Origin of the sequence: Streptomyces sp. SAI-170, from assembly GCF_049739565.1 — a bacterium.
Taxonomy (GTDB): domain Bacteria; phylum Actinomycetota; class Actinomycetes; order Streptomycetales; family Streptomycetaceae; genus Streptomyces.
The window spans coordinates 1,707,397-1,762,513 of the sequence record NZ_JBMGQD010000001.1; the positions used below are offsets into that span (position 1 = coordinate 1,707,397).

At 72.7% G+C, this 55,117-nt stretch carries 54 protein-coding genes (2 of these 54 running past the window's edge); 20 read left to right on the plus strand and 34 right to left on the minus strand.

Annotation, left to right across the window (positions count from 1 at the left end; translation table 11 throughout):
• Positions 1-438, plus strand: the 3' portion of a protein-coding gene (locus RKD23_RS07825) for a DedA family protein (RefSeq protein ID WP_424852997.1). It extends 183 nt beyond the left edge of the window; only the last 438 of its 621 coding nucleotides appear in the window; its start codon lies beyond the left edge, outside the window; it ends in the stop codon at positions 436-438.
• Positions 439-494: 56 nt separating this feature from the next.
• On the opposite strand, the gene RKD23_RS07830 is transcribed toward RKD23_RS07825, so the two are convergent.
• From RKD23_RS07830 to RKD23_RS07845, 4 genes are all read right to left on the minus strand, one after another.
• Entirely contained in the window at positions 495-1,607 is a 1,113-nt protein-coding gene (locus tag RKD23_RS07830; RefSeq protein ID WP_424852998.1) for an MBL fold metallo-hydrolase, read from the minus strand.
• A complete protein-coding gene (locus RKD23_RS07835; protein ID WP_424858192.1) occupies positions 1,604-2,935 on the minus strand; it encodes an aminotransferase class I/II-fold pyridoxal phosphate-dependent enzyme in 1,332 nt (443 codons plus the stop codon). Before RKD23_RS07835 ends, RKD23_RS07830 begins: the two co-directional genes overlap by 4 nt.
• A gap of 117 nt (positions 2,936-3,052) precedes the next feature.
• Complete coding sequence (locus RKD23_RS07840) at positions 3,053-3,700, minus strand: hypothetical protein (RefSeq protein ID WP_424852999.1); 648 nt, start codon at positions 3,698-3,700, stop codon at positions 3,053-3,055.
• A 143-nt stretch (positions 3,701-3,843) separates the two neighbouring features.
• On the minus strand, positions 3,844-4,638 hold the full coding sequence (locus RKD23_RS07845; RefSeq protein ID WP_424853000.1) for an RNA polymerase sigma factor SigF: 795 nt from the start codon (positions 4,636-4,638) through the stop codon (positions 3,844-3,846).
• Positions 4,639-4,892: 254 nt separating this feature from the next.
• On the opposite strand from RKD23_RS07845, the gene RKD23_RS07850 reads away from it, so the two are divergent.
• The 6 genes from RKD23_RS07850 to RKD23_RS07875 all read left to right on the plus strand — a co-directional run bounded on the left by RKD23_RS07850 (position 4,893) and on the right by RKD23_RS07875 (position 11,083).
• A complete protein-coding gene (locus RKD23_RS07850; protein WP_424853001.1) occupies positions 4,893-6,689 on the plus strand; it encodes a thiamine pyrophosphate-requiring protein in 1,797 nt (598 codons plus the stop codon).
• Between the two features lie 257 nt (positions 6,690-6,946).
• Positions 6,947-7,330, plus strand: coding sequence for a DUF2795 domain-containing protein (locus RKD23_RS07855; protein WP_424853002.1), 384 nt, complete (start codon positions 6,947-6,949; stop codon positions 7,328-7,330).
• Complete coding sequence (locus RKD23_RS07860) at positions 7,330-7,785, plus strand: CBS domain-containing protein (RefSeq protein WP_424853003.1); 456 nt, start codon at positions 7,330-7,332, stop codon at positions 7,783-7,785. Before RKD23_RS07855 ends, RKD23_RS07860 begins: the two co-directional genes overlap by 1 nt.
• The gene (locus tag RKD23_RS07865; protein WP_424853004.1) at positions 7,782-8,438 is read left to right on the plus strand and encodes a diguanylate cyclase; all 657 of its coding nucleotides are present in this window, start codon (positions 7,782-7,784) and stop codon (positions 8,436-8,438) included. The genes RKD23_RS07860 and RKD23_RS07865 overlap by 4 nt, the downstream gene beginning before the upstream one ends.
• 6 nt (positions 8,439-8,444) lie before the next feature.
• Positions 8,445-8,987 carry a type 1 glutamine amidotransferase domain-containing protein gene (locus tag RKD23_RS07870; protein ID WP_424853005.1) on the plus strand — a complete coding sequence of 181 codons (543 nt, stop codon included), beginning with the start codon at positions 8,445-8,447 and terminating at the stop codon, positions 8,985-8,987.
• A complete protein-coding gene (locus RKD23_RS07875) occupies positions 8,987-11,083 on the plus strand; it encodes a catalase (protein WP_424853006.1) in 2,097 nt (698 codons plus the stop codon). Before RKD23_RS07870 ends, RKD23_RS07875 begins: the two co-directional genes overlap by 1 nt.
• Before the next feature lie 152 nt (positions 11,084-11,235).
• On the opposite strand, the gene RKD23_RS07880 is transcribed toward RKD23_RS07875, so the two are convergent.
• Positions 11,236-11,550, minus strand: a complete 315-nt coding sequence (locus tag RKD23_RS07880; protein WP_424853007.1) for a DUF6158 family protein — start codon at positions 11,548-11,550, stop codon at positions 11,236-11,238.
• A gap of 59 nt (positions 11,551-11,609) precedes the next feature.
• On the opposite strand from RKD23_RS07880, the gene RKD23_RS07885 reads away from it, so the two are divergent.
• Entirely contained in the window at positions 11,610-12,725 is a 1,116-nt protein-coding gene (locus RKD23_RS07885; RefSeq protein ID WP_424853008.1) for a Vms1/Ankzf1 family peptidyl-tRNA hydrolase, read from the plus strand.
• Between the two features lie 46 nt (positions 12,726-12,771).
• Here the strand turns inward: RKD23_RS07885 and RKD23_RS07890 are convergent, their stop codons facing one another.
• Both RKD23_RS07890 and RKD23_RS07895 read right to left on the minus strand, forming a co-directional pair.
• Positions 12,772-14,391, minus strand: a complete 1,620-nt coding sequence (locus tag RKD23_RS07890; protein ID WP_424853009.1) for an ABC-F family ATP-binding cassette domain-containing protein — start codon at positions 14,389-14,391, stop codon at positions 12,772-12,774.
• Between the two features lie 76 nt (positions 14,392-14,467).
• Positions 14,468-15,136: a histidine phosphatase family protein gene (locus RKD23_RS07895; protein ID WP_424853010.1), complete on the minus strand. Its 669-nt coding sequence runs from the start codon at positions 15,134-15,136 to the stop codon at positions 14,468-14,470.
• Positions 15,137-15,291: 155 nt separating this feature from the next.
• Between RKD23_RS07895 and RKD23_RS07900 the strand changes: the two genes are divergently transcribed.
• Both RKD23_RS07900 and RKD23_RS07905 read left to right on the plus strand, forming a co-directional pair.
• Positions 15,292-16,113, plus strand: a complete 822-nt coding sequence (locus tag RKD23_RS07900; protein ID WP_424853011.1) for a methyltransferase domain-containing protein — start codon at positions 15,292-15,294, stop codon at positions 16,111-16,113.
• A gap of 43 nt (positions 16,114-16,156) precedes the next feature.
• On the plus strand, positions 16,157-16,327 hold the full coding sequence (locus tag RKD23_RS07905) for a hydrophobic protein (protein WP_404032309.1): 171 nt from the start codon (positions 16,157-16,159) through the stop codon (positions 16,325-16,327).
• A gap of 11 nt (positions 16,328-16,338) precedes the next feature.
• Here the strand turns inward: RKD23_RS07905 and RKD23_RS07910 are convergent, their stop codons facing one another.
• From RKD23_RS07910 to RKD23_RS07970, 13 genes are read right to left on the minus strand one after another with little or no spacing between them, the layout of a single operon-like run.
• On the minus strand, positions 16,339-16,602 hold the full coding sequence (locus RKD23_RS07910) for a gas vesicle protein K (protein ID WP_404033679.1): 264 nt from the start codon (positions 16,600-16,602) through the stop codon (positions 16,339-16,341).
• A 17-nt stretch (positions 16,603-16,619) separates the two neighbouring features.
• Positions 16,620-16,808, minus strand: coding sequence for a gas vesicle protein (locus RKD23_RS07915; protein ID WP_404032311.1), 189 nt, complete (start codon positions 16,806-16,808; stop codon positions 16,620-16,622).
• Positions 16,805-17,632, minus strand: a complete 828-nt coding sequence (locus RKD23_RS07920) for a GvpL/GvpF family gas vesicle protein (protein ID WP_424853012.1) — start codon at positions 17,630-17,632, stop codon at positions 16,805-16,807. The genes RKD23_RS07915 and RKD23_RS07920 overlap by 4 nt, the downstream gene beginning before the upstream one ends.
• On the minus strand, positions 17,629-17,955 hold the full coding sequence (locus RKD23_RS07925) for a gas vesicle protein (protein ID WP_404032317.1): 327 nt from the start codon (positions 17,953-17,955) through the stop codon (positions 17,629-17,631). Before RKD23_RS07925 ends, RKD23_RS07920 begins: the two co-directional genes overlap by 4 nt.
• Complete coding sequence (locus RKD23_RS07930; RefSeq protein ID WP_424853013.1) at positions 17,952-19,055, minus strand: SRPBCC family protein; 1,104 nt, start codon at positions 19,053-19,055, stop codon at positions 17,952-17,954. The genes RKD23_RS07925 and RKD23_RS07930 overlap by 4 nt, the downstream gene beginning before the upstream one ends.
• Positions 19,052-19,672, minus strand: coding sequence for a DNA primase (locus RKD23_RS07935; RefSeq protein ID WP_424853014.1), 621 nt, complete (start codon positions 19,670-19,672; stop codon positions 19,052-19,054). The genes RKD23_RS07930 and RKD23_RS07935 overlap by 4 nt, the downstream gene beginning before the upstream one ends.
• A gap of 13 nt (positions 19,673-19,685) precedes the next feature.
• On the minus strand, positions 19,686-19,934 hold the full coding sequence (locus tag RKD23_RS07940; protein ID WP_424853015.1) for a gas vesicle protein GvpG: 249 nt from the start codon (positions 19,932-19,934) through the stop codon (positions 19,686-19,688).
• 3 nt (positions 19,935-19,937) lie between these two features.
• Positions 19,938-20,708 carry a GvpL/GvpF family gas vesicle protein gene (locus tag RKD23_RS07945; RefSeq protein WP_424853016.1) on the minus strand — a complete coding sequence of 257 codons (771 nt, stop codon included), beginning with the start codon at positions 20,706-20,708 and terminating at the stop codon, positions 19,938-19,940.
• Positions 20,705-21,130, minus strand: a complete 426-nt coding sequence (locus RKD23_RS07950; RefSeq protein ID WP_404032332.1) for a gas vesicle structural protein GvpA — start codon at positions 21,128-21,130, stop codon at positions 20,705-20,707. Before RKD23_RS07950 ends, RKD23_RS07945 begins: the two co-directional genes overlap by 4 nt.
• 57 nt (positions 21,131-21,187) lie before the next feature.
• On the minus strand, positions 21,188-21,514 hold the full coding sequence (locus RKD23_RS07955; RefSeq protein WP_424853017.1) for a gas vesicle protein: 327 nt from the start codon (positions 21,512-21,514) through the stop codon (positions 21,188-21,190).
• Positions 21,515-21,574: 60 nt separating this feature from the next.
• A complete protein-coding gene (gene ligD, locus RKD23_RS07960; protein ID WP_424853018.1) occupies positions 21,575-22,510 on the minus strand; it encodes a non-homologous end-joining DNA ligase in 936 nt (311 codons plus the stop codon).
• Positions 22,507-24,354, minus strand: coding sequence for a transketolase (locus tag RKD23_RS07965; RefSeq protein WP_424853019.1), 1,848 nt, complete (start codon positions 24,352-24,354; stop codon positions 22,507-22,509). Before RKD23_RS07965 ends, ligD begins: the two co-directional genes overlap by 4 nt.
• Complete coding sequence (locus tag RKD23_RS07970) at positions 24,351-25,868, minus strand: NAD(P)/FAD-dependent oxidoreductase (protein WP_424853020.1); 1,518 nt, start codon at positions 25,866-25,868, stop codon at positions 24,351-24,353. The genes RKD23_RS07965 and RKD23_RS07970 overlap by 4 nt, the downstream gene beginning before the upstream one ends.
• Before the next feature lie 159 nt (positions 25,869-26,027).
• Here RKD23_RS07970 and RKD23_RS07975 point away from each other — a divergent pair, with 159 nt between their 5' ends.
• A complete protein-coding gene (locus RKD23_RS07975; RefSeq protein ID WP_424853021.1) occupies positions 26,028-26,984 on the plus strand; it encodes an LLM class F420-dependent oxidoreductase in 957 nt (318 codons plus the stop codon).
• A gap of 19 nt (positions 26,985-27,003) precedes the next feature.
• Here the strand turns inward: RKD23_RS07975 and RKD23_RS07980 are convergent, their stop codons facing one another.
• The 3 genes from RKD23_RS07980 to RKD23_RS07990 all read right to left on the minus strand — a co-directional run bounded on the left by RKD23_RS07980 (position 27,004) and on the right by RKD23_RS07990 (position 30,643).
• The gene (locus tag RKD23_RS07980) at positions 27,004-28,041 is read right to left on the minus strand and encodes an SDR family oxidoreductase (protein ID WP_424853022.1); all 1,038 of its coding nucleotides are present in this window, start codon (positions 28,039-28,041) and stop codon (positions 27,004-27,006) included.
• Positions 28,042-28,047: 6 nt separating this feature from the next.
• On the minus strand, positions 28,048-28,572 hold the full coding sequence (locus tag RKD23_RS07985; RefSeq protein WP_424853023.1) for a phage holin family protein: 525 nt from the start codon (positions 28,570-28,572) through the stop codon (positions 28,048-28,050).
• A 130-nt stretch (positions 28,573-28,702) separates the two neighbouring features.
• Positions 28,703-30,643 carry a DUF5107 domain-containing protein gene (locus RKD23_RS07990; RefSeq protein ID WP_424853024.1) on the minus strand — a complete coding sequence of 647 codons (1,941 nt, stop codon included), beginning with the start codon at positions 30,641-30,643 and terminating at the stop codon, positions 28,703-28,705.
• A 145-nt stretch (positions 30,644-30,788) separates the two neighbouring features.
• On the opposite strand from RKD23_RS07990, the gene RKD23_RS07995 reads away from it, so the two are divergent.
• Complete coding sequence (locus tag RKD23_RS07995; RefSeq protein ID WP_424853025.1) at positions 30,789-31,136, plus strand: DUF6204 family protein; 348 nt, start codon at positions 30,789-30,791, stop codon at positions 31,134-31,136.
• Here the strand turns inward: RKD23_RS07995 and RKD23_RS08000 are convergent.
• The 10 genes from RKD23_RS08000 to RKD23_RS08045 form a co-directional block, all read right to left on the minus strand.
• The gene (locus tag RKD23_RS08000) at positions 31,108-31,671 is read right to left on the minus strand and encodes a GNAT family N-acetyltransferase (RefSeq protein ID WP_424853026.1); all 564 of its coding nucleotides are present in this window, start codon (positions 31,669-31,671) and stop codon (positions 31,108-31,110) included. The two genes, RKD23_RS07995 and RKD23_RS08000, sit on opposite strands and share 29 nt — an antisense overlap.
• Before the next feature lie 119 nt (positions 31,672-31,790).
• Positions 31,791-33,563 carry a CocE/NonD family hydrolase gene (locus RKD23_RS08005; RefSeq protein WP_424853027.1) on the minus strand — a complete coding sequence of 591 codons (1,773 nt, stop codon included), beginning with the start codon at positions 33,561-33,563 and terminating at the stop codon, positions 31,791-31,793.
• Positions 33,564-33,734: 171 nt separating this feature from the next.
• Positions 33,735-34,664, minus strand: a complete 930-nt coding sequence (locus RKD23_RS08010) for a S66 peptidase family protein (RefSeq protein ID WP_424853028.1) — start codon at positions 34,662-34,664, stop codon at positions 33,735-33,737.
• The gene (locus tag RKD23_RS08015; protein WP_424853029.1) at positions 34,661-36,598 is read right to left on the minus strand and encodes a prolyl oligopeptidase family serine peptidase; all 1,938 of its coding nucleotides are present in this window, start codon (positions 36,596-36,598) and stop codon (positions 34,661-34,663) included. Before RKD23_RS08015 ends, RKD23_RS08010 begins: the two co-directional genes overlap by 4 nt.
• An 18-nt stretch (positions 36,599-36,616) precedes the next feature.
• Entirely contained in the window at positions 36,617-37,921 is a 1,305-nt protein-coding gene (locus tag RKD23_RS08020; RefSeq protein WP_424853030.1) for a M20/M25/M40 family metallo-hydrolase, read from the minus strand.
• Positions 37,914-38,747 carry a M55 family metallopeptidase gene (locus RKD23_RS08025; RefSeq protein WP_424853031.1) on the minus strand — a complete coding sequence of 278 codons (834 nt, stop codon included), beginning with the start codon at positions 38,745-38,747 and terminating at the stop codon, positions 37,914-37,916. Before RKD23_RS08025 ends, RKD23_RS08020 begins: the two co-directional genes overlap by 8 nt.
• A 98-nt stretch (positions 38,748-38,845) precedes the next feature.
• Positions 38,846-39,571, minus strand: a complete 726-nt coding sequence (locus RKD23_RS08030; protein WP_424853032.1) for a class I SAM-dependent methyltransferase — start codon at positions 39,569-39,571, stop codon at positions 38,846-38,848.
• Positions 39,572-39,671: 100 nt separating this feature from the next.
• Positions 39,672-42,128 (minus strand): SpoIIE family protein phosphatase, encoded by a 2,457-nt coding sequence (locus RKD23_RS08035; protein WP_424853033.1) that lies wholly within the window; start codon positions 42,126-42,128, stop codon positions 39,672-39,674.
• Positions 42,129-42,268: 140 nt separating this feature from the next.
• Positions 42,269-44,662 carry an MFS transporter gene (locus RKD23_RS08040; RefSeq protein WP_424853034.1) on the minus strand — a complete coding sequence of 798 codons (2,394 nt, stop codon included), beginning with the start codon at positions 44,660-44,662 and terminating at the stop codon, positions 42,269-42,271.
• A gap of 148 nt (positions 44,663-44,810) precedes the next feature.
• Entirely contained in the window at positions 44,811-45,254 is a 444-nt protein-coding gene (locus tag RKD23_RS08045; protein WP_424853035.1) for an SRPBCC family protein, read from the minus strand.
• A 134-nt stretch (positions 45,255-45,388) separates the two neighbouring features.
• Here RKD23_RS08045 and RKD23_RS08050 point away from each other — a divergent pair, with 134 nt between their 5' ends.
• The 4 genes from RKD23_RS08050 to RKD23_RS08065 all read left to right on the plus strand — a co-directional run bounded on the left by RKD23_RS08050 (position 45,389) and on the right by RKD23_RS08065 (position 49,100).
• Positions 45,389-46,429 (plus strand): Rv2578c family radical SAM protein, encoded by a 1,041-nt coding sequence (locus tag RKD23_RS08050; protein WP_424853036.1) that lies wholly within the window; start codon positions 45,389-45,391, stop codon positions 46,427-46,429.
• A gap of 140 nt (positions 46,430-46,569) precedes the next feature.
• Positions 46,570-48,129 carry an alpha/beta hydrolase gene (locus RKD23_RS08055; RefSeq protein ID WP_424853037.1) on the plus strand — a complete coding sequence of 520 codons (1,560 nt, stop codon included), beginning with the start codon at positions 46,570-46,572 and terminating at the stop codon, positions 48,127-48,129.
• A gap of 48 nt (positions 48,130-48,177) precedes the next feature.
• Positions 48,178-48,579 (plus strand): RidA family protein, encoded by a 402-nt coding sequence (locus RKD23_RS08060; RefSeq protein WP_424853038.1) that lies wholly within the window; start codon positions 48,178-48,180, stop codon positions 48,577-48,579.
• 17 nt (positions 48,580-48,596) lie between these two features.
• The gene (locus RKD23_RS08065; RefSeq protein ID WP_424853039.1) at positions 48,597-49,100 is read left to right on the plus strand and encodes an N-acetyltransferase family protein; all 504 of its coding nucleotides are present in this window, start codon (positions 48,597-48,599) and stop codon (positions 49,098-49,100) included.
• On the opposite strand, the gene RKD23_RS08070 is transcribed toward RKD23_RS08065, so the two are convergent.
• Positions 49,078-49,662 carry an adenylosuccinate lyase gene (locus RKD23_RS08070; RefSeq protein ID WP_424853040.1) on the minus strand — a complete coding sequence of 195 codons (585 nt, stop codon included), beginning with the start codon at positions 49,660-49,662 and terminating at the stop codon, positions 49,078-49,080. The two genes, RKD23_RS08065 and RKD23_RS08070, sit on opposite strands and share 23 nt — an antisense overlap.
• A 408-nt stretch (positions 49,663-50,070) precedes the next feature.
• On the opposite strand from RKD23_RS08070, the gene RKD23_RS08075 reads away from it, so the two are divergent.
• From RKD23_RS08075 to RKD23_RS08090, 4 genes are all read left to right on the plus strand, one after another.
• Positions 50,071-51,876 (plus strand): 3-hydroxyacyl-CoA dehydrogenase family protein, encoded by a 1,806-nt coding sequence (locus RKD23_RS08075; protein ID WP_404032400.1) that lies wholly within the window; start codon positions 50,071-50,073, stop codon positions 51,874-51,876.
• Between the two features lie 160 nt (positions 51,877-52,036).
• Positions 52,037-52,846 carry a TetR family transcriptional regulator gene (locus RKD23_RS08080; protein ID WP_404032402.1) on the plus strand — a complete coding sequence of 270 codons (810 nt, stop codon included), beginning with the start codon at positions 52,037-52,039 and terminating at the stop codon, positions 52,844-52,846.
• Between the two features lie 399 nt (positions 52,847-53,245).
• Positions 53,246-54,583 (plus strand): crotonyl-CoA carboxylase/reductase, encoded by a 1,338-nt coding sequence (gene ccrA, locus RKD23_RS08085; RefSeq protein ID WP_424858193.1) that lies wholly within the window; start codon positions 53,246-53,248, stop codon positions 54,581-54,583.
• Positions 54,584-54,600: 17 nt separating this feature from the next.
• Positions 54,601-55,117: the 5' end (the start) of a protein meaA gene (locus tag RKD23_RS08090; protein WP_424853041.1), read on the plus strand. Its footprint extends 1,532 nt past the window's final position; 517 of the gene's 2,049 nt are visible here — the first part of the coding sequence; the start codon lies at positions 54,601-54,603; its stop codon lies beyond the right edge, outside the window.

Genomic DNA, 55,117 nt, shown 5'->3' on the forward strand with positions numbered 1-55,117 from the left:
CTGGTGTTCGTGACGGCTTCTGTCGCCGCGTTCCTGGGGGATGTGGCGCTGTACTGGCTCGGGCGGCGGGGGCTGAAGTCGAAGAACGGGTCGCGGTGGCTGGAGGCGATTCGGGCGCGGGCGCCTGAGGACCGGCTGGAGCAGGCTCAGGCGAAGCTGGCCGAGCACGGGGTGGCCGTGCTGGTGCTGTCCCGGCTGGTGCCGGCGGGGCGGTTGCCGGTGATGCTGGCGTGTCTGCTGGCGCAGTGGCCTCTGCGGCGGTTTGTGCGCGGGAACCTTCCTGCGTGCCTGGCGTGGGCCGTGACGTATCAGTTGATCGGCATTCTGGGGGGTTCGCTGTTTCCCGAGCCGTGGGAGGGGGTTGTCGCGGCGATTGTGCTCACGCTGGTGATCAGTGTGGCGCCCAGTGTGTGGAAGCGGGTTCGGGCTGCCTCTTGATGTTGCGTTGCGGGGTGCCGCGCCGTCGTGGCTTGTCGCGCAGTTCCCCGCGCCCCTTAGAGGTCGGCACCCTTGAGGACCCTTGAAGCGCCTACGGGCAGATCCCATAGGTCGTCCCTCTCGAGCCCCGCTCTTTCCCAGGCCCTCCTCACCCTCTCCAGCGGTTCCAGTACCGGCTCCGCCGACAGGATGAACGTGGCCCAGTGCATGGGGGCCATCCTGCGCGCGCCCAGATCCTGGGCGGCGCGCACCGCTTCCTCGGGGTCGCAGTGGACGTCGCTGAGCCACCAGCGGGGGTCGTAGGCGCCGATGGGGAGGAGGGCGAGGTCGATGCCGGGGTAGCGGCGGCCGATGCGGGTGAACCAGTGGCCGTAGCCGGTGTCTCCGGCGAAGTAGACGCGCTGTCCGTCGGGGTCGGTGAGGACCCAGCCGCCCCAGAGGGAGAGGCAGGTGTCGGTGAGGGTGCGCTTGGACCAGTGGTGGGCGGGGACGAAGTCGAAGCGGACCCCGGACAGTTCGGCGGCCTCCCACCAGTCCAGCTCGGTGACACAGGTGAAGCGGCGGCGCTGGAACCAGCGACCGAGGCCGGCCGGCACGAACACCGGGGTGTCGCGCGGGAGTCGGCTCAGGGTGGGCGCGTCGAGATGATCGTAGTGGTTGTGGCTGATGACGACCGCGTCCACGCGCGGCAGGGCGCTCCAGGCGATACCGACGGGTGTGATGCGGGGCGGCGTGCCGAGGATGCGGCGGGACCACACGGGGTCGGTGAGGACGGTCAGACCGCCGATGCGCACCACCCAACTGGCGTGCCCCGCCCAGGAGACGGCGACGGTACGGGTGTCCACGCGGGGCAGCGGGCCCGGCGCGAAGGGCAGCCGGGGGATGTCGGCGAGGCCGTCGGGTCCGGGGCGTACGGCGCCCTCGCGGGCGAAGCGGGCGAACGCCTTGAGGCCGGGCAGCGGGGCGGTGAGCCGGTCGTGGAAGGTGCGCGGCCACACGCGCCGCTCCCCCAGCGGGCGGGGCTCGGCGAGCGGCGGGAACGGCGGGGCGAGGGGGGATTCGGTGAGAGGGGACAGGGGGGACTCGGTGAGCGGGGCGGCGGCTTCCCGTGCGGAGGCGTCTTCGCGGGGACCGGCACTCGTGGTGGTCGACTCGGACTGCTGCGTCATCGAGGAGGCTCCCATCGCTGAGCGTCGTCGCGGAGATCGTCGAAGACCGTCTTCACGGTGGTCAACGCGCGGTGCACATGTGGCAGTTCCAACGGCGAGGGTGAATCGAGGCAGGCCGCACGCTCCTCGTCGGTGCCGCCGAGCAGCGGCCCGGTGGCGAGCCGTACGCGCAGGGCCGCGAGGTCGTCGCCGAAGCGCTGGCCGCCGGGGGCGGGCATGCCGAGCCGGGCGGTGAGGAAGTCCTCCAGTTCCTGGGCGTCGCCGACGCCGTGGGCGGTCAGCGCGGTGCGCAGCGGGCCGAGGTCGACGTAGAGGTGGCGGCCGGCCTGCGGGGGCCGGGCGAGGGCGCCCGCGCCGATGACGGCGTCGTGCAGGTGGGCGGCCACGCGCGCGTGCAGGCGCACGGCGGCGGAGACGCGGGCGGTGACCGGCTCGGGTTCGGCGAGGGCGTGAGCGGCCGCGGCGGCGACCGGGCTCGCGACACGGGCGCCGAGGGCGGTGAGGACGTCCAGCACGCGCGCGTGGAGCCGGGCTCCGGCCGGATCGCCGGGGAAGCGGGCGACGGCGGCCGGCCAGCCGGTGGGCAGCAGCGCGCCGGCCAGGTCGGTGACGACGGTGACCCGGTCCGGGAGCATCTCGGCGGGGCTGAGCAGCGCGGTGCCCGGGAAGTGCAGCGGGTCGGGCGGGGAGTGCCGGCGGTCGGGCGAGGGGTGCCGCGGGTCGGGCGGATAGTGCCGGCGGTCGGGCGGGTGGTGCAGCGTGTCGCGCCAGGTCTCGTCGCTGACCAGGTGCAGGCCCTCCCCCGCGGCGGCCTCGACGGCCTCGTGCAGGACCTCGGGCGGGGCGACGGTGCCGGTGGGGTCGTCGGCGACGGACAGCACGAGCAGCCGCGGGTCCCCGCCCTCCTCACGGACCCGGCGCACGGTCTCCAGCAGCGCGTACGGGTCGGGAACGCCGCCGCACTCGGCGGGAGTCGCGACGTGGAAGACGGGTCTGCCGAGGAGACGTGCGTACGGTGCCCACCAGGCGGCGCAGGGCCGGGGCACGAGGACGTCGCCGCCGAGCGCGGCGGTCAGCGCGAGCAGCAGGGACGGGGCGCCGGGGCCCGCGGCGGCGTGCTGGGGCGCGGTGGGCAGTCCGCGGCGCTCCCAGTAGCCGCAGGCGGCGTCCAGCAGTCCCGTGCCGCCGCCGACCGGCTCGGCGGCGCCGCGTCCGGCGGCGGCCGCGACCACCGCGCACAGGTCCGGCAGCACCGGCAGCCCGTCGTCGGGCAACGGCGGCCCGTACCGTACGGGCCCGTGTCCCTCCGCGTCCGCCGCCCACCGCATACCCACCTCCGCATCGTGCCGCCGCTGTCGTCCGCCCGCATGCCGGGTGCCCGGGCCGGGCGCGGAGCGAGCGCTCGTGCGGCCCGTGGGGCTCTGTGTACCCGGCGCGAGGTGCGGTCAGGCGTCCCGGGCGGGGTTCCTGCGGTACAGGCGGTAGGCGGCGCCGCCGAGGGCTCCGGCGATGAGCAGGCCGCCGGCGACGAGGGCGGGCACCGAGTCGGTGAAGGTGCCGCCCTGTCCGGCCCGTACGCCGTGCTGTACGGGGGCGGGCGGGCAGGGGGTGCCGTGGGTCGTGCCGTGGCTCGTCTCGGGGCAGGGCGGCGCGCTGGTGGCGCCGCCGCCGTCCTTGGTCACGGTGAAGGTGGCGCTCCACGGCTTGCCCTGGCCGCCGGGCGCGGCGGGGCAGGTGCCCTCGACGGTCCACGCGGTGTCGGGTCCGAGGCCGGCCGGTTCGCTCTCCAGGGCGCCGGCGGACGCGATGGCGGCGGTGCCGCGGTAGGCGGGTCCGGACACCGGGTCGTCGTTGCCGGGCACCAGCTGCAGGGCGACGGTGCCCTCCTCGAAGGCCTCGGAGGTGGCGTCCATGGTGGCGGGCGGCGATCCGCCGACGGGGTCGCAGGAGACGGACACGGTGACGCTGCCGCCCGGCGACGCGGTGGCGGGGCTCACCTCGGCGGCGGGTTCGGCCGCCACCAGCGGCACGGCACCGGTCAGGGCGGCGCCGGTGAGGGCGACGACGGACAGGGCACGGGCGGTGCGGCGCATACGAAGGGCTCCTCGGGCCGGCGGCTGCGGGGGCACGGCGCTCGCGCCCCCGCAGCCATCACAGCCCGCCCCACCCGGACCCGCGCGCGGCCGGACCCCATCAGTGGGACCCGCACGCCCGACCGGGTGAAGCCGGGCCCCGCTCAGGCGGCGTCGTCCAGCACCTGTTCCCTCAGCCGGTCACAGCAGCGGCTGATCAGCCGGGAGACGTGCATCTGCGAGATGCCGAACTGCTCGGCGATGCGGCTCTGGGTCATGTCGCCGAAGAACCGCATGTAGAGGATGGCGCGTTCCCGTTCGGGCAGGGCGGCGAGCCGGGGCTTGACGGCCTCGCGGTCGACGACCGTGTCGAGGGCGGGGTCGGGGGCGCCGAGGGCGTCGCCGAGGGAGTAGCCGTCCTCGCTGCCGGGCAGTTCCGCGTCGAGCGAGAGGGCGGTGAAGCTCTCCAGCGCCTCCAGGCCGGTCTTGACGTCCTCCTCGCTCAGGTTCGTGTGCTCGGCGATCTCGGTGACGGTGGGCGTGCGCCCGGAGATTTCCTGGGTGAGGTCCTGAAGGGCGAACCGGACGCGGTTGCGCAGGTCCTGGACCCGGCGGGGGACGTGCAGGGTCCACATGTGGTCGCGGAAGTGGCGCTTGATCTCTCCGGTGATGGTGGGCACGGCGTAGCTCTCGAAGGCGTTGCCGCGCGCGGGGTCGTAGCGGTCGACGGCCTTGACCAGGCCGAGCGCCGCCACCTGGCGCAGGTCCTCGTGGGACTCGCCGCGGCTGCGGAAGCGGCCGGCGAGCCGTTCGGCCATGGGCAGCCAGGCCTCGACGATCTGCTCGCGCAGCGTGTCGCGCTGCGGTCCCGGGGGCAGTTCGGCGAGGGTGCGGAAGGCCTGGGCGGTGTCGGGGGCGTCGTCATGAGGGTGGTGCTTCGCGGCTGCTTGGGTGCGCATGGTGCGTCGCAACTCCCTTGCGGGTGCTCTGGGATGGACGGTCACCGTGGGAAGCCTGGCGTGGCCGGGCATCGTGCGCGCGGGCTGCGGCAGGCCGCCACCACGGACGTGCCTCCGGTCCGAAGCACTGGGGTGCGCCTGCCCGGGGCCGGGGGCCGCAAACCCGGGCCGGGGGTTTCCGGCCGTGGTGCGGGGTGACTCGGCAGGGCACAGAGCCCGGTCCGCCTTGTCGTCCCGACCCGGGAGGTTCCGTCATGAGCACGAAGGTCTCCGACCACGTCCTGTCACGGCTGCGCGAGTGGGGGGTCGAGCATGTCTTCGGCTACCCCGGCGACGGCATCAACGGCCTGCTCGCCGCCTGGGGCCGGGCCGAGGACCAGCCGATGTTCGTCCAGTCCCGGCACGAGGAGATGTCCGCGTTCGAGGCGGTCGGCTACGCCAAGTTCGGCGGCCGTCTCGGGGTGTGCGCGGCGACCTCGGGCCCGGGCGCCATCCACCTGCTGAACGGCCTGTACGACGCGAAGCTGGACCATGTGCCGGTGCTGGCGATCGTCGGCCAGACGCACCGCACCGCGATGGGCGGCTCCTATCAGCAGGAGGTGGACCTGCACACGCTGTTCAAGGACGTCGCCTCCGACTTCGTGGAGACGGTGACGGTGCCCGAGCAGTTGCCGAACGTCCTGGACCGGGCGATCCGCACCGCGTACGCGCGCCGCTGCCCCACCGCGCTGATCATCCCGGGCGATGTGCAGGAGCTGGACTACTCGCCGCCCACGCACGAGTTCAAGATGGTGCCGTCCAGCCTGGACCGCAGCTCCTGGACGGCGGTCCCGTCGGACGAGTCGCTGCGCCGGGCGGCGGAGATCCTCAACTCCGGTGACAAGGTGGCGATCCTGATCGGTCAGGGCGCCTCCGGTGCCGTCGAGGAGGTGCGCAACGTCGCCGAGACACTCGGCGCGGGCGTCGCCAAGGCACTGCTCGGCAAGGACGTGCTCAGCGACGAACTGCCGTACGTGACCGGGTCGATCGGGCTGCTGGGCACACGTCCTTCGTACGAGCTGATGCGGGACTGCGACACGCTGCTGACCATCGGATCGTCGTTCCCGTACACGCAGTTCATGCCGGAGTTCGGCAAGGCGCGCGGGGTGCAGATCGACATCGACCCGCACATGGTGGGGATGCGCTATCCGTACGAGGTGAACCTGGTCGGCGACGCCCGGGAGACGCTGCGGCGGCTGATCCCGATGCTGCGGGGCGAGGAACGCGGCCGGGAGTGGTTCGACACGGTGTGCGACAACGTGGCGCGCTGGCACGAGGTGATGGAGCGGCGGGCCGGTCTGTCGGCGGACCCGATCAACCCGGAGTACGTGGCGCGTGCGCTGGACCCGCTGCTGCCCGACGACGCGATGGTGTCGTCCGACTCGGGTTCCGCGGCGAACTGGTACGCCCGTCATCTGACCATGCGGCCGGGCATGCGCTCGTCGCTGTCGGGAACGCTGGCGACGATGGGCTGCGGCGTGCCGTACGCGATCGGTGCGAAGTTCGCGCACCCGGACCGGCCGGCGATCGCGCTGGTCGGTGACGGCGCCATGCAGATGAACGGCATGGCGGAGCTGATCACGGCCGCGAAGTACGCCGACCGCTGGCAGGACCCGCGCCTGGTGGTGGCCGTGTTCAACAACCACGACCTGAACCAGGTCACCTGGGAGATGCGGGCCATGGAGGGCGCGCCGTCCTTCCTGCCCTCGCAGGAGCTGCCGGACGTGCAGTACGCGGCGTTCGCCCGGAGCCTGGGCCTGACCGGCGTACGGGTGGAGAAGCCGGAGGACGTGGAGGCGGGCTGGCGGGCCGGCCTGGAGGCGGACGGGCCGGCGGTGGTGGAGTTCCTCACCGATCCTGCCGTACCGCCGATCCCGCCGCACTCCACCTGGGAGCAGATGGAGGCCACGGCCGCGTCGATCCTGAAGGGCGACGCCGACCGCGGCTCGATGGTGCGGCAGGGCCTCAAGGCGAAGGTGCAGGAGTTCCTGCCCGGGCGGGCGAAGAAGTAGCGGGCGAGGACGGCGCGGGTTGCGTCGTCCTCGTCTTCTCCGGTGGCAGGACCAGATCCTCGTACCAGCCGAGCGCCAGCACGACGCCGAGCAGGAGGACGGGGACGAGCACCGCGAGTACGACCATGGTCTTTCCTTCCCCAGGTGGACCCGTGGGGGGTGACAGCCGGGTCTCCCCCGATCCGGCCGGCAAACCCCGGTGTCGTCGGAGCGGGGCCGGGTACGCGGTGCGCGACTGCCGACGATCTGGAGGAGTCATGCAGCGAGGCAGCGACCGGATGAGCGCGCACCGCGACGACGAGATGAAGCACCAGCTCCAGGGCCTGCTGAGGTCGGGCCACCCCACGCGGGTGGAGGAGTGGCACGATCCGGAGCCCGTCGCCGAGGACGACCCGTGGATCGCGGGTGGCCCGCACGTCCCGGCGTCGGCCGCCGAGGCGCGCCTGGAACTCGGCCGCGTACTGGGACGGACCGCGTTTCCGGCGGGTCCCCGAGAGCTGATGGGCATGCTGCGCGACCGGCATGCGCCGGACGCCCTGATCGAGCCACTGCACCGGCTGCCGCGTTCCGCGCGCTATCGCAACGTCCAGGAGCTCGCCGAGGCCCTGACCAGGGGCGAGGGAACGGAAGGAGGCCGGTGATGGCCGAGTTCGTACGCGAGGTCATGACCCCGGGCGTGGTCGCCGTACGCCCGGACGCCTCGCTGGCGGAGGCCGCGCAGCTGATGCGGGCGCAGGACATCGGGGACGTGCTGGTGGCCGACGGCCAGGAGGTCGTCGGGGTGCTCACCGACCGTGACATCACGATACGGGCGGTGGCCGAGGGCATCGACCCGCTGACGATGAGCGCCCAGGCGGCCTGCACCCCGCACCCGGTGACGGTCACGCCGCAGGAGACGGTCGCGGCGGCCGTCGCGCTGATGCGGGCCAAGGCCGTACGACGGCTGCCGGTCGTCGAGAACGGGCTGCCGGTCGGGATGGTCACGCTCGGGGACCTGGCGATGTCCGAGAACCCCGACAGCGCGCTGGCCGCGATCAGCAGGGCTGAACCTGACGAGGGGCCCGGCGCCGCTCCGCACGGCCGGGGGCCCGTGTGAGCCGGAACCGGGCCGCCGAGATCTCGCGGACGGGCGTCACCGTGGACGTGGGTGACGCCACGGTCCGCTATCTGCTGTACGGGCTGCTGCCGAGCTGGTTCGTGCCGGGTCTCGCGGACTGGCTGATGCACCGGCGCACCCGGATCGAGGAGACGACGGGGACGAAGGAGTCGGTGCTCCACTCGCTGATGATGGCCGAGGTGGGCGTGCCGATCGCGCTGACGCTGCGCTACGAGATCAATCCGCTGATGCTCACCGTGCAGTTGGCGGGTACCGCCGCCCATGAGGCGACCGCGCTGTGGGACGTGCGGATGGCGACGCACAGCGACCGCGAGGTGCGCCCCATCGAGCAGCACATCCACAGCTTTCTGGAGTCGCTGCCGTTCGGCGCGCTGTCCGCACTGATGTGTCTGCACGCCGACCAGGTCAGGTCGCTGCTGCGCGGGGGCCGCGGAAGCCGGGACGCCTGGCGTCTGGTGCGGCGCGAGCCTCCGCTGTCGCGGGCGTACATCGCGGGGATCGCCGCCGCGGTCGGCACCTGTGTGCTGCTGCCGTACGGCGAGGAACTGCTGCGCTGCCTGAGGGCGGCGCGCCGGGAGAACAAGCACGCCACCGGTGACCAGGCCGAATGGCGTGCCACGGAAGGAGAGTGAGAACAGATGCGGATCGCGTTTCTGACCGCGCCCGAGGGCGTGGAGCAGATCGAGCTGACCGCTCCCTGGCAGGCGGCGGAGGACGCCGGGCACGAGCCGGTGCTGGTGTCGACGAAGCCCGGCCATGTGCAGGCCTTCGACCATCTCGACAAGGCGGCCACCTTCGCCGTGGACGAGGTGGTGGGCGAGGTGCCGGCGGAGTCGTTCGGCGCGCTGGTACTGCCCGGCGGGGTGGCCAACCCGGACTTCCTGCGGCTGGACGACAAGGCCGTGGCGTTCGTGAAGGACTTCTTCGAGCGGGGCCGTCCGGTGGCCGCGATCTGCCATGCGCCCTGGACGCTGGTGGAGGCGGACGTGGTGCGCGGCCGGGTGCTCACCTCCTGGCCGAGTCTGCGCACGGACATCACCAACGCGGGCGGCACCTGGGTCGACGAGCAGGTCAAGGTGTGCGACCACGGGCCGAACAAGCTGGTCACGAGCCGTAAGCCGGACGATCTCAAGGCGTTCTGCGAGGCCTTCGTGGAGGTCTTCGCGAAGGAGGGCGGCTGATGGGGGACCCCAAGCAGGAGCAGCGGGACTTCTTCCGCGCCGAGGACCCTGCGTCCGGTCCGCTCACCACCGACCAGGGCGTGCCGGTCGACCACACCGACGACTCGCTGAGCGCGGGCGAGCGCGGGCCGACGCTGCTGGAGGACTTCCACTTCCGGGAGAAGCTGACCCGGTTCGACCATGAGCGGATCCCGGAGCGGGTGGTGCACGCCCGGGGCGCGGGGGCGTACGGCTACTTCGAACCGTACGAGTCGTGCGCGGAGTTCACCCGCGCGGCGTTCCTCCAGGACCCGGCGGTGCGCACGCCCGTGTTCGTGCGGTTCTCCACCGTGCAGGGCCCGAAGGGCTCGGCGGACACGGTGCGGGACGTGCGCGGCTTCGCGACCAAGTTCTATACCTCGGAAGGGAATTACGACCTCGTCGGGAACAACTTCCCGGTGTTCTTCATCCAGGACGGCATCAAGTTCCCCGACTTCGTGCACGCGGTGAAGCCCGAGCCGCACAACGACATCCCCACCGGCGCCTCCGCGCACGACAGCCTGTGGGACTTCGTGTCGCTGCAGCCGGAGACGCTGCACGCGATCATGTGGCTGATGTCGGACCGGGCGATCCCGCGCAGCTACCGCATGATGCAGGGCTTCGGGGTGCACACCTTCCGGTTCGTGAACGTCGACGGCAAGGGCACGTTCGTGAAGTTCCACTGGAAGCCGCGGCTCGGCGCGCACTCGCTGGTGTGGGACGAGGCGCAGGAGTGCCAGGGGCGTGACCCGGACTTCAACCGGCGGGACCTGTGGGACGCGATCGAGGCGGGCGAGTTCCCGGAGTGGGAGCTGGGCGTCCAACTGGTGCCGGAGGAGGACGAGTTCTCCTTCGACTTCGACCTGCTCGACGCGACGAAGCTCATCCCGGAGGAGCAGGTGCCGGTGCGGCCGATCGGCCGGATGGTGCTGGACCGCAACCCGGAGAATTTCTTCGCCGAGACCGAGCAGGTCGCCTTCCACACGGCGAACGTGGTGCCGGGCATCGACTTCACCAACGATCCGCTGCTCCAGGCCCGCAACTTCTCCTATCTGGACACGCAGCTGATCCGGCTGGGCGGGCCCAACTTCGCGCAGCTGCCGGTGAACCGGCCGGTGGCGCCGGTGCGCACCAACCAGCGCGACGGGTACGGCCAGAGCACGATCCACCGGGGCACGAACTACTTCCCCAACTCGCTGGGCGGCGGCTGTCCCGCGCACGCGGGCGCCGACCCGCACGCCTTCCGGCACTACACCGAGAAGATCGACGGCGCCACGATCCGGCGGCGCAGTCCGAGCTTCGAGGACCACTACAGCCAGCCCGCGCTGTTCTGGAACAGCATGGCCGACTGGGAGAAGCAGCACATCGTGGCCGCGTTCCGGTTCGAGCTGGGCAAGGTCGAGGCGCGCGCGGTGCGGGCCCGGACGGTGGAGCACCTGGCGAAGGTGGACGGCGAACTGGCGGCCGAGGTCGCCCGCGGCATCGGCGTACCCGGGCCCGCGGCCGTGGCCGAGCCGGCGTCCAAGCTGTCCTCGCCCGCGCTGAGCCTTCGGTCCCTGCGCGGCGACGGCTCGATCCGCACCCGCCGGATCGCGGTGCTGGTCGCCGACGGGGTGGACGCGGCCCAGGTCACCTCGGTGCGTGAGGCGCTGGCCGCGGAGGGGGCGCTGGTGGAGGCGCTGGCCCCGGTGGACGGGTCGGTCACGGGCTCCGACGGTGAGCGGTACGCGGTGGACCGCGCCCTGCCGACGATGGCGTCCGTCCTCTACGACGCCGTCCTGCTGCCGGGCGGCCCCGCGGACACGCCCTCGACGGCCGAGGACCCCGACGCGATGCGTTTCGTCCGGGACGCCTACCGGCACGGCAAGCCCATCGCCGCGGTCGGCTCCGGTGTCGGCGTCCTCGCCGCCCTGGAACCCCAGGGGCTGCGTCTGTCGGCGGAGTTCCAGCAGGTGCTGAGCGATCAGGGCGTGGTCACGGACACCACCCCGGGTCCGGCGAGCCCCGAGTTCGCACAGGCGTTCGTCGACGCCATCGCGGCGCACCGGCACTGGGACCGCCCGCCGCTGCGCTGCTGACCGGCGCACAAGGCGCTGAAGGCGCTGAAGGCGCTGAAGGCGCTGAAGGCGCTGAAGGCGACCATGGCCTCCGGGCCGCGGGGACCGACTCCCGGTTCCCGCGGCCCGGAGCGCTGTGCGGGCATCCCTGTCAGCCGCTGTGCGGGTCCCTGTCAGCCGCCGACGCCGCCCGCGCCCGGGCCCCACTTGCCCACCGGGGCCTGCTCACGGCCCGACGGCATGCGCTCGCGCGCACCGTCGCGGGTGCGGCCCGGGGAGACGGACCGGCGCGGGTTGCGGCGGAGGTACTCGCCCTCCAGTTGCGCCATGCGCTCGTTGTGGACGCGCAGCGCGTCGTTCGAGCCGTACAGCAGGGTGTCGTGGCGCGTGCGGTGGATCGTCTCCAGCTCCTTCATGAGCTGCTGGTCGTCCAGCCGGCCCGGTTCGACTCCGGTCATCGTGGTGCCCCGCTCGTCGTGTTCGTCCATGCCGTTCGGGTACCCGCCCGATGCGCACCGCACCATCGAACGGCCTCCGGGAGGGAGCCATGGACCTCGCGTTCCTGCACCCACTGTACGAGCGAACCGGCCCCTGGGCCTCCGTGTACGTCGACACCTCCCGGCACACGGAGGACACCCCGCACGAGCGGCATCTGACCGCCGAGGCGATGGCCCGCGAGCTGGCCCGGCAGGGCGCGGACGAGGCCACCTGCCGGGCGGTGCGGGACGCCCTGGAGGAGCTGCGGCACTCCCCCGAACCGCATGGCCGGGCCCTGTTCGCCCGTGCGGGTGAGGTCGCGCTCGATCCGTCGCTGGCCCGGCCCCCGCAGGCCGACCGCGCCGAGTGGGCGCCGCTGCCGCGCGTCTCCCCGCTGCTGGACCTGGCCGGGGAGGACCCGGTGTGCGTGGTGGCGTACGTGGACCGCAAGGGCGCCGACTTCGAGCTGCGCAGCGCCCTGGCCCGGGAGCCCGCCGGCACGGTCGCCGGGCGGCAGTGGCCGGTGCACCGCACCAGCAGCAACGACTGGTCCGAGCGGCACTTCCAGCTCCGGGTGGAGAACACCTGGGAGCACAACGCGGCCGAGATCGCCGACGCGCTGTCCGTCTGCCAGGAGGAGACGCGGGCCGACCTGCTGATCCTGGTGGGCGAGGACCGCGAGCGGCACTCGGTGCGTGAGCGGATGCCGCAGCGGCTGGCCGAGCGCGTGGTGGAGGCCCCGCACGGCGCCGGCAGCAGGCTCCTCGACGCGGACGTGGAGGAGGCCAGGACCCGGCATGTCCGCGAGCGGACCCAGGCGGCGCTGGACCGGTTCCTGGCCGTACGCACGCCCGACGACGAGGGACGCGCCGGGGCGGTCGAGGGCGTGCCGGCGCTGGTCGAGGCCGCGCGTGAGCACCGTATCGACACGTTGCTGGTACGGCCCGACGGCCCGGACACCCGTCGTGAGGTGTGGATCGGGGAGGACCCGGACCAGCTGGCGGTGCGCCGCACCGAGCTGCGCGTCCTCGGCGAGCAGCACTCGTGGGCGGCCCGCGCGGACGACGCCCTGATCCGCTCCGCCGTCGCCACGGGCGCGCCCGCGCTGTCCCTGGCGCCGCTGGAGGCGGCCCGGCGCGACGACGTGCCGTCGGCCGGACTCGGCGCGCTGCTGCGCTGGTCCTGAGCGGCGGGGCGGGCGCGCCGGTCCTGAGCGGCGGGGCGGGCCGGGGTTACCGGGCCCGCTCCACCCGCCGTTCGTCCCACACCGGCTCCGGGGTCTCCCGGACCCGGCCGTCGCTGCCGAAGACCAGGTAGCGGTCGAAGGAGCGGGCGAACCAGCGGTCGTGGGTGACCGCGAGGACCGTGCCCTCGAAGGCCTCCAGGCCTTCCTGGAGGGCCTCGGCGGACTCCAGGTCGAGGTTGTCGGTGGGCTCGTCGAGGAGCAGCGCGGTCACGCCCTGGAGCTCCAGCAGCAGGATCTGGAACCGGGCCTGCTGGCCGCCGGAGAGCCGGTCGAAGGTCTGCTCGGCCTGGTTGGTCAGCTCGTAGCGCCGCAGCCGGGACATGGCCGCGCCCCGGTCCTGGGCGTGGTCCTTCCACAGGATGTCCAGCAGGGTGCGGCGCTGGAGCTCCGGGTGCGCGTGGGTCTGCGCGAAGTGGCCGGGCACGACGCGTGCGCCGAGCTTCCACTCCCCCGTGTGCGCCACGTCCTCGCCGGCCAGCAGCCGCAGGAAGTGCGACTTGCCGGAGCCGTTGGAGCCGAGGACCGCGACGCGTTCGCCGTAGAAGACCTCCAGGTCGAACGGCTGCATCAGGCCGGTGAGTTCGAGGCCGGCGCAGGTGACGGCGCGTACGCCGGTGCGGCCGCCCTTGAGCCGCATGGTGATGTCCTGCTCGCGCGGCGGCTCCGGCGGCGGTCCGGCCTCCTCGAACTTGCGCAGCCGGGTCTGCGCGGCGGCGTAGCGCGAGGCCATCTCGTGGCTGACGGCGGCCGCCTGGCGGAGGTTGAGCACCAGCTTCTTCAGCTGGGCGTGCTTCTCGTCCCAGCGGCGGCGCAACTCCTCGAAACGCGCGAAGCGTTCGCGGCGGGCCTCGTGGTAGGTCGCGAAGCCGCCGCCGTGCACCCAGGCGTCGGCGCCGGCCGGGCCGGGCTCCACGGAGACGATCTTCTCGGCGGCACGGGCGAGCAGTTCACGGTCGTGGGAGACGAAGAGGACCGTCTTGCGGGTCTCCTTCAGGCGCTCCTCCAGCCAGCGCTTGCCGGGCACATCGAGGTAGTTGTCCGGCTCGTCGAGCAGCAGCACCTCGTCGGTGCCGCGCAGCAGCGCCTCCAGGACGAGCCGCTTCTGCTCACCGCCGGACAGCGTCCGCACCAGCCGCCACTGCGCCTTGTCGTACGGCACTCCGAGCGCGGCCGTGGTGCACATGTCCCACAGCGTCTCCGCCTCGTAGCCGCGCGCCTCCGCCCAGTCGGAGAGGGCCTGCGCGTAGGCCAGCTGGGCGGCCTCGTCGTCGACGGTCATGAGAGCGTGCTCGGCGGCGTCGACGGCCTTAGCCGCCTCCCGGATGCGCGGCGTCGCCACGGAGACGAGCAGGTCGCGCACGGTGGTCTCGTCGCGCACCGAGCCCACGAACTGGCGCATCACCCCGAGCCCGCCGCTCACGGTGACGGTGCCGCCGTGCGGCTTGAGCTCGCCGGAGATCAGCCGCAGCAGGGTCGTCTTGCCCGCCCCGTTGGGTCCGACGAGGGCGACGACCGCGCCCTCACCCACCCGGAAGGACACATCGCCGAGCAGCGTCCTCCCGTCGGGGAGGTGGTACTCGAGGTGCGCGGCTTCCAGATGTCCCATGGTCAGGCATTGTGCGGGCGCGCCGCACACCCGGGCAAACCGTTATCGGACCCGGCGGTGGGACAGCGGCGCCGTCTCACGGTGAGGTCTCGTCCAGCGGCCTGCCCGTGGGGCCGCCCTCCGTGCCCGGGCCGACCGCCTCCACCATGGCGCCCGCCCAGGTCAGGGCCTTCCAGCCGTCGGCCGGGGAGCCCTCCAGGACGACCACGCCCGTGTTGTCCAGGCCGTGGGTGGTGGCGAAGGGGACGTCGACGTTGGCGGCGCGGCAGGCCGTCCAGAGGCGGATCACGGCGCCGTGGCTGACCATGGCGACGGTGCCCGCGCCGCCGGCGGCGGCCTCGGCGATCACGGCGTCGTAGCGCGCGAGGACCTCGTCCCCGGTGTCCCCGCCCGGCATGCGCAGCCCGGTGTCGCCGTTCATCCAGGCGACCACGGTCCGCAGATACCGCTGCCCCTCCTCCGACCCGCCGGGCAGCATCTCCAGGTCGCCGGCGAACACCTCGCGCAGCCCGTCGCGGACCAGAACGTCGAGCCCGCGCGCGGCGGCCAGCGGGGCGGCGGTGCGCCGGGTGCGGGTCAGCGGGGAGGCGTAGACGGCCGCGATGTCCTCGTCGGCCAGGGTCTGCGGCAGCAGGGCGGCCTGCCGCTCGCCCAGCTCGGTCAGATCCGTGCCCGGGAAAGCGGTGTCGAGCAGGTAGTCGAGGTTGGCGACGGTCTGGCCGTGGCGAACGAGTAGCAGGCGCACCGCTTCAGCGTACTCGGGCCAAGTCCCGGCAACCCGAGCTGACTTACCGTCAGTCCACATGTCAAAACGCGGGTCTCAGTATGCGGTTGGACGGCATACGGTGGCATCAGCCGCTCCGGCAGCCCGGGGCGGGCCGGACGAGAAGGGGGAGACTCATGTCGCAGGCACGGGAGACCGCGGTCTACACGCACGGACACCACGAGTCGGTACTGCGTTCGCACAGCTGGCGCACCGCCGCCAACTCCGCGGCGTATCTGCTGGGTTCGCTCAAGCCCCACATGCGGATCCTGGACATCGGCTGCGGCCCCGGCACCATCACCGCGGACCTGGCCGCGCTGGTCCCGGACGGGCATGTCACCGGCGTCGACCGGGCGCCGGAGATCGTCGGGACGGCCCGCGCGACCGCCGCCGAACGCGGCCTGGCCAACACCGACTTCGCCGTCGCCGACGTCCACGCCCTGGACTTCCCCGACGACACCTTCTGCGTGGTCCACGCCCACCAGGTGCTCCAGCACGTGGGCGACCCGGTGCAGGCGCTGCGCGAGATGAAGCGCGTGACGAAGCCGGGCGGCTTCATCGCCGTCCGCGACTCCGACTACGCGGCGATGACCTGGTACCCGGCCTCACCGGGCCTGGACGCCTGGCAGGACCTGTACCAGCGGGTGGCCCGGGCCAACGGCGGCGAGCCGGACGCCGGGCGGCGCCTGAAGGCGTGGGCCCTGCGGGCGGGCCTGACGGACATCACCGCCACCTCCGCCACCTGGACCTTCTCCACACCCGAGGAGCGGGCCTGGTGGAGCGGCCTGTGGGCCGACCGCACGGTGGCCTCGTCCTACGCGGACCGCGCCACCGAGGGCGGCCACGCGACGGCCGAGGAGCTTAGGGCGGTCTCGGAGGCCTGGCGGGAGTGGGGCCGGCGGGAGGACGGCTGGTTCAGCGTCCTGCACGGCGAGATTCTGTGCCGGAAAGACGGCTGAAACTCCGAATTCGGGATACACGGTGTGCCAGGAGGTTCACATCATGGTTCCCATCCTGCTGGTGCTGCTTCTGGTGCTCATCCTGTTCGGCGCCGGATTCGCCGTGAAACTGCTGTGGTGGATCGCACTGGCCGTGCTGATTCTGTGGCTGCTGGGATTCCTGCTCCGCGGTACGACCGCCGGGGGCGGCAGGGGTCGCTGGTACAGGTGGTGAGAGACCCCCGATCACTTTCGGGGCAACAACGGCCCGAGCGGCCCGAGGTCCAGATTCAGGTCCTCGGGCCGCAGTCCGTAGCGCTCGCGCAGCTCGGTCATGCGGTCGTCCAGCAGCATCAGGGTGAGGCCGATGCGCTCCTCCTGCTCCTCGCTCAGGTCGCCCGCGTCGACGCGGCGCAGCGCCTGCCGCTCCATGAGCTGGCGCAGCAGCTCGACGACGGTCAGGACCAGCTTGACGAGGTCCCTCTCGACAGTGTCCGGGTCGAGCTCCATCCGGCGGCGGGGCTCGCTCACGTACTCTCCTCCCAGGGGGCCGGCAACTGCGGGCCGACCGAGCTGATCAGGGCGTTCAGGTCGATGCGGACGAGGTCGACGTCGGCGATCCGCAGCGTGAGGTCCCCGGTGACGACGACCCCGCCGGCCAGCAGCCGGTCGAGCAGGTCCACGAGGGCGACCTCCCGGCGTTCGATGACGGTCACCGCTCCTCCCCTGAGTCCTGCGAGGACCCCACCGTGTCCTGGGACGACCCCGCGTTCTCGGTGAATCCCATGTCGCCGGTGAACGAATAGGCGGCCCACGGCCCGGTGAGTTCCACTCGCATTCCGCTCGCCTGGTCCTTCGTACGGTCGACCAGTTCCACGAATTCCTCGGACGCGGCACGGGAAACGAGATAGGCCGCGTTGAGCACATTCCGCCCCGCCTCCCCGGAAAGCGCCGGATTCTGCGGGGCGTGCAGCCGGGAGTCCTCCGCGAAAGAGGCGAGCGTCCGGTGCAGGCCGGTGGCGAATTCCTCCGCCCGCCGCCAGGACTCCTCCGCGCTGTGCGACTGCCTGCGCCGCTGCCGCAGATAGTCACGGCCGCTCGTGGGCCGGGCCGCCGGGCGCGCGGGCTCCGCGGATTCCTCCGAGGGCTCCATGTACACCTTCACGCCCCATTCGACCCGGCCCTCCAGCCGGTCGAGGGTGCGCCGGAAGGCCTCCTCGTGCTCCTCGATCATCACGCGTACGCCGCTGCTGTCACGGAAGACCGTGCCGAGCCGGAGCGGCAACGGCGTGGTGACGGCCGTGAGCGCGTCGATCACGCCCTGGTGGGCGCGGGCGGTCGCGGTGAGCCAGTCCAGGTCCTCCAGATGCTCGCGCAGCGCCTCCTCGGAGAAGTCCGCCTCGGGCACCGTACTCACCACGGCGATCAGGCCGTGGTGCGTCAGCTGCTGGGGCGGTACTCCCGCCACGCCCGTCAACTGGGCCTGGAGGGCGGACGCGAAGGGCCGGCAGACGGCGTAGACATAGCGCAGTCCGGTCATGAGGCCTCCTCCTGCACTTCGCCGGCCTCGAGTTGCGCAAGACGCTCGCGCAACTCGGCGTTCTCCCGGGCGAGTTCGCTGCGCCGGGCGCGTGAGGACAACGCCGGGTCGTCCTCCCACCAGTCGATGCCCATCTCCCGGGCCTTGTCGACGGAGGCGACGACGAGCCGCAGCTTGATGGTGAGCAGCTCGATGTCGAGCAGGTTGATGCGGATGTCGCCCGCGATGACCACGCCCTTGTCCAGCACCCGCTCCAGGATGTCGGCGAGATTGGACCCGCCGTCACCGCCGTAGGCCTGAGGCAGTCGGCTCGGTGTACTCATCGGCGGCTCCGACGGCGGGGCTCGGGCTCGGGCTCCGGCTCTTCCTCCGGCTCGTCCTCCTCCTCGTCCTCGTACTCGGCTTCGGCGTCGTACTCGTCCTCGTCCTCGGCGACCGCGTCCCGGTCGTCGTAGTCGTCCTCGTCCGCCTCGTCAGCCTCGTCAGGCTCGTACTCCTCGTCCGGCTCGTACTCCTCGTCCGCCTCGTCGGCGTCCGCGTCCTCGGCGTCCTGGACGGCCTCCTCATGGCTGCGGACGACCTCTCCGTCGCGGATCTCGCCGCGCCAGCCCTCGTCCGCCTCGCCGCGCAGCGTGACGTAGCGGGCGTAGTTCTTCAGGTCGAGCCTGGCTCTGCGGCCCTGGGCCCGCCAGATGTTGCCGGTCTTCTCGAACAGGCCCTTGGGGTAGTACTCGATGACCAGCAGGACGCGTGTGAGGTCCTCGGTGAGCTCGCGGAAGGAGACGACGCCCTTCACCGAGCCCTTGGCGCCCTCCGAGGTCCACGCGATGCGGTCGTCGGGCACCTGCTCCAGCGTGCGCGCCTTCCAGCTGCGGTTGGACCAGAAGACCTTGACCTGCCAGTCGGACGAGGTGTCGTCGGCGCGCTGCGCGCTCTTGACGCCCTTGGCGAACGTGCTGAAGTCCTGGAAGCGGGTCCACTGGTCGTACGCGGTGCGCAGCGGAACCGCGACATCGACGTACTCCATGATGACCGTCGGCTTGTTGCCGGCACCGCCCTTGCGGCCCTTCTTGCCGCCCAGGGCGTTCTTGACCGCGCCGGTCACGCTGTCCTTGGCCCGGCTCGCGCCGACCTCGAGGGCGGCACGCAGCGGGCTCTTGCCCTCGGAGAGCTTGCGCCCGCCGTCGAGGGCGAGCTTGGCGAAGCCGGGGCTGTTGCCCTCCGCGATGTCGTTGAGCCGGACGGTGGTCTCACCGAGCTTGCGGCCGAGGCCCGCCAGGAGCCGCTCGGCCTGGGCGGCGAGGTATTCCTGCGCCTCGGCCTTGAGCCGGTCGGCGGCGGGGCTGTGGGCCAGCTCCGAGAGCGGGCTGCCGCCCGCGGCGTCGGTCGCCTTGGAGGCCGCTGATCGGGCTGTGGCGGTCATCGGTCACCGCCTCCTTTCGGCCGCCGGGCGCCGGAGGCCGTCTTCGCGGCCGATCCGGCCGCCTTGGCTCCCCGGGAGGTCTTCTTGGCGGCGGTCTTGCGAGCGCCCGCCTTCTTGGCCGGCGCGGTGGACTTCCGGGCACGGGACCCGCTGCCGGACGACTCGGACGCGGCGGGTTCCTCCGCATCCCGCTTGTCGCTCGCCTCCGCTGTCTCCTCCGGCTCCTGGTCCTCGTGCGACCGGGTACCCCGGGCCGCGGGTTCCTCCTCGTCGTTCTCGGATCCGTCCGCGCCGGGGACCACCCCGGCCAGCCGGTCGCGGGTCTCGGCGGTACGGTCGTGCAGCCGCCCGGCGAGGGTGTCGAGCTGCCGCTCGATCATGGCCGAGGACGCCGCCTTCCCCACTCCGCGCAGATCCCCGCGGAGCTGGTCCCCGAGCTCCTTGAACTGCGGGTTGTTCCGCAGCTGCCCGGAGACGAGGTCGGCGATCGCCCGGGGGCCGACGTTCATGCGCCGGCCCGCCACGAACGTGCCGACGGCGATGGCCATCTTGAGCTTCTTGGTCCGCCCCAGTAGATATCCGGCCCCTACGGCGAGGCCGAGTCCCGCTCTGTTCATCGTGTCCGTCCTCTCACTGTGCGGCGCCGCCTCGGTGCGAGTCTCTCTCCAGCCGGTCGAGGAGCTCGTCCTCCCTGCGGTCGAACTCCGCCTCGTCGATCTCGCCCGCCTCCAGCTGCTCCTCCAGCCGCGCGAGCTCGGCCCGGACGGCGGCGGGGTCGTAGTAGAGCCGCTCGGCCTCGTGCAGCACCTGTTCGATCACCCAGGCGCTGCCGCGCACCGGCGCGAACGGCAGCAGCAGCACCTCCGTGATCAGTCCCATGGCCTACTCCACCGGCTGTGCGCTCGTGATGCCCGTGTGCGCCGACTCGGCCGGGCCGGGATCGACGAAGCTGTACGGAGGCAGCGGGCCGTTGACGCGCAGTTCGAGGTGCGGAAGGTTCCTGCGGGCGTCCTCGATCGTGTCGAGGAACTTGCCGGCCGCGTCGCGGTGCACCAGGAACGAGATGTTGACCAGCCAGCCGCTGGACTCGGGTCCGGCGCTGGTCGCCTCGGCCGCGGAGTCCAGCAGTTCCTGGACGCGGGCGGCGTCCTCTGCCTCCTGGGCGCGCACGGCACCCGCGACCATCTCGCCGAGCCGAAGCTTGTCCTCGTAGCTGCCGCCGCCGGACCTGCGGTTGGCCTCCGCCAGGGCCCGGATGTCGGGGTCGGCGGACATCACCTTGTGCAGCACGGCCTCCTCGACGTGGGAGGCCTTGACGTTGTACTCGACCCGGCCGTCGAGGGCCTGGAGCCGCTCGCGGTAGTGGTCGGCGCGTTCGGTGAGCACCGTGGTCACCGTGTCGTCGTCGGGGGCGACGCTGCCGAACCGCATCGGCAGCACACAACCCTCGGCGCCCGCCTCGCCCAGCACCGCCTGGTGTGCGATCAGGTCGCGGCGCTTGGGCCGCAGCCCCTCGGGCGCCTCGCCGACGACCGCCGCCAGCTCACCGGCCGGCAGCAGGCGGACCGGTCCTGGCGGGTCGCCGACGCCCTTGAGGCCGTCGGGCAGCGCCGGGTGGGTCGCGGCGACGATGCCGTAAACGTAGGTGCTCACTCCTGCTCCTCCTTCCGGCGTGTGGTGCTGCGGCGGGCGCGCGGCTTGCTCTCCGTCTCCTGGCCCTCTTCGCGGGCCTGCCGGAAGGCGCCGGAGATGGTCTCGGCGGCGCCGGACAGGGCGCCCTTGGACTTGCCGCGGGCACCCGACTCGGTGATCTCACCGACCACCTCGGGCAGCCCGGGGCTCTTGTTGGGGCCGGACTCCAGGTCGAGGCGGTTGCAGGCCTCGGCGAAGCGCAGATAGGTGTCGACGCTGGCGACGACGACTCGGACGTCGATCTTCAGGATCTCGATACCGACCAGGGAGACCCGCACGAAGGCGTCGATGACGAGCCCCCTGTCCAGTACGAGTTCCAGCACGTCGTAGAGGCCACTCGAGCCTCCCGACCCTCCGGTCTGTTGTGCCGGGACGACGGTCATGCCGGTCGTTCCTCCTTGTCACACTCGGCTGTTGCGCGATACGGGCGGGACACGGGCCTAACGGCCGCCGGCCCTGCGGGCGTCGGAGCGGCCGCGCTCGTAGCGGCGGACGCGCCGGTAGCCGGTGAGCTGTCCGTCCGCGTCGAGTTCGACCTGGTAGCTCGCCAGCAGGCTCATCGTGTCGGGGACGCGTTCCAGTTCCAGGACCTCGACCTCCAACGTCCAGCCGTCCTCCCTCTGTTCGAAGGACGACACGGACTCGGCGGTCATGCCGGTGAGTTCGGCGAGCTGGTCCAGCGCCGCGCGCAACACTTCCATCGGGGTGGGTCGTTCGCCCGCCCCGCCCGTCTTCTCGTTCGACTTCTCGTTCGTCTTCTCAGTCATGGATGCCTCGCACGGCGAGTGGCCCGCAGAGCCTTGGCCAAACCCCGGCAGGCGGGCCTTTCACGTCGGTCGGCCGCGCAGCGCGTCCAGTCGGCGCCGGGCCGGGCCGAGGGACCTGGGCCGGTTCATGACGCCCGACCAGGGGTTCGTACGGGCCTGCTCCAGGGCGTCCTCGATGCTCCAACGGCGGGCGGTGAGGCCGGGATCGGCGACCTGCTCCCAGGTGACGGGCGTGGCGACGGGCGCGCCGGGCAGGGGGCGTACGGTGAAGGGCACGACCGCGGTCTGGGCGTAGGCGTTGCGCTGGATGTCGAGGTAGAGACGGTCGCCGCGGTCCTTCTTGCGGGCGGCGGTGGTCAGCCGGCCGGGGTGGGCCGCGACGAGCAGCTCGGCGACGTCCCGGGCGAACTCCCGTACCTCGTCGAAGTCATGACGGCCGTTCAGGGGCACGACCACATGCAGTCCGCGCGAGCCGGTGGTCATCGGCGCCGAGGGCAGCCGGAGTTCGTCGAGGACCTCGCCGAGCAGCCCGGCGGCCTCGCGGACCTGCTCGAAGTCGTCCCCCGCGGGGTCGAGGTCGAACACCATCCGGTCGGGCCGGTCGATGCCGCCGGTGCGCGACAGCCAGCGGTGCAGGGTGAGACAGGCCTGGTCGGTGAGGTAGAGCAGGGTGGCGGAGTCCTCGCATACGGTGTGGCAGACCGTGCCGCCCTCCTTGGGCACCTCGAACCGGGTGATCCAGTCCGGGTAGTGCTCGGGGGTGTTCTTCTGCATGAAGCTCGGGCCGTCGACGCCGTCGGGCCGGCGCTCCAGCATCAGCGGGCGGCCGCGCAGATGCGGCAGCATGAACGGCGCGACGGCCCGGTGGTAGTCGGCGAGGTCGCCCTTGGTGTACTCCTTGGCGTCGCCGTCGCCGGGGAAGAGCACCTTGCCGGGCCGCCGCACCTCGACGGTGCGGCGGCCGGCCCTGATCCGTCGTACGTCGTCGCCGCTCACGGCACGACCGCCTGCTCCACCAGCAGCCGTACGCCGGCGGCGACCGACTCGGCGTCGATGCCCGCGGCGTGCAGCTGCTCCTCGGGGGTGGCCGAGCCGGGCATGGTCCGCACGCCGAGCCGGACCAGGCGGGGCATGGGGCGCCCGTCCAGGAAGGCGTCGACGACGGCGTCGCCGAGGCCGCCCTCGGGGTGGTGGTCCTCGATCGTGACCAGACAGCCGGTGTCCTCGGCGGCCTGCCGCAGGGTGAACCGGTCGACCGGCTTGACCGAGTACAGGTCGATCACACGCACGGCGATGTCCTCGCGCGCCAGCAGGTCGGCGGCGGCGAGCGCCTCGTGCACGGTCACGCCCGCCGCGACCAGCGTGACCCGGTCGTGCGAGGAGGAGCGCAGCACCTTGGAGCCGCCGACGGGGAACTCGTCGTCGGGGCCGTAGATCACCGGCGTGGCACCGCGCGAGGTGCGCAGATAGCGGACGCCGTCCAGCCTGGCCATGGTCGCGACGAGGCGCGCGGTCTGGTTGGCGTCGCACGGGTACAGCACGGTCGAGTCGTGCACGGCCCGGAACATCGCCAGGTCCTCCAGGCCCATCTGCGAGGGCCCGTCCTGGCCGATGGAGACACCCGCGTGCGAGCCGACGAGGTTGATGCCCGCGCCGCTGATGGACGCCATGCGGACGAAGTCGTAGGCGCGGGTGAGGAAGGCGGCGAAGGTGGAGGCGTACGGGACCCAGCCGCGGGACGCGAGTCCGACCGCGGCGGCGACCATCTGCTGCTCGGCGATGTAGCACTCGAAGAACCGGTCGGGGTGTTCCTTGGCGAAGAACTCGGCGCGCGTGGAGTCGCTCACCTCGCCGTCCAGGGCCACGACGTCACCGCGCCCGCTGCCCAGCGCGGCGAGGGCCTTGCCGTACGCGTCCCGGGTGGGCACCTCCTCACCCTTCGGCCAGCTCGGCGGCTCGTAGGGCCCGGTGTGGACGGCGTGCAGGGCGCGCGCGGCGGGCGGTTCGGCCACCTGGACGGTCAGGTCGGAAGTGCCGCCGAGCTCGGCGACGGCCCGCTCGGCGTCGGGCAGCGGCTTGCCGTGCAGGCCCTCGCGGTCCTCGACGTCCTCGACGCCCTTGCCCTTCAGGGTGCGGGCGAGGATCGCGGTGGGCTGGCCGAGGGTGGAGACGGCCTCCCCGTAGGCGCGGTCGATGGCGTCGACGTCATGGCCGTCGATCTCCACGGTGTGCCAGCCGAAGGCCTGGAAGCGGCGGGCGTAGGCGTCCAGGTCGTGGCCGTGGCGGGTGGGGCCGCGCTGGCCGAGGCGGTTGACGTCGATGATCGCGGTGAGGTTGTCCAGGTGCTCGAAGGAGGCGTGCTCGGCGGCCTCCCACACCGAGCCCTCGGCGAGTTCGCTGTCGCCGCACAGCACCCACACCCGGTATCCGGTGCGGTCCAGGCGTTTGCCGGCCAGCGCGATGCCGACGCCTACGGGCAGGCCCTGGCCGAGCGAGCCGGTGGCCGTCTCCACCCAGGGCAGCTTGCGCGGGGTGGGGTGGCCTTCGAGTCGGCTGCCCTGCTTGCGGAAGGTCAGCAGTTCCTCGTCGTCGACGGCACCGGCCGCCTTGGCCGCCGCGTACATCAGCGGGGAGGCGTGGCCCTTGGAGAGGACGAAGCGGTCGTTGGCCGGGTGGGCGGGACGGTCGAAGTCGTAGCGCAGATGGCCCGCGAGCAGTACGGCCATCAGGTCCGCGGCGGACATCGACGACGTCGGGTGCCCACTGCCCGCGGCTGCGGCGGCGCGCACGCTGTCCACGCGCAACTGGCGGGCGAGGTCGGCGAATTCGCGGGAGTTCATCGCGCTCCTTGGTCGGGTTCGTCGGGCTTCTCGGATTCCTCGTCGCCGGGTCGCGGAAGCTCCCCGAGACGCCGGGAGGGGTCGGGCCCGTCCGGCGTGTCGGAGTCTTCGCCCGGAAGGTCCTCGCGTCGTACGGGACCGGGTGGTTCGTGGTGACGGTCGTCGGCCGCGGCCTCGGACCCGGCGGCCGCCGCGGCCGCCGGCTCGGGCCGCCCGGCCACCCGGGCCAGCTCCGGCGCGGCCGTGTCCAGCGGCACGGACCAGGAACGGACGAGGCCCAACTGCACGGCCTGGCGCGGCAGTACGGCGTCCAGCAGCCAGTCGGCGGCGACGCGGACGCGGTTGCCGGGCATGGCGGCGAGGTGGTAGCCGCGGGTGACCAGACCGGCGAGCGGCCCGGACAGCGGCAGCCCGAACGGGTCGGCGGCGGCCTGCGCCCCGCCCAGGTCGACGGCGAAGCCCAGTTCGCGATGCCGGTAGACGGCGGACTCGCCCCAGCCGAGGGACGCGGCCACGTTGCGGCCGCAGACCTTGCCCTGCCGCCAGGCGTGCTGCGCGGTCATCGGCGTGTACTGCCCCGGCCGGTCCAGATCCGGTACGGCGGCCGCGTCCCCGCAGGCGAACACCTCCGGCCTGCCGGGCACCCCCAGCCGCGGGTCGACGAGCAGCCGGCCGCGTTCCAGGGGCAGTCCGAGCGACTCGGCGAGCGGGTCGGGCCGTACGCCGACGCACCACACGAGGGTGCGGGTGTCGACGAACTCCCCGTCGGTGAGCAGCACTCCCTCGGGCGTGGCCTCCTTCACGGAGGTGCCCATGCGCACGTCGACGCCCCGCTTGCGCAGCACCTGGTCGGCGGTGCGCGAGAGCCGCTGGTCCAGTTCGGGCAGGACCCGGTCGGCGACGTCCAGCAGCATCCAGCGCGGCCGCATGCCCGAGCGCAGCGGGTGCTTGCGGACCTGCGCGTCGGTGAACAGCTGCCCGTGCGCGGCGACTTCGGTGCCGGTGTAGCCCGCGCCGACGACCACGAAGGTGCAGCGGGCCCGGCAGCGCGCGGGGTCGTCGGCGGAGGCGGCCAGCTCGACCTGGCGGGTCACGTGGTCGCGCAGATAGAGGGCCTCGGGCAGGCCGCGGAAGCCGTGCGCGTGCTCGGCGACCCCGGGGATGGGCAGCAGCTTGTTGACGCTGCCCGCGGCCAGCACCAGCCGGTCGTACTCCAGGGTCCCGCCGCCGCCCTCGGGGTCGCGGTAGTGCACGGTACGCGCGTCGAGGTCGATGCCGTCGGCCTCGCCGAGGACGAGCCGCACCCGGGGCAGCGTGCCGGACAGGGACACCGTGACACGGCGTGGCTCCAGGATTCCGGCGGCCACCTGCGGCAGCAGCGGCAGATACAGAAAGTAGTCCGTCGGGTTCAGCAGGGTGATGTCGGCCTGCTGCCGGGTCAGGCCCGACAGGGTGCGCGCCGTGCGGTACCCGGCGAACCCGGCGCCGACGATCACGATGCGGGGTCGGGTCACGATCTCGCCTCCGGCGGTGGCGTATGTGCTCGTACGAGGCCTTCCGCGTCCCCCCGGCCAGGGCGGCCAAACCCGGGGCGGCCGGACCGGGCCGGTTTCCGCGGGGGCTCCCGGGTACTCGGTGCGGGTCCCGAACCGCCCCTCGCGGAGGTACCCCCCATGCCCGAGTACGGCTACTTCCTGGCCTCGGAGGAATTCGGCCCCGCGGATCTCGTGGAGCAGGCGCGGATGGCCGAGCAGGCCGGTTTCACGTCGCTGTGGATCTCCGACCACTTCCACCCGTGGAACGACGCGCAGGGCCAGAGCCCGTTCGTCTGGTCGGTGATCGGCGCGATCTCGGAAGCCGTGTCGCTGCCGGTGGAGACTGCGGTCACCTGCCCCACCGTCCGTATCCATCCGGCGGTGGTGGCGCAGGCCGCCGCGACCTGCGCGGTGATGACGAACGGCCGCTTCCGGCTGGGCGTCGGCACCGGCGAGGCGCTCAACGAGCACATCCTGGGCGATCCCTGGCCGCCCGCGCATGTCCGCATGGAGATGCTGGAGGAGGCGATCCAGGTCATGCGCAAGCTGTTCACCGGCGAGGAGGTCAACCACGGCGGCGTCCACTACACGGTGGAGAACGCCCGCCTGTACACGGTGCCCGAGGAGCCGGTGCCGATCGACGTCTCCGGGTTCGGCCCGAAGGCGACCTCGCTGGCGGCCCGGGTGGGCGACGGCTTCATCACGATGATGCCGGACGCGGAGCTGGTGGAGCAGTTCCGCAAGGGCGGCGGCGGCGCGAAGCCGGTCATGGGCGGTACGAAGGTCTGCTACGGCCCCGACCGCGACGAGGCGGTGAGGACGGTGCGCCGACTGTGGGCCAACCAGCTGCTGCCGGGCGAGATGGGCCAGATCCTGCCCTCCCCCAAGCACTTCGAGCAGCTGGAGCCGCTGATCACCGAGGACATGGTGCGGGACGGCACGGTCTGCGGGGACGACCCCGACGATCACATCAAGGCGCTCGCCGCCTTCGCCGAGGCCGGCTTCGACCGCATCCTGGTCAACCAGATCGGCCCCGACCAGCGCGGGTTCTTCGACTTCTACCGTACGAAGGTGCTGCCGCAGCTGCCTGCCTGATCGGCCTGATCGGCGGGTTTCAGCGGGGGCCGTTCCCCGGCCGCCTGGCCGCCAGCGCACCCATCGCGCCGAGGGCGCCGGCCACGAGGAGACCTGCGCCCAGGCGGTTCCGGTTGCGTGAGAGCCACTCCTGCGGGTCGCCGTCGCGGGACTCGGCGTCGAAGCGGCCGTGCGCGCCGTGGTCGTGCCCGTGCGGGCCGTCGGCCGGGGCCCACAGGTTGCCGGCCCCGCCGGGCTCCTCCCCCGGCTGCCGCGGCTCCTGCTGGCTGTCGTACCCGGTGCGGGCCAGATAGCGGTCCAGCAGCCCCGGGGCGACCGCGTTGCCGAGCAGCGCGGCCGCGGTGGAGGCGCCGATCCAGTACTCGCGCCGCCGTGGGTGCGCGGCGGCGTGCACGATCGCCCGCGCGGCCACCTCGGGCTGATAGACGGGCGCGACCGGGCGGGGCCGTCCCGGCATCCGGTTGAGCACCCACTCGAACTGCGGGGTGTTCACGGCCGGGAGCTGCACCATCGTGGTGCGCACCCGGCTGCCGTCCCGCAGCAGTTCGCAGCGCAGCGACTCGTTGAAGCCCTGGATCGCGTGCTTGGCACCGCAGTACGCCGACTGCAGCGGCACGCCCCGGTAGGCGAGCGCGGAGCCTACCTGCACGATCGTGCCGCGGTCGCGGGGCAGCATGTGCCGCAGGGCCGCCCGGGTGCCGAACACATAGCCCAGGTACGTCACTTCGGTGACCCGGCGGAACTCGTCGGGCGTGATCTCGGTGAAGGGCGCGAAGACTCCCGCGAACGCGTTGTTGACCCATACGTCGATGCCGCCGAACGCGTCGGCGACCTGCTGGGCGGCGTCCTCGACGGCCTTGGCGTCGGCCATGTCGACGCTGACCACGAGTGCCTCGCCGCCGGCGCGCTGCACGTCGTCGGCGGCCCCGGCGAGCCCCTCTCGGCCGCGGCCCAGCAGCGCGACCCGGTCGCCGCGCGCGGCGAAGGCCACGGCCGTGGCGCGTCCGACTCCGCCGCCGGCCCCGGTGACGACGACGGCCTTACCGCGCCCGCGCACCAGCGCTCACGCCCTGTGGTGCGGGGTCTCGGGGTCGATGTCGTCCGGCCTCGGGGCGGGTGCGTCGCCCGGTCCGGGGGCCGGGGTGCCCGCGCCGGGTCCGCCCGTCGCCGCGCCCGTCGCCGCGCCCGCGCCGCCCGGTGCGACGGGCGGGACCGGCGGGTAGCCGCTCGGGCCGGCGAGGCCGCCGGGCGGGCCGAGCGGGGCGGTGGCGCCGTGCACGTGCGTGGACCGCGAAGCCGAAGGCTTCGCGGCGGCGCGCAGGGCGTAGGCGAGGGCGCCGAGGATCAACGCGGTGATCAGCGCGGCGGCCCAGTCGGGGAGTCCTGCGGCCAGGGCCAGCCCTACGGTGAGGGCCAGCGCCGCGCCCGCGTACAGGGCCATGGCGCCCGACGCCGCGTACAGCATCGCCTTGCGCCGCTGTCCCCTCGTCTGCCGGCGCAGCTCGTCCCGCACGGTCTCCCGCGCCACCTGCGCGAGCTCGTCGACCAGTGCCTTGTCCAGATGCTCCAGGTGATCCAAGCGGTCCATGCGGGTCGGGTACCCGCGGTCCCGAGTGCGTAACGCCGTGTGCCCATCGGGGTCGTCACACGTCTGCCGGCTGTCTGTGGCTGGGCGCGCAGTTCCCCGCGCCCCTGGGGGCCTCAGCAGCGGTTGGTCGTCACTCGGTCGGTGCCGGGCGCATGCGGAAGTCGTACCTCGCCGGGAGTGGGTCGTCGGTGAGGCGGGACCAGAGTCGGTCGATGTCCGTCGCGCCCTCCCTGAGGTCGGGCACCTCGAAGCCGGACTCGAAGATCCCGCGCGCTTCCTGCGACCGGCCCTCCGCCAGGAGCAGGGTCGCTTCGATGAGGCGGAAGCGGCCCCGGCTGCGGGTCGCTTCGTCCAGCCGCTCCCAGACGCCCCGCGCCTCCGGCACCCGCCCGACGGCGAGCAGTGCGGCGATGGCTTCACGCCCCAGTGCGGCGGTCGCGGTGGAGCCGCCCGGCAGATCGGCGAAGGCCTCGGCGTAGCGGTCGGCGGCGCGTGCCAGGTGGCCGGACTCCATGTCGGCCACGGCGAGGCACCGCAGCGAGGGCCACCGCACGGCAGCGCCCGGCAGGGACCGCTCCCAGCTGCGCACGGCCTGCGCCCGGTCGCCGGCGTGCCACTGGGCGATGCCGAGGTGGTACTCGGCGAGCGGCGTGGCAGGGGCGGTCTCCAGCAGGTCGCGCCAGGGCGGGGCGACCAGGGTCTCACCGGGTACGCCGACCGGGCCCGGCTCGGGGAAGGAGCCGGAGCGCAGGAGCTCCAGCCAGGGCGCCTGTGCGTCACCGAGGGTGGACTCCGCGAAGGGCGTGCCCGGCAGCTTCCACCCCGCGCGCAGCACCTCCAGCGCACCCCACCCCGAGCCGGTGGACAGCGTCTCGCCGGGCTCGGCGTCGGCGCAGGCCCGCCATGCGGCATACGCGGCCTCGACGTCCGCGCGCGGCAGCACGGCCTCCAGCCGGGCCTCGGCCGCGTCCAGGACGGCCGGCCAGTCGCCGTCGGCATCCGTGTCCAGCGGCCCGTACGCCTCCAGCCAGCTCACCTCGCTCTCCGCCTCCAGCCGGACGTGCTCCAGCTGGGTGCGGGCGAGCCCGGCCTGGATCTCGCAGTACCCGCCGGTGCCGGGTTCGGTGAGCCACTCCTGCCAGCGCCGCCCGCCGGTGCCGGAGCCCCACACGAAGAGCTTCCTGCCGCGCAGGACGTCGGTCGAGGTCTGCACAAGACCGTGCCCGTCGGCGTCCAGGGCCGCGATCCAGCGGCGCCGCCCGTCGGGGACGTCGTAGAACCAGTCGGCGGCGTAGTCGCTGTTCAGCGGGTAGGTGCGATCCACACCGTCGTAGGCGGGGACAGGCACCTTGCGCAGGCGGCGTTCGTAGCCGAAGTGCCAGGCCTCGTCGGCCGGGACGAGCACCCTGCGCTCCTCGGGCACCGCGATGTTGGACCACCAGTAGGTGGGCCGCGGCCGCTGGTGCGGGTTGCGGACACGGATGCCGGCGTAGAGGAAGTCGGAGCCGTCGGGGAGCCAGAGGTCGACCTGGAAGGGCAGGTCGCGCAGCCGCTCCCACTCCCACAGGCGCAGCATCTCCCCTCCGTCGGGGGCGGGGACGCGGGCGGCGTGCAGGGGTGCGCAGGACAGGGTGGTGTGGCCGGTGGCGCCGATGTTCCACTCGATGCCGCCGGAGTACCAGGCGCCGTTGAGCGCGAAGTCGGCGGGCTGGAACACCGGGTTGACGTAGAGGAGTTGACGGTCCGTCGGCTTGTGCCGCAGGGAGGAGATCCGGCCGCCCAGTGCGGGCAGGACCGTGACCTCCAGGCGGTCGTTCTCCAGCACGAGCGCGTCGATCTCGCGCGGTGCGCGCTGCCGGTCGTAGCCGTCCCGGACGCGCAGCGGCAGCAGGCTGCGCAGCGGTTCGTGGCCGACCTGGCGGGCCATGTCCCGGGGCAGGCCCGCCTTGTCGCGTTCGTCGATGCGGTGGACCTCGTCCAGGGGCCGCAGCGGGGGCAACGGGTTGTCCGGTCCCAACTCGGCGGCGGGCAGCGTCACTACGGCGCGTCGGATCGTCGTCACGATCTCCATGGAACCCGGCGGCCGGACGGCCGACCAGGGGACCTGCCGGTCAGGATTGGGCAAAGAGCCGCCCCGAATATTCCGCGTGGACCTCCCTCCCGGCGACGTACAGTCGGCCGGTCCGCAGAAGAACAGCACACGAGGAGCGAGAGCAGTGAGCGAGCAGCACACCTACCGGGTGATCGTCCGGGGCACCTGGGACGGGCTCACCGAGGAGGCGCGGGCGCGGCTGCTCGCCGAGGCGGCGGACCACGGGCTGGCGAGCATGCGGTTCACGCAGGAGGGCACGCTGTCGTACGAGGCGTCGCCGCTGAAGCACTTCTCGATGCGGTTCGTGGTGGTGTCGGATGCCGCGGACGGCGAGGAGATGGCCGCGGCGATCGCCGAGGACCGGGCCGAGACGGTGCTCAGGGGTCTGGGCTACGGCTTCGGCCCGCTGCGGTCGACCGTCACCGACCTCGACACCATGAAGATCAACCGGAAGTCCGCATCTCGGCGGTGAGCGCCCAGCGCTCGTGGTCCCGCCAGGCCCCGTCGATGAAGAGCATGTCCGGGGAGAAGCCTTCCAGCCGGAAGCCGCAGGCGCGGGCGAGCGCGATGGAGGCGGTGTTGCCGGGCTGGACGTTGATCTCCAGGCGGTGCAGCCGCAGCGGTCCGAAGGCGTGGCCGATGACGAGGTCGAGGCCTTCGCGCATCAGGCCGCGCCCGGCGGCGTGCGCGAAGGCTCCGTAGCCGAGCGCGCCGCACTGGAAGGCGCCGTGCACGATGTTGTTGATGTTGATGAACCCGGCGAGAGTCCCGTCGGCGCCTCCCTCGCCCTTCTCGCACACCAGGAATCCGGCCCTGGCCGGGTCCTCGATCAGCCGGCCCGCGTAGGCGGCGTAGGCCTCGGCGGTGTCGGGCGGGAAGAGCCAGGGATGATGCAGGTCCTTGCTCTCCCGCGCCCGCGCGGTGAACTCGTCACCGTCGGCCAGGGTGAAGTGACGTATGCCCACGCGGGGGCCCTCGGCCAGGAAACGGGATGCGGTGTGCGGCATCGGTCCAGCTTATGCCGGGGCCGGCCGCCGCGGCCGCTCAGCCACCGACCACCGGCAGCCGCGGCACCCGGTGTCCTCCGGCGCACTGACCACCGGCAGCCGCGGCACCCCGGTCCCGCTCACCCTCCGGCCACCGGCAGCCGCAGCACCCCCGTCTCCTCCGGCGCGCTGACCACCGTCACCGGCTTCACGCCCTTGTTGCCGAAGTACGCGTCGTCGCTCGCGGCGATCACGAACCGCAGCCGGTGTCCGGCCTCGTAGCGGTGCACGATGCCCGGCAGGGTGACCGTGAAGCTCTCGGTGACGTCGGGTACGCGCACGGGCGCGACCAGCCGGCGCACCAGTGTCTTGGTGCCGTCGGGGGCGATGTCGTACACCTTGGCGAACAGCACCAGCTTGTCGGCGGCGTCGCCGGAGTCCTGGCCGCGTTCGGCGGCGGGCGAGTTCACCTTGAGGGTGGCGCGGGGCGCGCCGACGACGTCGAGGGCGCGCGGCAGCGGCTCGCTGGTCCATGCCAGGTGGGTGCTCGGGGTGTCGTACGGGGCGGGGTCGGGCAGGCCGACGACGCCGGCGAGCGAGCTCTCCGAATGGCTCGTGGGGATCAGCCAGTTGGTGTACGAGCGGCTGCCGCGGGCGACCTTCGCGCGGTTGTCGACGAGCTTGCCGTCGCCGGAGAGGTAGAACGTGCTGTCGAGCGCGGGAAGTCGGTCGGCGGTGGCGTACCGGTCGGCGGGGTCGGTGATCCAGTCGCGGTAGTACGCGAAGGCGGGGCCGGTGTCGACCGCCCGGTCGCGCAGGTGCCGGTCGAACCAGGCGAGGATGCGGCGGCCCACGTAGCTGGTCTCCAAGTTACCTTGCCCGATGTTGAGTTCGCCTTCCGCCGGGTCGGTGAGACCGCCGCTGTGTCCCCAGGACTGCCAGATCATGTTCACGGGCGTGCCCTGGGCCTTGAGCGTCTTGTAGGTGGCCGTCGCCTCGTTGAGGTTGAACAGGCTGTCGGCCTGCCCCTGGATCAGCAGGGTGGGCGCCTGCACGCGGTCCAGGTAGGAGACGGGCGAGACGCTGCGGGCGTAGGAGAGCAGCTCGGTGGTGCGGTCGGCCGGGTAGGCACTGGAGTTGAGGGTGCGCACGGTGTCGCAGGCCTGGGTGACGAAGTGCAGGCAGGTCAGGGAGTTGATGCGGGAGGGGTCCAGGCTCGGCTGGAGCAGCGGCTGGCCCTCGCCGATGAGGTAGAAGCCGTTGGACCACTGCCATTTGAAGGCGCCGGGGACGTCAGGGGCGCCGACGGCGTTGTTCGGGTCGAGCGCGTACGCCAGGTCGTGCCAGGTGATCATCGGCACGAGCGCGTCGACGCGGTGGTCGACCGCAGCCGTGGCCAGCTGGATCGCGCCGCCGTAGGAGCCGCCGATCATGCCGACGCGCGGGTCGCCCGCGGCGTCGAGGCTGACGAAGTCGGCCGTCGTGCCGTCGTCGGCGGCGTGCTCGCCGGCCAGGAAGTCGATGAGCCGCGAGGCGGCCGTGCCGTCGATGCGCGGGTCGTCGAGGGAGATCAGACAGCCGGACCCGCCGAAACCGAGGCCGGAGTAGGCGAGCGAGACATAGCCGCGTTCGGCGAAGGCCTTGGCGGTGGCGTCGGTGGAGCCGTCGGCCTTGCTGCCGCCGAAGCCGTTGGTGGTGAGCACCGCCGGTGCGCGGTGGGTGCCGTCCGTCCCGGCGGGCCGGTAGAGGTCGGCGTCGATCGTGCAGGTGCGGCCGCCTGCCTGGACGGTGAACTTCAGGGCGGTGACGGTGTACTGACCGGTCGCGCCGGCCGGGGCGGTGAGCGCGAGGGGGGCGGTGAGTGCGAGACCGAGGGCGAGGGCGGCACCGGATCTGGGCACGCGACGGGACACGAGACCTCCACACTGAGGCACATGGGGACAACCCGACTTACCGACCGGTAGGTACCGGCCGGTAAGCCATGGTGTGACACGTGTCAGAGGTGGTCAATCACCGTGACGGAGGTTTCTTGACGGAGATTCAGCGTTCCATGGACCGGCGGAACAGTGTCCCTTGACGGAGACTCAGGTCAGGGCGGGCCCGTCGAGCGTCAGCGTCCCCGCCTCCGCGTCCAGTTCCGCGGCCACCCCGAAGGGGATCGTCGACGCGCCCTCGCAGTGCCCGAACCCGAACTCCTCCACGACCGGCACGCCGAGCGGGCCGAGCCGGTCGACGAGCATCGGCCGCAGCCGCTCCTCGTAGGGCTCGCAACTCTCCCAGGAGCCGAGCAGCACCCCGCTCAACCCCTCCAGGGCGCCCGCGCGCAGGAGTTGGGTGAGGTAGCGGTCGAGCCGGTACGTCTCCTCCCCCACGTCCTCCAGGCACAGCAGCCCTCCCGCGGCGGAGGTGCGCGCGTGCGGGGTGCCCAGCTCTGCGGCGAGCAGGCTCAGACAGCCGCCGAGCAGCACACCGCGGGCCCGGCCCGGCACCATGGCCCGGCTGCCCGGGGCGGCGATGGTGGTGACGGTCTCCGGCGCGAACAGCGTGGCCCGCAGGTGCTCCTGGGCGTGCGCGTTCTTGACGAAGTCCAATCCGGCCGCCATGGGCCCGTGCAGCGTGACCAGGCCCAGTCGGACGGCGAACGCCTCGTGCAGGGCGGTGACGTCGCTGAAGCCGACGAACACCTTCGGCCCGGCCGCCCGCAGGGCCTCCCAGTCCAGCAGATCGACCATGCGCTGCACACCGTAGCCGCCGCGGGCGCACAGCACGGCGTCGACCGTCGGGTCGCACCAGGCGGCCTGGAGGTCGGCGGCCCGGCCCGCGTCCGTGCCCGCGAGGTAGGGGAACTCGGGGTGCCGGTCCAGCACATGGGGCGCCACGACCGGGTCGAGGTCCCAGCCGCGCAGCACGTCGAGGCCGGCCTGGAGCCGCTCCTCGGGCACGGGCCCGCTCGGCGCCACGACGGCCACCCGGGCGCCCGGCGCGAGCCGCGAAGGCCGCTGCAGTTCTCTCATTTCGCCAGCTCCAACCGCGGCACACCGCGCAGCTCGATCCCGAACACCTGGGCGTACAGGGACAGTTCGGCCTCCAGGGCGCGCACCATGGTGTCCGCGCGCCGGAACCCGTGTCCCTCGCCCTCGAAGGCGATGTACGCGTGCGGCACCCGCCGGCCCTCCATGCGGGCCAGCAGCCGCTCGCTCTGGGCGGGCGGGCAGATCACGTCGTCCAGGCCCTGGAGCAGCAGGAAGGGCGCGGTGATCCGCTCGGCGTGCTCGACGGGCGAGCGCTCGGCGTACCGGGCGGGCACCTCGGCGTAGGGCCCGACAAGCGTCTCCAGGTAGCGCGACTCGAAGTCGTGGGTCTCCCCCGACGCCCAGCCCGCCAGGTCGAGGACCGGGTAGATGATCGTGCCGCAGGCGTAGATGTCGGTCGCGGCGAGGGAGGCGGCCGTGGTCCAGCCGCCCGCGCTGCCGCCCCGGATACCGAGCCGGGCCCGGTCGGCGGTGCCCTCCTCGGCGAGGGCCAGCGCGACGGCCGCGCAGTCCTCGACGTCGACGACGCCCCACTGCTCGCGCAGCCGGTTGCGGTACTCGCGCCCGTACCCGGCCGAGCCGCCGTAGTCGACCTCGGCGACGCCGATGCCGCGCGAGGTGAAGTAGGCGATCTCCAGGTCGAGCACCAGCGGGGAGCGCCCGGTGGGTCCGCCGTGCGCCCACACGACGTACGGGGGCAGCTCGGCGTCGGGCGCCGTGCACAGCGGGTTGTGCGGCGGGTAGACGTGGGCGTGGATCTCCCGGCCGTCCGGTCCGGTGAAGGTGCGGATCTGCGGCTCGGGGTAGTGAGCCGGGTCCACGTCGTCCTGGTGCGGGGCGCCGATCACGCGGGCGCGTCCGGTGCGGGTGTCCAGCTCGACGACCTCGTAGGCGGTGCGCGGGCTGGCGCCGACGGCGACGACGCGTTCGCCGTGCACCGCGAGGGTGGGCGCGAACTCGGTCCACGGCCCGGCCGCGTCGACGACCTCACCGGTCTCGGGGTCGAGGATGCCGAGGGCGGTGGCGCCGCGGCCGTGCACGACGGCGATCAGGCCGCTCTCCAGCGGCGCGAACCAGCGCTGGCCGACCTTCCACAGCGGCCCGCCGAACTCCTCCTCGCGCGGGCACAGGGCCTTGCCGTCGCGGTAGAGGTTCCACCAGCCGGTACGGTCGGAGGCGTACAGCAGCGCCCCGTCGGCGGCGAAGCCGGCCTGGCAGACGGACTCCTCGGGGCCACCGGCCACGACCTCGGGCGCCCCGAGGGTGCCGTCGGGGCGGACGTCGGCGAGCAGCAGCTCGGTGCCGTCCCACGGCATGTTCGGGTGGTCCCAGCCGATCCAGCAGGCCCGCCGCCCGTCGGGCGACAGCTTCGGCCCCGTGACGAACCGGTGCCGCTCGGGAGTCAGTTCACGTACGGCGCCCGACCCGTCCAGCGGTACGGCGGCCAGGACGCGCCGGACGTCCGACGGCCCCTCACCGGTGAACTCCTCCAGCACGCACCACACTTCGCCGCGCTCGGGCAGCAGCACCGGGTCCGCCCAGCGCAGCCCGCCGCCGACCGCGGAGACCGGCGTGAGCGCGACCGGCTCGGCGCCGGGCTCCCACCGGTACAGGCGCTGGTCGGCGAAGTGCACGAACACCACCAGCGGGCGCCCGTCCACCTCCGCTCCGGCCCAGGGCTGTCCGCCGTACTCGACGACCCGGCTGCGCACGTTCCACGGCGCGGGCAGCACCGGCTCCTCGCGGCCGTCGGCATGTCGGCGCACCAGGGTGCGGCGGCCGCCCTCGGTGGGGCGCGGCTCGGTCCACCAGGCCTCGTCGCCGACGAAGCCGACGTACTCGGGGTGCCCGTCGTGGGCGGCGGCGAGGGCCGCGTCGATGGGCGAGGGCCAGGATCCGTAGGCGAGTGTCTGCACGTCGTCCCCCACTTCGGCTCAGGCGGTCCGCAGGAAGCGGTCCAGGACGCGGACACCGAAGTGCAGCGCCTCGACCGGGACCCGCTCGTCGACCCCGTGGAACAGCGCCTGGTAGTCGAAGCCCTCCGGCAGCTTCAGCGGCGCGAAGCCGTAGCCGGTGATGCCCAGGCGCGAGAACTGCTTGGCGTCCGTGCCGCCGGACATGCAGTACGGCACGGTGTACCCCTCGGGAGCGAACTCCTCGACGGCCTCCCGCATCCGCAGGAAGGTGGGCGCGTCGACGGGCGCCTGGAGGGCGACCTCCCGGTGGTGGAACGTCCAGTCCACGTCGGGGCCGGTCAACTCGTCGAGGGTGGCGCGGAATTCGTCCTCGTGACCGGCGAGGAAACGCCCGTCGACGTAGGCGGCGGCCTCGCCGGGGATGACGTTGACCTTGTACCCGGCCTCCAGCATGGTCGGGTTGGCGCTGTTGCGCACGGTCGACTCGACCAGCTTGGCCGCCGGGCCCAGCTTCTCCAGCAGCCCGTCGACGTCGTCGAGGTCGGGCTCTATGCCGTAGAGCGCGGCGAGTTCGGTGAGGGCGGCCCGCACGGTCGGGGTGAGCCTGAGCGGCCACTCGTGCGCGCCGATCCGTGCGACGGCGGCGGCGAGGCGCGTCACCGCGTTCTCCCGGTTGACCTTGGAGCCGTGCCCGGCGCGGCCCCGCGCGGTCAGCTTCATCCAGCCCGTGCCGCGCTCCCCGGCGGCGATGGGGTAGATCTGCCGGCCCGAGCCGTCGTGGAAGGTGAAGGCGCCGGACTCGCTGACGCCCTCGGTGCAGCCCTCGAACAGATGCGGGTGCCGGTCGGCGAGGAAGCCCGAGCCGTCCTCGGCGCTGGCCTCCTCGTCCGCTGTGAAGGCGATGACGACGTCCCGCCGCGGCCGTACGCCCTCGCGGGCCCAGGACCGTACGACGGCGAGGATCATCGCGTCCATGTTCTTCATGTCGACCGCGCCCCGGCCCCAGACCACCCCGTCGCGGATCTCCCCGGAGAAGGGGTGCACGCTCCAGTCGGCGGCCTCGGCCGGCACGACGTCGAGATGACCGTGCACGAGCAGCGCGTCCGCGGACGGGTCGGTGCCCTGAAGGCGGGCCACCACATTGGTACGGCCCTTGGTGCGCTCCAGCAGGATGGGCTCCATGCCCGCCTCGGCGAGGGCGGCGGCCGCGTACTCGGCGGCGGGCCGTTCCTGGCAGTCGCCGCCGCCGCGGTTGGTGGTGTCGATGCGGATGAGGTCGGAGGTGAACCGGACGACCTCGTCCAGCGCCTGCTCGTCAGCCATACTGCTCCTCCACTGCGGCCGAGACGATGGTGGTGACCGCCTTGAAGGTGCGGATCCCCTCGAACATGGTGTCGCTGGTGTAGGCGACCTTGCGCTCCCCGATCCGCGCCACCCCCGGCACGACGGTCGCGGCCATCGCGAGGTGCTCGGCGTCGAACTCGAGGGCGATGGTGTGCGGCCCGGCGGTGACCGGCTCGTGCCGCACGGCCAGCGCGGCCGCCTCCTTGGCCGCCGCGCGGATGTCGGCGGCCGTCCTGGCCGGCGTACGGCAGACCGCCGCGTACCGCGACACATGGTCCTTCACGGCGACCTTCAGCGCCTCGGGCGCGTACCCGAGCGCGTCCTCGCAGGCCAGGTCGTCGCCGGTGACCAGGACGACCGGGACGCCGTACTCGGCGACGACATGCGCGTTCAGCAGGCCCTCGCTGGCGCGTACGTCGTTCAGCCAGACGCCCGTGATCTGGTTGGCGAGGTAGGTGTGGGCGAGGACGCCCTCCATGCCGGCGCCCGCGTGGTAGCCGATGAACGCGATCCCGTCGACGTCGCCGTGCTGCACGCCCTCCACCATCGACAGCGCCTTGTGCCGGCCGGTCAGCATCTGGGCGCGCTCGTCGAGCCGCTCCAGCAGCAGGTTGCGCATGCTCCAGTGCGCCTCGTTGATCAGGACCTCGTCGGCGCCGCCGTCGTAGAAGCCGAGCACCGCCGCGTCGACGTCCGAGGTGAACATCGACCGGCACCGCTCCCACTGCGGTGTCCCCGGCAGCACATCGGCGGGCCAGGTCACGCCGGTGGCGCCCTCCATGTCGGCGCTGATCAGGATCTTCATGGTGCGTCACGTTACGCGGAGAAGCGGGAACGGGCCAGGACGCGGATTCTCCCGCCCTGACCGGTTCTGCGCCCTGCGTCACTCATGTCCCGGCGGCCTCAGGCCGCACGGCCCACCACCAGCCACTTCGACGGGATCTTGATGCGGGTGCCGTCGGCCGTGTGCTCGGTGGTGGTGAGCGGCAGATCACCGGTCCCGAGGACGGTGAGGCCGGCCGCGGTGAGGTGGTCGGTGACCGCCGCGTCGGTGACCTCGCCGGGCGCGATGCCGTGCCGGAACACCGGGGCGAGCTTGGCGGGCGGGCCCTCGGGGCTCTGGGCGAGGCCCCGCAGGACGGCCCCCGCGGCCTCGGACGGCTCGACGAGGAAGGCGCGGCCGCGCGTGCCGATCAGCGCGGCGAGCCCGTCGGCCAGGGGCTGGCGGTCGTCGGGCTCGCACTGGTGCAGCACGCCCCGCATATAGACGTTGGCGTCGCCCAGCTCGGCGTGCAGGGTCTCGGCCTCGGTCTTGTCGGTGGCGTCGAGCTGCCGGTAGGCGGCCTGTCCGGCCGGGTCGGCGAGCCGGGCGTGCTCCAGGGCCGCTGCCGCCAGGTCGACGCCGATGACGTGCGGGAAGCGGTCGGCGAAGAAGCGGGTCTGGGTGCCGTTGCCGCAGCCGAGGTCGATCAGCGGCAGCGCGGGGTCGGCCAGCAGCGGCTCGAACAGGGCGAGGTGCACCGCGGCGGTCAGCGGCGGTTCGGCGTCCCAGAACACGGACCCCGGTTCGCCGGAGGCCTCCTGCCAGAAACCCTCCCAGGCCTGCCGGTACCGACTCGTCACGCTCATGCCCAACTCCCCACGGTGCAGCGCCGATCCGTCGCGTTCGACGGGCGAGTACGGTCTACCCCGCCCGGGTCGCGCCGACAAGCGCGGAAGCGACCGGCTTTCACCGCCGGGGCAGGGTCAGCTCGAACCACACCGTCTTGCCCGCGCCCGTGCGGCTGGTGCCCCACTCCCGGGCGAGGGTGGAGACCACCCGCAGTCCGCGCCCGGTGTCGTCGCCGGGTCCGGCGCTCAGCAGGGTCGGCAGCTCGTGGTCGTCGTCGTCCACCTCGCACAGCAGCGTGTCCCCGCGCACCAGCCGCAGTTCGACGGGCCTGGTGCGGGAGTGCTGTACGGCGTTGGTGACCAGCTCGCTGACCAGCAGCTCGGCGGTGTCGGCCAGCCTCGCGAGCCCCCAGTCGTGCAGTTGCTCGCGCACCACGGCCCGGGCCCGGGGCACCTCGGCGGGGTCGAGCGGGAGGCGCCACTCGGCGACGTCGTCGGGCTCGATGCCGTTGAGGCGGGCCATCAGCAGGGCCACGTCGTCCTTGCGGCCGCCGCGGGTGTTGAGGGCGCGGATGATGGTGTCGCAGGCGTCGTCCATGGACGCGGCCGGGTGCGCGGCGGACTCGCAGAGTGTGGCCAGCCCGACCCCGATGTCCTCGCCGCGCATCTCCACCAGCCCGTCGGTGCACATCACCAGCCGGTCGCCGGGCTCCACCCGCACACGTACGGCTTCGAAGGGCACCCCGCCGACGCCGATGGGCGCGCCGGTGGGCAGGTCGAGCAGCTCGCTGCGGCCGTCCCGGGCGCGGACGATCACCGGCGGGATGTGCCCGGCGTTGGCGAGGTGCAGCTCGCTCGCGATCGGGTCGTAGACGGCGTACAGGCAGGTCGCCAGGTAGCTGTCGCCGAGGCGCTGGGCGAGGTCGTCGAGGTTGCGCAGCAGCTGCGCCGGCGGCAGGTCGAGCGCGGCCATGGTCTGCACGGCCGTGCGCAACTGGCCCATCATCGCCGCCGAGTTGAGGCCGTGCCCCATGACGTCGCCGACGACGAACGCGGTACGCGCGCCGGGCAGCTTCACCGAGTCGAACCAGTCGCCGCCGACTCTGCCGAGCAGGGTGCCGGGCAGATAGCGGGTGGCGACGTCGCAGCCCGCCCTGCGCGGCGGGATGTGCGGCAGCATGCTGTCCTGGAGCGTCTCGGCGACGGACTCCTGGTAGGTGTACATGCGGGCGTTGTCGAGCACGAGGCCCGCGCGGGCGGCGAGTTCGGCGCCGGTGACCCGGTCCATGTCGTTGAACTCGGCGCGCTCGGGGTGGCGCAGCAGGATCATGAAGCCGAGGACGACGTTGCGGGCTTTCAGCGGGACGACCAGCATGGACCGGCCGGTGATCAGCGGCCGGATGTCGCGCTTCTCGAACTGCGAGGCGATGGCGTGGCCCATCTGCTCGCTGATGCGCGGCACGAGGACGGGCTCGCCGGTGGTCATGCACTGGAAGAACGGGGTGTGCGCGGGGAACGGCATGGCCTCGCCGACCGGCACGACGTCGTCCCAGCGGCCGGGTTCGTCGGTGTGCTCGACGGCCACGCGGTGCCACATGGTGGTGGTGTCGGGCACGCCCTCGGGGAAGCCCTCACCCGCGACGACCTGTTCGCGCAGATAGGTCCCGGCGACGTCGGTGAAGCGCGGCACGACCGCCCTGCTGACCTCGACGATGGTCCGGGACAGGTCCAGTGAGGTGCCGATCCTGCCGCTGACCTCGTTGAGGAACTCCAGCCGTTCGCGTACGGCGGTGTACTCGAGGTCCTCGCGGTCGTCCTCGGTGAGTTCGGCGGGCAGCGGCTCGCCCGCGGCGACGGCCCGTGCCAGGCGTTCGCGGCGGGCCTTGCGCTCGGCGCGCCGGGGCACGCCCCAGTCGGGGGTGACGGGCACCCGGTCGTTCTGGCTGAACTCCAGGACGGGGTAGCCCAGTTCGAGGATCTGCCCGACGATCCGGGCGCCCTCCTCGACGCTCATGCTGGGCAGGATCTCGGGCAGCCTGCGGGCGAGGTCCTCGGCGCCGGGGAAGTCGGTGTGCAGGGCGAAGCCGGGCGCGACGCGCTCGGCGCCGGGGCCCTCGCCAGCGTCCTCGGTGTCCTCGGTGCGCAGCCCGGCGGCGTCCGCGGCCAGCACGAGAAGCCGCTCGGGGCCGGGGCCCACCAGCGGGTAGGCCCACCACAGGACCTCCGCCCGGGCGCCCTCCGGCACATCGAGGCGGGCGCACCCGGCGGCCGGGTAGGAGAGCGCGCCGCCGAGCGCGGGTTCCAGGTCGGGGCCGGGGCCGTCGTAGTCCTCGTAGGCCAGCGCGCCGGACACGGGCAGCAGATCGGTCACGGGCCGGCCGACGGCCGTCTCCTTGGGGGTGCCGAACAACCGTCGGGCGCCGCTGCTCCAGTGCGACACCAGGCCCGCCCGGTCGACGACCACCACGGCCAGCGGGATGCGCCCGGCCGCGGGCCCGGCTTCCACGGACCCGGCCTCCATGCCGGGCCCGGCCGGCCGGCTGGGAGGTGCTTCCCGGTCGGTGCCACGGTCCATGGCCCAAGCCCTCTCTCCGCACGCCTCCACAAGATCTGTCCCCGCACCACGGTACGGCGCCGCCCCGCACGATGTGCGGCAATACGGGAATTGGTGCCACCGCGCGCCCGGCGCACGCCCCCGCTCCCCCGCGGGCCTCCTCAGTCCTCGTGCCCGAGCTGGAGATCCCGTTCCGTACGGCCGCCGCCCGCCACCTGGAGGACGGTGGCGACCGGCGGGTAACCGGACGCGATCACGGTGTACTCGCCGGAGGACAGGTCGACGAAGCGGAAGGTGCCGTCGGGGCCGGTGGTGAGGGTGTCCACGACGTTGCCCGCGGCGTCGAGCAGCGTGACGCGCGCGTCCTCGACGGGGCGTCCGCCGCTCGCCCGGACGGTGCCGCGCAGCACGGCCCCGCCCGCGAGTTCGATGTCCTGGCGGGTCTCGCGGGCGGCCTGGACGGTGACCGGGAGCGCGGCCGGGCGGAAGGCCGGGGCGCTGGCGGCGAGGGTGTACTCGCCGGCGACCAGCTCGCTGATGACGTACCCGCCCTCGCGGCCGCTGCGGGTGCTGGCGACGACCTCGCCGTGCACGTTGGTGAGCGTGACGGTGGCGTCCCGCACGACGCTGCCGTCGGCGGTGACGACCGTGCCCGCGAGGCGGCCCGCGCCGCCGAGGACGACGTCGAGCTCCACCGGGCGCTCGCCGACCGTCACCGTGACGGCCTGCGGCTGATGCCCGCCGGCCGCGGCGATCAGGACGTACGACCCCGGTCCGGGCGTCGACAGCGCGTACCGGCCGTCCTCGCCGCTGGCGCCCCGGCCGATCTGCTGTCCGGCCACGTCGATGAGGGTGAGCGCCGCGCGGGACACCGCCGTGCCGTCGGGGTGCTGCACGGTTCCGCAGACCGGGACCCCGGCGGCGTGGGGCGACCGGGCCTGCGGGACGGGAGCGGAGGCGGGGGCGGGCACGGTCGGGTGCCCGGATTCGACGGCGTTGTGGGACACCAGTGGTCTCTCCTTGAGGAAGAAGGCGATGAGCAGGCCGAGGGCGAGCACCGGCACCAGGTACAGGAAGATGCGGGGCATGGCGTCGGCGTAGGCCCGGATGTAGGCGTCGCGCAGCTCCGGGGGCAGGGAGTGGACCAGCTGCGGAGTGACGGACTCCGGGTCGGGCAGCCCGCCGCCCGTGGGCAGTTCCCTGCGCAGGGCGTCGGCGAGCCGGTCGGCGAAGAGGGTGCCGAAGACCGCGGCCCCGACACTGCCGCCGATCTGGCGGAAGTAGTTGTTGGCGCTGGTGGCCGTCCCCAGGTCGGCCGGGCGCACCGAGTTCTGCACGGCGAGGATCAGGACCGGCATCACCATGCCGATTCCGGCGCCGAGGACGGCCATCCAGATGCTGTACTGCAGCCGGGGCGTGTCGGTCTCGAGCCGGGACAGCAGCCACATGCCGAGGACGGACAGGGCGCTGCCGAGGACGGGCCAGAGCTTGTAGCGGCCGGTGTGGCTGATGAGCTGGCCGGAGACGATGGAGGCGCCCACGATGCCGCCCATCATCGGCAGCATCAGCAGCCCCGACTCGGTGGCGCTGGCCCCGTCGACCATCTGCAGGAAGGTCGGCAGATAGCTCGCGGCGCCGAACAGGGCGATGCCGACGACGAGTCCGACGAGGCCGGTGACGTTGAAGACGGAGTCGCGGAACAGCCGTAGCGGGATGAGGGGTTCGGCGGCGACGTGCTCGGCGAGGAGGAAGAGGACCGTCGCGGCGAGCGCCCCGGCGCCGAGGCCGAGGACGACATGCGAGTCCCAGGCGTACTCGGTGCCGCCCCAACTGGTCAGCAGCACCAGGCAGGTGGAGGCGGCGGCGAGCAACAGCGTGCCCAGGACGTCGAATCGGGGCCGTGCGCTGGGCTTGGGCAGCTTCAGGACGACGGTGACGACGGCCATGGTGAGCAGCCCGAAGGGGATGTTGACGTAGAAGCACCAGCGCCAGGTGAGGTGATCGGTGAAGTAGCCGCCGAGGAGGGGGCCCGCCACCGAGGCGAGGCCGAAGGCGGCGCCGATCAGGCCCATGAACCGGCCGCGCTGCCGGGGCGGCACGATGTCCGCGATGATCGCCTGGACGCCGATCATGAGCCCGCCCGCGCCGACGCCCTGCACCGCGCGGAAGGCGATCAGCTGGTCCATGGTCTGCGCCCGTCCGGCGAGCGCGGAGCCGACGACGAAGACGGCGATGGCGAACTGGAAGACGCCCTTGCGGCCGAGGAGGTCGCCGAGCTTGCCGTAGACGGGCAGTCCGACGGTGGCCGTGAGCAGATAGGCGGTGATCGCCCAGGACATCCGGTCCAGGCCGTGCAGTTCACCGACGATCTTCGGCAGGGCCGTGGCGACGATCATCTGCTCCAGCGCGGCGAGCAGCAGCGCCAGCATCAGCCCGACGAAGACCAACCGGACCCGGCGAGGGCTGAGTTCGGCGGTGTCCGGGGCGGGTTCGGGGACGGGGAGGCCGGGCGGGGTCTCGACCGTGTCCGTCCGCTCCAGCGTGATCCCGCCCATGCAGCGCTCCCCTCGTCACACCTGCCACACAATTGCCGCGTAATGCGACAACCCCGAGCAAGTGCGACGAGTTACGGCGCCGATCCGGTCGAGAGGTGAATCCACTCGAACCGGTGAAGGGGCCGAAGCCCCTTGGGATCGGGGGGACTTAACCCTCGACCTCGGCGGCGAGCTTCGCGAGCACGGCGTCGTAGATGCGGCCGAGGCCCTTGGGGGCGAAGGTTCGCTCGAAGAAGCCGCCGATGCCGCTCGCGCCGGTCCAGGTCGTGGTGACGACCACGCGGGACTTGCCCTCGCCGGCGGGGGTGACGCGCCAGACGGTGACCATGGAGGAGTTGCGGTCCTTCTCGACGAGCTCGCCGTCGGTGGGCTCGGTGACCTCCAGCAGGCAGTCGCGCACCCGCTTGCTGGTGGCCTGGAGCTTCCAGTGGACGAGGGTGCCCTCGCCGTCGCCGCCCTCGCGCACCTCGTACTCGCTGAAGTGCTCGGGCAGGAGCTTCGCGCGGGTGCCGCTGTAGTCGGCGAGGGCGTCGAACACCGTCTCCGCGTCCGCCGCGACGACCCGCTCCGTAGTGGCCTCTACCTGCGCCATTGCTTCCTCCAGGACGTTCAGTTCTCGCCGGTGGAGGCAAGCCAACCACCCCGCCGCCCGGCCGCCCAAATCGAGGTCGCACGATCATGGGAACAAGTGTTCTATTGTGAGGTGAGTACTACCGAGGAGGCGTCATGCGCTGGGACAACCTCACCGACTCCGGCGAGCACGGCCGGGCGGCCGATGCCGCGCTGTTCGGCGCGGACGCGGTCACGATTCGCACGTTCGACACGCCCGAGTTCCGCGGGATCACCTTCCACGAGGTCCGGGCCCGTTCGATCCTGAACCGGGTGCCGGGCGCCTCCCGCATGCCGTTCGAGTGGACGGTGAACCCGTACCGGGGCTGCACGCACGCGTGCGTCTACTGCTTCGCCCGCAAGACCCACAGCTATCTGGACCTGGACACCGGCATCGGCTTCGACACCCAGATCGTGGTCAAGGTGAACGCCCCCGAGCTGCTGCGCCGCCAGCTGGCCTCCCCGCGCTGGCAGGGCGAGCACGTGGCGATGGGCACGAACGTCGACTGCTACCAGCGCGCCGAGGGCCGCTACCGGCTGATGCCGGGCATCATCGAGCCCCTCAGCGAACGGGCGAACCCGTTCTCGATCCTCACCAAGGGCACCCTGATCCTGCGCGACCTCGACCTGCTGACCCGGGCGGCCGAGGTCACCGACGTCGGCATCTCGGTCTCGGTCGGCTTCACCGACCACGAGCTGTGGCGCACGGTCGAGCCGGGCACTCCCGCACCGGAGCGCCGCCTGGACGTGGTGCGCACCCTCACCGACCACGGCATCGGCTGCGGGGTGCTGATGGCCCCGGTGATCCCCTTCCTCGGCGACCACCCCGCCCAACTGCGGGCGACCGTACGGGCGATCGCCGCCTCCGGGGCCACCTCGGTCACCCCGCTGGTGCTGCATCTGCGGCCCGGCGCCCGGGAGTGGTTCATGGCCTGGCTGGGGCAGCACCATCCGCACCTGGTGCGCCGCTACGAGCGGCTGTACGCCGACGGCGCCTACGCGCCCAAGTGGTACCAGCGCCGGATCACCCGTCAGGTGCACGAACTCGCCCAGGAGTACGGCATCGGCCCGAGCCGCCCCGGCATGCCGCGCCGCGTCCGCGAGACCGCCCCCTCCCCCGAGCCGACGCCCGGCCCCACCCAACTCACCCTGATATGAGCGCATCCGAGCGCAAGTAGCGACCCAATCGGGTCAAGCCCGGCCAGAACAGGTTCTTCCAGGCGGACTTTCCGGGACGATGCGGCGAGGACCGCGGCCCTCGCGGTCCGGCTCACCCTCCGTCCTGGGAGGACTCCTCCATGAAGAAACGCGCAGCCGTGCTGTGCGGTGCCGCCGCCGTCCTGGCCGGGTCGCTCACCGCCGTCCCCGCCGAGGCGAGCGGCCCCCCTGCCGCGGCCCCGAAGCCCGCCTGGACGAAGTGCGGCACCACCGCCTATCCGACGCTGCAGTGCGCGTCCCTGAAGGTGCCGCTGGACCACGCGAACCCCACGGGGCGGCAGATCACGCTCGCGCTGACCCGGGTCCCGCACACCGCGACGAAGTTCCAGGGGCCTCTGCTGGTCAACCCCGGCGGCCCGGGCGGCAGCGGCCGCACCCTCGCCGGGTTCGTCGCCGAGACCCTGCCCCGGTCGGTGGCCGCCCAGTACGACGTGATCGGCTTCGACCCGCGCGGCGTCGGCCGGAGCAGGCCCGCGCTGAACTGCCGGCCCGGCCACTTCAAGCCCGTACGCCCCGACTCGGTGCCCGTCACCCCGGCCGTCGAGCAGGCCAACCTGGTGCGCGCCAAGGCCTTCGCCGACGCCTGCGCCGAGAAGTACGCGGACGTGCTGCCGTACATGGACACGGTCTCGGCGGTACGGGACATGGACCGCATCCGCCAGGCGCTGGGCGCGAAGAAGCTCAACTACTTCGGCTACTCGTACGGCACCTACCTCGGCGCGGTCTACGGCAAGCTCTATCCGCACCAGGTGCGCCGCTTCGTGCTGGACTCGATCGTCGACCCGACCGGCGTCTGGTACGACGACAACCTCGCCCAGGACCACGCCTTCAACGACCGCCACCGCGCCTTCATGGCCTGGGTCGCCCGGCACCACAAGACGTACAAGCTGGGCACCGACCCGGAAAAGGTCGAGACCAAGTGGTACGCGATGCGGGCCGCGCTGGCGAAGAAGCCCGCGGGCAGGAAGGTGGGCCCCTCCGAACTGGAGGACACCTTCATGCCGGGCGGCTACTACGACGGCTACTGGCCCTACCTCGCCGAGGCGTTCGCCGCGTATGTCAACGCCAAGAACGCCGACCCGCTGGTGGAGGCGTACGAGACGTTCGGGGCGGTCGACGCGGCCGGGGACAACGGCTACAGCGTCTACACCTCGGTGCAGTGCCGGGACGCGGTCTGGCCGCGGGACTGGGCGACCTGGCGCGCGGACAACTGGGCGGCGTACGAGAAGGCGCCCTTCATGACGTGGAACAACGCCTGGTACAACGCGCCGTGCGCGTTCTGGCCGACCGCGCAGCGGCTGCCGAGGGACATCGCCAACGGCGAGCTGCCGCCGGTGCTGCTCTTCCAGGCGACCGACGACGCGGCCACCCCGTACCAGGGCGGCGCCTTCGTGCACGCCATGCTGCACGGCTCCAGCCTGGTCGTCGAGGAGGGCGGCGGCAACCACGGCATCACGCTGAGCGGGAACGCCTGCCTGGACAAGCACCTGACCGCCTATCTCAGCGACGGCACGGTGCCGCGCGGCACCGGCGACGTGGACGCGGTCTGCCCGGCCCAGCCGGCCCCGAAGCCGCTGGCCACCAGGTCCGGTTCGTCCCGCGGCACGACCCTGCACGGGCTGCTGGGCTTCCGCGGCTGAGTGTTCAACCTAGGGCGGGCCTGCGCGCCCGTGTGATCCCATGAGCGCATGAGTGACTCGATCATGAGGATTCCCGCCCCCGACGGCGTCGCCCCCGCCGCCCAGTACACGCATGTGGTGACGGGCACCGGGCGGCTGGTGGCGGTCGCCGGCCAGCTGCCGCTCGACGAGAGCGGCACCTTGGTCGGCGCGGGCGACCCGCAGGCGCAGGCCCGTCAGGTGTTCGAGAACCTCCGGCGCTGCCTCGCCGCCGCCGGAGCGGGCTTCGACGACGTCGTCAAGCTCACCTTCTTCGTCACGGACATGGCGTACATGGCGGCGATCCGGGAGGCCCGCGCGGCGCACATCCCCGACGACCGGCTCCCGGCCGCCTCCGCCGTCCAGGTCGCCGGGCTGGTGCGGCCGGAGTTCCTGATGGAGATCGAGGCCCTCGCGGTGGTGTCCGAATGACCGTCCGGGTGCGTCCGATGACGCTCGCCGACTGCGACCGCGTGGCGGAGATCCGCATCGGCGGCTGGCAAAGGGCCTACCGGGGCCTGATGCCGCAGTCCCATCTCGACGGGCTCAGCGTCACCGAGGACGCCGCCCGCCACCGCACCCGGTTCGCCGCCGCCGACGGCAGCGCCCTCGACCTGGTCGCCGAGCGGGCCGGCGAGGTCGTCGGCTGGGCCTGCCACGGCCCGTACCGCGACGGCGAAGTACGCACCGCCGACGCCGAGTTGTACGCGATCTACGTCGACCCCGCGCACTACGGCGACGGCATCGGAGGGGCCCTCCTCGGCGAGTCCGTACGGCGCTGCACCGCCGCCGGTCACCCGCGGATGCTGCTGTGGGTGCTCAAGGACAACACCCGCGCGCGGCGCTTCTACGAGCGGGCCGGCTTCCGCGCGGACGGCACCGAGGAGCCGTACGAGGTGGCCGGGGTGCCGGTGCCGGAGGTCAGGTACGTCAGGGAGCTCGCCGCTGCCTAGGCAGGCGCGCGAGCGCGTGCACGGCGGCCTCCGCCAGCGCCGGGTGCGCGAGGGCCTCGTTCAGTACGGTCCTGGCGCGCGCGTCGCCCAGCGCGCCGAGCCCGTCCACGCAGGCGAGGGCCACGCGCCGGTAGGGGTCGTGCGGGCGCAGGCGCCGCTGAAGGGTGGTGATGAGCGCGGGCACCGCCTCCGGGGCCCGCAGCTCCACCAGGAGCCGCACCGGGTGCAGCGCGTAGGCGACGCGCAGTTCGTTGGTGGCGAGGGCGGCCGCCGCGCGGGCCGTGCGCGGGTCGCCGAGGCGGGCGAGGGCGTGGGCGGCCGAGGCGCAGCGCTCGGGGTCGCGGTGGTTGAGCAGCAGGACGAGCGACTCGAAGGCCCGCCGGTCGCCGGCCAGGCCCAGCCGGAACGCGGCCAGCTCCCGCGCCCACAGGGGCTGTCCGGGCGCGACGAGCACCTGGGCCAACTCGTCGGGGTCGTCGGTCGCCGCCAGGTGAGCGAAGGCCGGGGTGTCCCCGGACTCCTTCCGTAAGCGCTCGGTGAGCGATCGCAACGCTTCGTCCATGCAGCCGAGGGTAGGGGCGATGCCCGCGCAAGGGGACCTACATCACAAACTCCGGGGGCTGGCGCGCTCGTTACCCGCGGGTTAAGCTCAGACGAGCGAGTCACCCACTCGCGGAACTCCTCACGACGGTTTGGTGACGCAGCCGTCATGGGACACCTCCCCCGCCTTTCGAGGCAGTGGGAGAGCAGCAGTCGGTTCGGTGCCCGAAGGTACCGCAGTGCGACCTGGCCACGGGACAGGGCCGGTCGGATCCGCCGCAGCCCGGGCGTGTGCGCGCCCGTGGACTCGGCGCCGGGCGTGTGCGCTCGCAGCCCGGTCATCACACCCGCATTTCTCCACGCACCCGGTGCGCCTGTCGGCGCACCTGGGCGCGCTTCCCGTCGTCACCCTCATTTCTGGAGTCCCGCGATGGCTGCTCCCCTGTCCGACACCCCTCTGTCCCCGCTCCGGACGATCGCCGTCGTCGGCCTCGGCACGATGGGCACCGGCATCGCCGAGGTCCTCGCCCGGGCCGGCCGCGAGGTCGTCGGCATCGACATCGACGAGGCCCAGGCCGCGCGCTGCGTCGCCGCCCTGGAGACCTCCACCGCCCGCGCCGTGGAGCGCGGCCGGCTCACCGAGGAGGAGCGCGCGAAGACCCTCGCCCGGCTGCGCACCTCCACCGATCTGCGGGCCGCGGCCGACGCCGACCTGGTCATCGAGGTGGCGCCGGAGTCGTACGAGGTCAAGCACCAGATCTTCCGCGAGCTGGACGGCGTCGTGCGCCCCGAGACCATCCTGGCGACCGGCACCAACGCGCTGTCCGTGACGCGGCTGGCCGCCGACTCCGCGCGGCCCGAGCGGGTCCTGGGTCTGCACTTCTTCAACCCGGCGCCCGCGATGAAGCTGGTCGAGGTGGTCTCCTCGGTGCTGACCGCCCCGGCCGCCGTCGCCGCCGTCACCGACCTCGCCCTGGACCTGGGCAAGGAGCCCGTCGCGGTCGGCGACCGGCCCGGGTTCGTCGCCGACGGCCTGCTGTTCGGCTACCTCAACCAGGCGGCCTCGATGTACGAGGCGAAGTACGCCTCCCGCGAGGACATCGACGCCGCGATGCGGCTGGGCTGCGGCCTGCCGATGGGCCCGCTCGCGCTGCTCGACCTGATCGGCATCGACACCGCGCGCACCGTCCTGGAGGCCATGTACGCCGAGTCCGGCGACCGGCTGCACGCCCCCGCTCCGATCCTCAAGCAGCTCAGCGAGGCCGGACTGACGGGCCGTAAGGCGGGCCGCGGCTTCTACACCTACGAGGCGCCGGGCAGCGCGACGGTCGTCCGGGACACGCTGACCCCGCTTCAGGGCGGCAACCTCGCCGGGGGCCGTCCGGTCTCCTCGGTCGGTGTCGCGGGCTCGGGCACCATGGCCTCCGGTATCGCCGAGGTCTTCGCCAAGGCGGGCTACACGGTCGTGCTGGCCGCCCGCAGCGCCGAGAAGGCCGAGACGGCCAAGGCCCGGATCGGCAAGTCGCTGGCCCGCTCGGTCGACAAGGGCCGGATGACCGCCGAGGCGGCCGCCGAGACCCTGGAGCGGATCACCCCGGCCGGCTCCTACGACGCGTTCGCCGAGGTCGACCTGGCCGTCGAGGCGGTCGCGGAGGACCTGGAGATCAAGCGGCAGCTGTTCGCGACGCTGGACAAGGTGTGCAAGCCCGGCGCGATCCTGGCGACCACCACGTCCTCGCTGCCGGTCGTCGCCTGCGCCCGCGCGACCTCGCGTCCGCAGGACGTGATCGGCATGCACTTCTTCAACCCGGCCCCGGCCATGAAGCTGGTCGAGGTCGTGCGCACCGTACTGACCGAGGACGACGTCCACGACACGGTCCGCGCGGTGTGCGCGAAGATCCGCAAGCACGCCGTCGACTGCGGCGACCGGGCCGGATTCATCGTGAACGCCCTGCTGTTCCCGTACCTGAACAACGCGATCAAGATGGTCCAGGAGCACTACGCCTCCCTGGACGACATCGACGCGGCGATGAAGCTGGGCGGCGGCTACCCGATGGGCCCGTTCGAGCTGCTGGACGTGGTCGGCCTGGACGTCTCCCTGGCGATCGAGCAGGTGCTGCACCGGGAGTTCCGCGAGCCCGGTCTCGCCCCCGCGCCGCTGCTGGAGCACCTGGTGGCGGCGGGCTGCCTCGGCCGCAAGACGGGCCGCGGTTTCCGCGAATATGCCCGGCGCTGACCGGGTCGGCGACCGGCTGCGGCCCGGGGAGGACTGGGGCGGGCTGCTGGATCCGGCCGGTGCCGGTCAGCCCGACCGGTCCGCCCCTCCCCCGCCCGTGGAGGGCGGGGGAGACCCCGTGCATGCGCACCGAGCTGCGCACATGCAGTACGTTCGGGTCATGTCCCAGCCCGCCAAGTCCTCACGTACTCCCGCCACACCCGACGCGCCGGAAAGCGCCGCGGGTTCCCGCGCGGCGGCCCAGCGGCTCAAGATGCGCCGGGAACTGGCGGCCGCGGCGATGGAGCTGTTCGCGACCAAGGGGTACGAGGCGACCACCGTCGACGAGATCGCGGCCGCGGCCGGCGTCGCCCGTCGCACCTTCTTCCGCCACTTCCGCTCCAAGGAAGAGGCGATCTTCCCGGACCACGACGACACCCTGATCCGCGCGGAGGCCGTGCTCAACGCCGCCCCCGCCCATGAGCACCCGCTCGACACGGTGTGCCGTGGGATCAAGGAGGTCATGCGGATGTACGCGGCCCGGCCGGAGATCTCGGTCGCCCGCTACAAGCTCACGCGCGAGGTGCCCACCCTGCGCGAGGCGGAGATCGCGTCGGTGGCCCGCTACGAGCGCCTCTTCACCCGCTACCTCCTCGGCCACTTCGACGAGCACGCGCACGACGACGACGCCAACGACGACCCGCTGCTCGCGGAGGTCGCCGCCTCCGCCGTGGTGACCGCCCACAACCACGTGCTGCGCCGCTGGCTCAGGGCCGGCGGCCAGGGCGACGTGGAGGCACAGCTCGACCACGCCTTCGCGATCGTCCGCAAGACGTTCGGCTCGGGGATCATGGCGGGGCGCACCACCCCGCCCCCGCCGGCCGCGGCGACGACCTCCACCCAGGGCGAGGTCCTGGTCACGGTCGCCCGCACCGACGCCCCGCTGGACGAGGTGATGCGCACCATCGAGCAGGCGCTCAAGGAGCGCTGAGACCTACCTCTCAGCTGTGACGACGGCCACCCCCACGGGTGGCCGTTTTGGCATGTCAGGGGCCCTTTTGCGGGCCCCTCACCAGGGCGTTCGATCGATCATCGCTCATTTGTCACGTAAAGATTTCATCTGAGACCAACATCTGGCACTCAGTGCCTTGTCACCTGACACGCGGTGTCATACGTTGAAGACGTCCGGGCAGCTGTCCCAGCGAGCCGCCACAGGCCCGACCCGCCCGGACGCCTGCGTCACAGGCAACCTCCCGCGCCACAAAGCGCTGCCGAACAGCACCACACGCCGAACCGACGGCACCTGGCAAGAACCCACCCTCAGCAGCACCGACGTAACCATCGGCGCCCCTCCCTCAGGGCGCTCACCGCCGGAGGCAACACCGTGACCGTGAAGGACATCCTGGCCGCGATCCAGTCGCCCGACTCCACCTCGGCCGATTTCGCCAACATGCCGCTCCCCGACTCGTACCGCGCGGTCACCGTGCACAAGGACGAGACGGAGATGTTCGCGGGCCTCGCGACCCGCGACAAGGACCCGCGCAAGTCGCTGCACCTCGACGAGGTGCCCCTGCCCGAACTCGGTCCGGGTGAGGCCCTGGTGGCCGTGATGGCCTCCTCGGTCAACTACAACTCGGTGTGGACCTCGATCTTCGAGCCGCTGTCCACCTTCGGGTTCCTGGAGCGTTACGGCCGCACGAACGAGCTGGCCAAGCGGCACGACCTGCCGTACCACATCATCGGTTCCGACCTCGCGGGCGTCGTCCTGCGCACCGGCCCCGGCGTGAACGCCTGGCAGCCCGGTGACGAGGTCGTCGCGCACTGTCTGTCCGTCGAGCTGGAGTCCTCCGACGGCCACAACGACACCATGCTCGACCCCGAGCAGCGCATCTGGGGCTTCGAGACGAACTTCGGCGGCCTGGCGGAGATCGCGCTGGTCAAGTCCAACCAGCTGATGCCCAAGCCCGGCCACCTCAGCTGGGAGGAGGCCGCCGCCCCGGGCCTGGTCAACTCCACCGCCTACCGCCAGCTCGTCTCCCGCAACGGCGCCGGCATGAAGCAGGGCGACAACGTCCTGATCTGGGGCGCCAGCGGCGGACTCGGCTCGTACGCCACCCAGTTCGCCCTCGCCGGCGGCGCCAACCCCATCTGCGTCGTCTCCAGCGACCAGAAGGCCGACATCTGCCGCTCCATGGGCGCCGAGGCGATCATCGACCGCAACGCCGAGGGCTACAAGTTCTGGAAGGACGAGCACACCCAGGACCCCAAGGAGTGGAAGCGCTTCGGCAAGCGCATCCGTGAGCTCACCGGCGGCGAGGACATCGACATCGTCTTCGAGCACCCCGGCCGCGAGACCTTCGGCGCGTCCGTCTACGTCACCCGCAAGGGCGGCACCATCACCACCTGCGCCTCCACCTCCGGCTACATGCACGAGTACGACAACCGCTACCTGTGGATGTCCCTGAAGCGGATCATCGGCTCCCACTTCGCGAACTACCGCGAGGCCTGGGAGGCCAACCGCCTCATCGCCAAGGGCAAGATCCACCCCACCCTGTCCAAGACGTACTCCCTGGAAGAGACCGGCCAGGCCGCGTACGACGTGCACCGCAACCTCCACCAGGGCAAGGTCGGCGTCCTCTGCCTCGCCCCCGAGGAAGGCCTCGGCGTCCGCGACCAGGAGATGCGCGCCCAGCACCTCGACGCCATCAACCGCTTCCGCAACATCTGAGACACCCGGGGTCATAGATGACTGAGCGTCAGCCCGCCGAAGGACAGCGGGAGAAGGACCGGCCGTGGCTCATGCGCACGTACGCCGGTCACTCCACGGCCGAGGCGTCCAACGAGCTGTACCGGCGCAACCTCGCCAAGGGCCAGACAGGTCTGTCGGTCGCCTTCGACCTGCCGACCCAGACCGGCTACGACTCCGACCACATCCTCGCCCGCGGCGAGGTCGGCCGGGTCGGCGTGCCGGTGGCCCATCTCGGTGACATGCGCCGGCTGTTCCAGGACATCCCCCTGGAGCAGATGAACACCTCGATGACGATCAACGCCACCGCCATGTGGCTGCTGGCGCTCTACCAGGTCGTCGCCGAGGAGCAGGGCGCGGACATCACCAAGCTCCAGGGCACGACCCAGAACGACATCGTCAAGGAGTACCTGTCGCGGGGTACTCACGTCTTCCCGCCGGGGCCCTCACTCCGGCTGACGACGGACATGATCGCGTACACGGTCTCCCACATCCCGAAGTGGAACCCGATCAACA

What these genes read in the sequence shown, in the direction of transcription:
- RKD23_RS07830 (WP_424852998.1), bottom strand. Translation starts at nt 1,607, where the DNA reads ATGACGCAGCAGTCCGAGTCGACCACCACGAGTGCCGGTCCCCGCGAA.
- RKD23_RS07835 (WP_424858192.1), bottom strand. Translation starts at nt 2,935, where the DNA reads ATGCGGTGGGCGGCGGACGCGGAGGGACACGGGCCCGTACGGTACGGG.
- RKD23_RS07840 (WP_424852999.1), bottom strand. Translation starts at nt 3,700, where the DNA reads ATGCGCCGCACCGCCCGTGCCCTGTCCGTCGTCGCCCTCACCGGCGCC.
- RKD23_RS07845 (WP_424853000.1), bottom strand. Translation starts at nt 4,638, where the DNA reads ATGCGCACCCAAGCAGCCGCGAAGCACCACCCTCATGACGACGCCCCC.
- RKD23_RS07850 (WP_424853001.1), top strand. Translation starts at nt 4,893, where the DNA reads ATGAGCACGAAGGTCTCCGACCACGTCCTGTCACGGCTGCGCGAGTGG.
- RKD23_RS07855 (WP_424853002.1), top strand. Translation starts at nt 6,947, where the DNA reads ATGCAGCGAGGCAGCGACCGGATGAGCGCGCACCGCGACGACGAGATG.
- RKD23_RS07860 (WP_424853003.1), top strand. Translation starts at nt 7,330, where the DNA reads ATGGCCGAGTTCGTACGCGAGGTCATGACCCCGGGCGTGGTCGCCGTA.
- RKD23_RS07870 (WP_424853005.1), top strand. Translation starts at nt 8,445, where the DNA reads ATGCGGATCGCGTTTCTGACCGCGCCCGAGGGCGTGGAGCAGATCGAG.
- RKD23_RS07875 (WP_424853006.1), top strand. Translation starts at nt 8,987, where the DNA reads ATGGGGGACCCCAAGCAGGAGCAGCGGGACTTCTTCCGCGCCGAGGAC.
- RKD23_RS07880 (WP_424853007.1), bottom strand. Translation starts at nt 11,550, where the DNA reads ATGGACGAACACGACGAGCGGGGCACCACGATGACCGGAGTCGAACCG.
- RKD23_RS07885 (WP_424853008.1), top strand. Translation starts at nt 11,610, where the DNA reads ATGGACCTCGCGTTCCTGCACCCACTGTACGAGCGAACCGGCCCCTGG.
- RKD23_RS07890 (WP_424853009.1), bottom strand. Translation starts at nt 14,391, where the DNA reads ATGGGACATCTGGAAGCCGCGCACCTCGAGTACCACCTCCCCGACGGG.
- RKD23_RS07900 (WP_424853011.1), top strand. Translation starts at nt 15,292, where the DNA reads ATGTCGCAGGCACGGGAGACCGCGGTCTACACGCACGGACACCACGAG.
- RKD23_RS07905 (WP_404032309.1), top strand. Translation starts at nt 16,157, where the DNA reads ATGGTTCCCATCCTGCTGGTGCTGCTTCTGGTGCTCATCCTGTTCGGC.
- RKD23_RS07910 (WP_404033679.1), bottom strand. Translation starts at nt 16,602, where the DNA reads ATGGAGCTCGACCCGGACACTGTCGAGAGGGACCTCGTCAAGCTGGTC.
- RKD23_RS07920 (WP_424853012.1), bottom strand. Translation starts at nt 17,632, where the DNA reads ATGACCGGACTGCGCTATGTCTACGCCGTCTGCCGGCCCTTCGCGTCC.
- RKD23_RS07925 (WP_404032317.1), bottom strand. Translation starts at nt 17,955, where the DNA reads ATGAGTACACCGAGCCGACTGCCTCAGGCCTACGGCGGTGACGGCGGG.
- RKD23_RS07930 (WP_424853013.1), bottom strand. Translation starts at nt 19,055, where the DNA reads ATGACCGCCACAGCCCGATCAGCGGCCTCCAAGGCGACCGACGCCGCG.
- RKD23_RS07935 (WP_424853014.1), bottom strand. Translation starts at nt 19,672, where the DNA reads ATGAACAGAGCGGGACTCGGCCTCGCCGTAGGGGCCGGATATCTACTG.
- RKD23_RS07940 (WP_424853015.1), bottom strand. Translation starts at nt 19,934, where the DNA reads ATGGGACTGATCACGGAGGTGCTGCTGCTGCCGTTCGCGCCGGTGCGC.
- RKD23_RS07950 (WP_404032332.1), bottom strand. Translation starts at nt 21,130, where the DNA reads ATGACCGTCGTCCCGGCACAACAGACCGGAGGGTCGGGAGGCTCGAGT.
- RKD23_RS07955 (WP_424853017.1), bottom strand. Translation starts at nt 21,514, where the DNA reads ATGACTGAGAAGACGAACGAGAAGTCGAACGAGAAGACGGGCGGGGCG.
- RKD23_RS07965 (WP_424853019.1), bottom strand. Translation starts at nt 24,354, where the DNA reads ATGAACTCCCGCGAATTCGCCGACCTCGCCCGCCAGTTGCGCGTGGAC.
- RKD23_RS07975 (WP_424853021.1), top strand. Translation starts at nt 26,028, where the DNA reads ATGCCCGAGTACGGCTACTTCCTGGCCTCGGAGGAATTCGGCCCCGCG.
- RKD23_RS07985 (WP_424853023.1), bottom strand. Translation starts at nt 28,572, where the DNA reads ATGGACCGCTTGGATCACCTGGAGCATCTGGACAAGGCACTGGTCGAC.
- RKD23_RS07990 (WP_424853024.1), bottom strand. Translation starts at nt 30,643, where the DNA reads ATGGAGATCGTGACGACGATCCGACGCGCCGTAGTGACGCTGCCCGCC.
- RKD23_RS08000 (WP_424853026.1), bottom strand. Translation starts at nt 31,671, where the DNA reads ATGCCGCACACCGCATCCCGTTTCCTGGCCGAGGGCCCCCGCGTGGGC.
- RKD23_RS08010 (WP_424853028.1), bottom strand. Translation starts at nt 34,664, where the DNA reads ATGAGAGAACTGCAGCGGCCTTCGCGGCTCGCGCCGGGCGCCCGGGTG.
- RKD23_RS08020 (WP_424853030.1), bottom strand. Translation starts at nt 37,921, where the DNA reads ATGGCTGACGAGCAGGCGCTGGACGAGGTCGTCCGGTTCACCTCCGAC.
- RKD23_RS08025 (WP_424853031.1), bottom strand. Translation starts at nt 38,747, where the DNA reads ATGAAGATCCTGATCAGCGCCGACATGGAGGGCGCCACCGGCGTGACC.
- RKD23_RS08030 (WP_424853032.1), bottom strand. Translation starts at nt 39,571, where the DNA reads ATGAGCGTGACGAGTCGGTACCGGCAGGCCTGGGAGGGTTTCTGGCAG.
- RKD23_RS08035 (WP_424853033.1), bottom strand. Translation starts at nt 42,128, where the DNA reads ATGGACCGTGGCACCGACCGGGAAGCACCTCCCAGCCGGCCGGCCGGG.
- RKD23_RS08040 (WP_424853034.1), bottom strand. Translation starts at nt 44,662, where the DNA reads ATGGGCGGGATCACGCTGGAGCGGACGGACACGGTCGAGACCCCGCCC.
- RKD23_RS08045 (WP_424853035.1), bottom strand. Translation starts at nt 45,254, where the DNA reads ATGGCGCAGGTAGAGGCCACTACGGAGCGGGTCGTCGCGGCGGACGCG.
- RKD23_RS08050 (WP_424853036.1), top strand. Translation starts at nt 45,389, where the DNA reads ATGCGCTGGGACAACCTCACCGACTCCGGCGAGCACGGCCGGGCGGCC.
- RKD23_RS08055 (WP_424853037.1), top strand. Translation starts at nt 46,570, where the DNA reads ATGAAGAAACGCGCAGCCGTGCTGTGCGGTGCCGCCGCCGTCCTGGCC.
- RKD23_RS08060 (WP_424853038.1), top strand. Translation starts at nt 48,178, where the DNA reads ATGAGTGACTCGATCATGAGGATTCCCGCCCCCGACGGCGTCGCCCCC.
- RKD23_RS08065 (WP_424853039.1), top strand. Translation starts at nt 48,597, where the DNA reads ATGACGCTCGCCGACTGCGACCGCGTGGCGGAGATCCGCATCGGCGGC.
- RKD23_RS08070 (WP_424853040.1), bottom strand. Translation starts at nt 49,662, where the DNA reads ATGGACGAAGCGTTGCGATCGCTCACCGAGCGCTTACGGAAGGAGTCC.
- RKD23_RS08075 (WP_404032400.1), top strand. Translation starts at nt 50,071, where the DNA reads ATGGCTGCTCCCCTGTCCGACACCCCTCTGTCCCCGCTCCGGACGATC.
- RKD23_RS08080 (WP_404032402.1), top strand. Translation starts at nt 52,037, where the DNA reads ATGTCCCAGCCCGCCAAGTCCTCACGTACTCCCGCCACACCCGACGCG.